A 57050-nucleotide genomic window follows, 5' to 3' on the forward strand; every position below is an offset into this window, starting at 1 on the left:
GCCTGCGCGGCAGCTGGCCCAAGAGTGCGGTTGCAGCGCGGGGGCGGATCGGCTATCGGCGCCGCACATGAATGCCATTTCGGGTTCTCAGACTTTGATCTCCGTCGAAGCCGACCAGGGCTTCGCCATCGATCTGCGCCATGGTCTCGGTTTCCGGGCCCGTAACGCGATGGCCGTGCAGGACGTGCTGCGCGGTCTCAGCCTCTGGCGCCTCGCCCTGATGCTGAGCTGGCTTGACATCCGGCTGCGCTATCGGGGCTCGGTGCTCGGTCCGCTCTGGCTCACGCTGTCGACTGCGGTGATGGTGGGGACGCTGGGTTTCGTCTACGCCTATCTCTTCAAGACGCCAATCCGCGACTACCTGCCCTTCCTCGCGCTGTCGCTGACACTGTGGAGCTTCCTCGCCGGCATCGTGAACGACGGGTCGACCGTCTTCACCCAGTCGGAGAGCATGATCCGCTCCATGCGGGTGCCCTTCTCGCTCTATATCTATCAGCTGCTGGCCCGCAACCTGCTGATCTTCGCCCATAATATCATCGTCATCGTGGTGGTCTTCGTGGCCTTCCAGACGCCGGTGACCTGGGCCGGTTTCGCCGCGATCCCGGCGCTCGCGCTGTGGATGGTGGATGGGGCAGCGGTCTGCCTCATGCTCGGCGCGCTCTGCGCCCGGTTCCGCGACATCCCGCCCATCGTCGGCAGCGTCATGCAGATCGCCTTCTACGTCTCGGGCGTGATGTTCAAGCCCGGCATGCTCGGCCAGCACAGCCGTTTCCTGCTCTACGATCCCTTCTACAGCATCCTCGAAGTGCTGCGCGCGCCGCTGCTCGGCCAACTGCCCTCGCGGGAGACCTATATCAGCGCGCTCGGCTTCTCCGCCGTGCTCTGCCTCCTCGGCTGGCTGCTCTTCATGCGCGTGCGCCACCGCATCGCCTTCTGGGTGTAAATGACCATGGCAGCGCGCATCGAGGTGCAGAACCTCCATATTCATTTTCCCGTCTATCACGGCCAGGCCCGCAGCCTGAAAAAGAGCCTGCTCGCCCGCGCCACCGGCCGCCGGCGCCTGCAGGAGAACGCTCAGCACCGGCTGGTGGTGCAGGCGTTGCAGGATGTCTGCTTCGACCTGCAGCCCGGCGAGCGGCTCGGCCTCGTCGGCCATAACGGGGCCGGCAAGACGACGCTGCTGCGGGCGCTCGCCGGCGTCTATGAGCCGGTCGCGGGCAGCGTGCGCATCCAGGGCACGCTCAATGCGCTGCTCGACCCCAACCAGGGCATGAATCCCGAACTCACCGGGCGGGAGAATGTCGCGCTGCGCGGCCGCTATCACCGCATGGGCCATGAGGCCGTGGAGGCCTTGCAGGAAGATGTGCGGAGCTTTGCCGAACTCGGCGATTTCTTCGACCTGCCGACGCGCATCTATAGCTCCGGCATGGTCATCCGCCTCGCCTTCGCCATGGCGACGGCGATCCGTCCCCAGGTGTTGCTGATGGACGAATGGTTCCTGGCGGGGGACGCCTCCTTTCGGGAGAAGGCGCGCGAGCGCCTGGAGACCATGGTGCGCGGTGCCGATATCCTCGTCCTCTCCACCCATATGAACGACATCGTCCGCTCCTGGTGCACCCGCGTCATCTGGCTCGAGGATGGGCGCGTGCGCGCCGACGGACCCACGGACGAGGTGATGGACGCCTTTTCCGGCGGGGCCGATGCCAGCGCCCTCTTCCCGGAAGCCGCTTTGGGCTGATCTGCCGTGGCGGCAGACGGCTCCGGCGTCTTTCCTCCGGCCTTTCCGGCCTCCGGCTCTTGCCCCCCGAGAAAATTCCGCTAAGCACAGCCCCATGCGCAACTTCCTGGATTTCGAGAAGCCTCTCGCCGAACTCGAGAACAAGATCGACGAGTTGAGGCGGATGCCCGGCCCCGAGGGCTTGAGCATCGCCGACGAGGTCGCGCGCCTGTCCGAGAAGGCCGACCGCCAGCTCCGCACCCTTTATGCCAAGCTCTCGCCTTGGCAGAAGACGCTGGTCGCCCGCCACCCGGATCGGCCCCGCGCGCTCTCCTATATCGCGGCGCTGATTGCCGAGTTCACGCCGCTCGGCGGCGACCGCGCCTTCGCCGAGGATGCGGCGATCGTCGGCGGCATCGGCCGTTTCCAAGGGCATCCGGTGATGGTGCTGGGGACCGAGAAGGGTACCGACACGGAAAGCCGCATCAAGCATAACTTCGGCAGCGCCCGGCCCGAGGGCTACCGCAAGGTGCACCGCCTCGTGGAACTGGCGGGGCATTTCAAACTGCCCATCTTGAGCTTCATTGACACGTCCGGCGCCTATCCTGGCGTGGATGCCGAGGCGCGCGGCCAGGCCGAGGCCATCGCGCGCGCCATTGAGGCGGGACTTGCCGCACCCGTGCCCTTCATCGCGACGGTGATCGGCGAGGGCGGCTCGGGCGGCGCCATCGCGCTTGGTGCCGCTGACCGTGTGCTGATGCTGGAGCATTCCATCTATTCCGTGATTTCGCCCGAGGGCTGCGCCTCGATTCTGTGGCGCGACGCCGCCGCCGCGCCGATGGCGGCCGAGGCGTTGAAACTCACGGCGGATGACCTGCGCCGCTTCGACCTCATCGACGCCGTGATCCCTGAGCCGCTGGGCGGCGCGCATCGCGCGCCGGAGGAGACGATGACGGCGGTGGGCGAGGCAATCGGCCATGCCCTGGCGCCGCTCCTCACCCAGACGCCGGAGGCGCTCAAGGCGCGCCGGCGGGAAAAGTTCCTCGCCATGGGGCGTGAGGGGCTCGCCTGAGGCCTGCGGCCCGAAGCTCTTGCCAGGAAATCCGGCCCGGGGGCGGCTTGGCGCCAGGGTTGCGGGTGGCGCCGCTTCATGGAAGGCTGCGGCGACGCGCGGTGGCGGATCGGGGGCGGGGAGCGTGACTGCATGACGATTGCCGCCGTTACCTGCGTCAGGGACGAGGCCGATATCATCGAGGAATGGCTCGCCCATCATCTCGCCCTCGGCATCGCGCGCATCCATATCTTCGACAATGGCAGCGAGGACGACACGCGCGCTCGTGTCGAGGCGATCGCGCGGCAGGAGCCTGGTGTCACCATTCAATCCTGGAACCCGCCTTCGGGGGAGCCGCAGAAGGCGGCTTTCGCGGCGGGTCTGGAACTCATGCGCACCGAAAATGTTGACTGGTGCGCCTTCATGGATGCGGATGAATTCATCGGCAATGGCCGTCGTGATGCGGCCGGAGCTACCGAGCGCTTCAGCGACTTTCTAATGCGGCACGAGAACCACTGCGCCATCGGCCTGAACTGGGCGATTTTCGGCAGTTCAGGCCATGAGACGCGTCCACTCGGCCTGATCCAGGAGAATTTCCTGCGCCGCGCCGAGAATAGTTTTGTCGTCAACCGGCATATCAAGTCCATCATCCGGCCGCACTTCACTAGAGGCGTACATCACGTTCACGGCTTTTTACTTGACGCGCCTTACGTCAATGCGGCGGGCGAGGAAATCCGCTGGCGGACGGAGGAATATGGCGGTGCCGTGCCACCTTTCGCCTATACCGAAAATGCTCCCTGCCTCGATGAATGGCGAATCAACCACTATTTCTGCCGCTGGCGGGGACGGTGGGAGGAGAAGATGCGCCTATCGCGACTGCGGGATGTCTTTTGGCGGTCGGAACAGGACTGGATCCATCACGACCGCAATGAGGTGTTCGATGACAGTGCGCGGCGATGGACCGGGACTGATCGCATGATCATGCAAGCATGGCGTGCAGAGTCACTTTCGGTCATATAATGCCATAGCCTGACGTTGATTCCGCCCAGATCAGAGCGTTGAGCACCCTATGGTTAAGCCAAAATCCTGCCTGCCGAACCCATTTGGCACCACACCGTTTCTGTTCGGCTGGGAAGGGGCCTTTCTGGGCAACTGTCTCAGCAGCTTGGCTAATATGGTTGTTTTCTCTCTGCGCAACGATATTCCTACCATCTACCCGAACATTGACGCCCATTGCGAAATCTTCGCGGATCCGGGCCGGTCCCGCTCTGTCCATGATCCCGAAAATCGTCTTGAGGCTGACAAGATTGCCACTCTCAAGACGCAGATCAACGGCTATTTCGAAGACTATTACCCAGGCTTTGACCGCCAAGTCGTAACGACTGACTTTGTCGAGTTGAGTGGATTCTCCCAGGCGACAGGTCTGTCGCTTTTTCTTCCCTACCATTACCTCATGCATATCCGGGACTGGTCTGACGATGAAATGGAGCGCCGCGCCGCAGCCTTCTGTCGGCTGGGCAATGGCCTGATTTTGCCTGGCGCTTTCTGGAATCAATATACCGACATGCGACAGGCTGCTCCCTATGGCGAGGCATTGCGCATTCATCTTGGCCAGTTACGTGAAGATCAATGTATTGAGCGTGCCCAACATATGCAGACACATGCGGGACACGTGAAGATCGGCATTCACATTCGTCAGAGCGATTCACGCAACTGGCACGGTGGTGCGTATTTTTACGAGATCGAGGATTACCGATCGATCATGCGGCACCTGCACCAGAGCCTGGCAGGTCGCGACCATGTTTTCTACATCTTCTCCGAAATGCAGTGGAGCGACGGAGATTTTGCGGGTTTACCGGCCTTCTACCGCCGGGCAGCCTTTCTCGACGATTTCGTGACCATGGGGCGTTGCGACTACGTGGTCGGCCCTCCCAGCACTTTCGCTACTTGGTCTTCCTTTCTCGGGGGGGCGAAGCGCATCATCATGACCAAGCCGCGCATCGCAGCATTGGCAGAGACAGTGAGCTTGATTGATTTCGGGGTCGATATTCCCTTCCCAACTGGCGGGTACCTGCCGGGTGACCCGGCCGGGCGACCGGTTTGATGGGACGTTTTCTAAAGCTGATGTCCGCGCATGGTCTTCCTGTGATGGCTGAAGAGGCAACCGGCCATATCACGAACGGGCGCATGGGCTTGCCCGGCAATGTGTCGGTTTTTGCCTATCACCCGGACGAGAATGCGCGGCAGCTTTATTTGACGGCATGTCTGCCGGAAGGTCGGGTGCCGGCATTGCGGCCGCAAGAGACGGTCGGCCAATTCGTGCCGGTCAACCTATCCAGAACCAGTTCGGACAGTTTCTGCCTATATTCGCCGCGCTCTAACCTTTTTGCCGTTGCGGCACGGCCTGGTCATGATGATGCGGCAGGTCATGTGCTTTTTTCGGTGAAAGAACCGAAAGGCTGGGAACGGTTCACGGCGGCTTTCTGCGATCAAGCGGTGGTTCCGAGATCGCTTGCCGAGGCCGCGCCTTTTCTGGAACGTTTCCATGCGCAGCCGAAGAGTCTGGCTGGGATTGCTGCATTGCTGGCGGAATTACCGGAAAACGCCCTTGGACGAGATATCCTCAACGCAGTTGGATTCGTTCTTCCAAATCAGCTGCTAACGGCGCTCGCCGAGGAATGCCAGCGTCAAGGGTGGATGAGGCAACGTTTTGCCGAACTCTATCCAGACGATCTCTCGGCGAGCCACGGGCTGCCCGGTCTGTGTGACTGGATTGAGCAACGGATGGAACAAGGCTCCCCAACCAAGGCTAGTCCATTTCGTGGCATTGCACTTCGCCACCTGATACCAACGTTCGGTCGGCGGGAGCAGTCGTCTGAGCACCGGCCTGACAAACCGGGAAATACTCCTCGGATCAAGAAGCTTGGCCCTGAATTCGACAAACTAGATGATGCCAATGGCAGCTTTGGTTCATTGCCTCATGCCTGTACTATGGCATTGCGGCAGATCACCCGTCCTCGGCAACGCGCTTGCGTGATCGCGACGGCTCGCAACGAGGGGCGAGCCATTGTCGAATGGGTTGCACACTACAAGGCCGTCGGATTCGATGAAATCTTTATCTATAGCAATGACAATGAGGACGGCTCAGATGCGTTGCTGCGGCGCCTTGCTCAGGCGGGTGAGATCGTCTGGACGGACAATGTCCTGAACCAGGGCCGACGACCGCAACCCAAAGCCTACGCCCATGCACTTCAGCTCGATCCGCACGTGCTCGACTACGAATGGTCCCTCGTCGTCGATCTCGACGAGTTTCTAGAGTTCGACTGGTCGATATTCGGCTCACTGGCAGATTATCTCGACTGGTGCGAGTGCCTGACTTTGGATGCCATATGCTTCAGTTGGCTGGTCATGGGATCCAATGGCGAAACGGTATGGCGAGATGCATCGATGCGGCAGCGCTTTCCCTTTCGCCGCAATCTCGCTAGCGCCGGGTGCCATGTCAGTCCCCTTGTGAAATCGTTCTTTCGCACCAATCGCTATGTTATGTCGACGCCCCATTCGCCAATTTCGTTTCTGGCTAAGCCTCGTGTTGTGGTGACGCCATCAGGTGAGCTATTTAGCTTCGATCCTGCGAGGGGCAGAGGACAGTCGCTGAACCCTACTATTCACATGGGTTGGATCGCGCATTATTTTTTCAAATCGAACGAAGAGTTCCTACGCAAATTCTCCCGCTCGCGTGGAGATGCGGCTCTGACGACCGACCTCACCTTTCCGTCTTTGACGAAGCACTTTTTGAACGCCTTTTTGGAAAGCACGGAGCGCGTGGCCGATATTCGCCCTCCAGGCCAGTTCGACCTCCGCCTTGAAGCAGAAGTGCAAAGGTTACGGGCATTGCCCGGTGTCGCTCAAGCAGAACGAGCGATTAGAGCGTGGTACGAACAGAGCCACGAGAGGATGGTCGAGGCCGCAATGTCCTCATCCGCGATTGCCGATGCAGGCGATGTTGGAAAGACCTTCATGCGGCCATTCTCAGGCTGAGAGTCTTCTTTCAGACGGCCGCTGTCGACTGTATTTTTGCAACATCCAGAAACCGCTTTGCCTCCTCGGGCCAAGCGGCGACGATCTCAGAGTTTCCATAGAGGGTCTTCAGCATAGCCAACTTCTCGGCGTAACGCTGCCTCAGTCGCTCATCGATCTCGGCGATGCGGGGCAGGCGCTTCAGGGCCTTAATCTCATCCACTTGGCCAGGGGCGCAGAGTGCCGCACGCCGGGTGATTTGCAAATCGGTCGCTTCATACTGCGTCATGAAGCTCTTCGCCCTGGCAGGGTCCATCGGTTTGATCTCGGTATTACTGGTGATGGCGTGGCCGCCCGGATTGCGGGCGTTCTTCCACAGCCATTCATCAGCTGATTTGTAGATGTAGTGATAGACCATCGCCGGACGCTCTATAACTGCATCGGCGAACTTGGGCGAATGGCCAAAGCCTCGCGCCCCTGTGTGCCAGGAGTGTTCCCGGCCCGCGCCATTAAATCGGGCGAGTGCGCTGCGTTCATCGGTAAAAGCAACATGCGCTTCGGAGTGGCAGACCCGGTTGGTTCGAGACATGGACTTGACCAGCCTGACCCCTTCTCCCATCTGGCGCTCGGTTAGAAGTCGCTGATTGCGATGAGAAAGCGGCAGGCCGCTGCGCAGCGGAATTTCCTCAGATTTGAGGAAGGCCCAGCTGATCGACACGCTCTCAGCTCCTCGATCGCTCTGCCAGTCACAGTAGTCTCCGATCGTCGGGAATGTCCCACGATCCAAAACGAAAAGCTCGTCCAGGTCGATGACCAGGGTCCACTCAAAGTCGAGAATATCAGGCATAAAGCCGAGCGCATGCCCATAGGCCTTGAATTGCGCATGGCCAGTTGTGCGATCCAAACGATTGTCGATCCAGGTAATGACACCCGCTTCAGCAAGTGCCCGGAGAAGATCGTCGGAACCGTCGTCGTTATCATTACTGTAAATGTAGAAGCCTTCAACGCCGAGGCAACGATGATAGGCAATCCACTCGAGAAGATAGATACCTTCGTTGCGAGCAGTTGCAAGCATCGCAATTTTCCGGCGTGGCTTGATCAGTCGCCGGGCCCGCAAATTACATCCATGCGCGAAGGAGCTATATCCCCCCGTCAGCCCGACGCGGCCGAGGTCGTCCAGCTCGGGGCCGATGTTTCTCACCGTCGAACCGGTCGGCTCGGCGACAGGCGCGGAATCCGCTCGCGCCAACGATGTGCCCCCGCTCTTTCGTTGCCATGCGGCAAGAGCAGGGAGAGCATCGCGTGCCCAAACATCCGTCGGGAAGGCATGCGCGATCATGGCCGAGAGTGCATCGTCCGTCAGTGCAGCCTCGGCTATGGCGTCGATTAGGGCCGTCGAAAGAATGGGCAGCAGAGCGTTTAACAGGTCACCGGCATCTGGCTCTCCGGCAAGGAGCGCCTTAAGCCGTGCGGCGGTCAGCGGCGCACTCAGGACCTGCTCCCATCGTTCAGCTGCTTGCGTGGCGCGTGAGAAGTCGACACGCCTGTCCGCCATTATGGGCTCAAAGAATTCCCAGGAGCGAGCGTGTTCGGCGCTGTTGACCAGGGGCGCGTCAGCGACCGGCGTCGCCGTCAGAAATCGCCCAGAGAAGGGATGCATCATTGCCAGTCGATGCTCTCCGACACCCCGGAACAGCATCGTCGTTGTCTTGACCCGGTTTTGTGGTAGCACCGAAAAGGGTAGAGACTTTTCGTCCGCGGCGATCAGAACGATAAGATCAGGTCGGGCAGTCGACCGCCAAGCAAGAAGTAAAGCGTGCTCTTCTGGATTCGGCTGTTGAGATGCGCAGAGGATACCGTCGCGTCGACCGACACATAAAATACTGCGATGAGCCGACAGCAGGTGGGTAAATCGTATCATACAGACGATACTGGGCGGGAAGGCTACGCCCGATCAAGCTCTTGCGGGATGATATTGTCGCCTCACTCCTTCCCATACCGGATAAGCACCGTGCCGTCCTCTACCGCCGGCACGCGGTGCGCGGCGAAGGTCGCGTCCGCTCCCGGTTGCTGGGCGAGCCAGCCCTCGTAGAGACCTTCGACGACGCCCCCGAGCCAAGTGCCCGGCGGATCGCCGCGGCCGCCGATGCGCGGCAGATCCTCATGCGTCAGATACAGGCAGGCGTCCGCGGCCGAGAAGGCGATGCGTACCCGGCCCCAGCCGAAATTGCTTAAGACCTCGTTCATCTCGAGGGTGAGGCCGGCAGTCGAACTCTGCGCCGTCAGCGGATGCTGAATGGCGAGCTGACGGCCGACGCCATGTAGCAGCGCATCCCGCCCGGAGGCGCCGGCGATGGCGTCCAACTCCTCCGCGAGCGCCCGCAGCAATGGGCGCCAGTCCGGCGCAATGCGCGGGGCCCTGAGCTCAGGCTGGCCCCTGCGCGTCGCTTCCGTCGCGCGCGCGGCCGGCATCTCGTCCAAGGCGCTCATCCCTGCCTCCGCAAGGCCTGAGCCCGGCCGCGCGGGGCGCGCGGCGGGGAGAGGGCGGCAAGGGCGAGGGCGATCACGGCGGGTTTCCTCATTCCGAATCAGCAAAAGTATAGCGGGCGAAGGCCATCAGGTCGGCCTGGTTCCAGTTGGCGGTCTTCTGGTAGCCGGCAGAGCCGCCGACCACGAGCATCGGCGAGAGGTGATATTCGAAACTGCCGTTCAACCCGCCCACGATGCCGGATTGGTTCTGGCTCGCATAGCTCGTCTGAACATTCTCGTTCTGCGAGGCATAGTAGGTGGAGATGACGCCGAGCTGGCTTTGCAGCGCGGCGTCGGTGGGGAAGACCTGGCCGCCATCGGCGTTGAAGGTCTGCACGCCGACGGCGCCGCCCAGCGTGTAGGTGAGACTGCCGCGCGTCGCACTCCATGTCACCGGAATGGTGGCGGCGACATAGGTCTGCGGGCTGAAATAGCCGCCATAGCCAAGGGTGAAATGATCCTCGTTTTTCGCGTAGCCGAAATAAACGAGGTTGAGGCCGACGCGCACTTCGTCGGCCGGGGTCTTGTAGACCGGATAGCTGCCGCCGGCGCCGAGTTCGAGCTCGGTATTGCTCATCACGTTCTCGCCCTGCAGCCAGTCATAGCCGCCGCCGGCGTAGAAATTGGCGAGGCCGGGATTGAATTCCAGCTGGCCATGGACGCGCGTGCGGGTAACGCCGCCCCAGGTGGTGCCGGTGCCGGGATCGGTGGTGCCGGCATAGGCGAGGAGGCTGTCGGTCACAGCGCGGCGCTCGCCCGTCAGGCGGAAGGTCAGCTGATCGGTGAGTTGCGGCGCGATCTCGATCCCGCCCACGAAATTGGTGATCTTGAAGCCGAGCGGCGTGCTGCCGGCATCGAGGCTCAGCCACTTCTCCTTGTAGGCGAGGTCGAGGCCCACGCCGGTTGCGGTCTGTGTGCCCGGGTCGGCCACAGTGACGCCACCGAAGGTTTTCAGCGTTTGGTTGAAGACGGCGCTGCCGAACTGCTCCTGATCGTAGATCCCGGTGCCGAGCGTGCCGGCGTCGAGATAGGTCGGTGTCGCCGTCAGCGTGATGCGGCCGACACCGGCGGGGGAGAAGCTTGCCTCGATCGGCACGCCGAAATTCGCGAGCTGGCTGGTTCCGGCGTCACCGGAGCGGAATTCAAGCGCGGTCGAACCGGCGACATAGGGTGCGATCGCGGTCTTGATCGTCTCGATGCGCGTGTTGAGGTCGGCGATCATCGGGTCGGTCGCTGCAGCGTCCGGAGCCGTGCCGGCGGCGGCGAGGCTGCTGCCGGCGAGCGAATTGTCGGTGACGAGACCGGAACCGGCGAGCACGCCGCTCGCCGTGCTCGTCGTGGCGGCACTGTCCGGCGCATTGCGGAAGGGGTTGACCGGACCGGGGCTGACGGTGGCGGCCGCTCCATTGGCGGCCACCTGGAAGCTGGGATTGGCGCCCCCCGGCACGGCGGCATAGCCCAGCTGCTGCTGGCGCAGCGCGCGCGCCTGCCGCAGGTCGTGCAGTGCATCGGCCTGCAGGCCGCGTGCCTGGGCGATATTGGCCGCCAGGATCCAGTTCTGCGGATCGTTCGGGTTCTGCGTCATGTTCTCGGTGACCAGGCGCGAGGCGAGGCCGTAATTGCCAAGCTGGATCGCGGCCGCGACCGCACCCTGACGGGCCCCGACATTGGTCGGGTCGTTGGCAAGGATGCGCTGGTTGATCTCCAGCGCCTTCTGCGGCTGGTCGGCGGTCTGATAGAGCCGGGCGAGGGCGGTATTGAGCGCGGGATCGGTCGGGCTGCGCGCCAGCGCCGGTGCCAACTGGTCATAGGCATCGGCCGTGCGGCCGGCGGTGTTGAGCGCGTCCGAGCTGCGCACCGCGATGCCGTTCTGCAACCCGTTCAGGGCGGTCTGCTGATCGGCCGTCAGCGAACCCGGCGGGATGGCGGCGAGCATGGCACTGGCCCCCGGCGTATCGCCGGCGGCAAGCAGGCCCTGGGCCCAGTTGAGCCGGGCCGCCCCGCCCGCATTCGGCGTCATGGCGGCAGCCGCGCTGATCGCGGCCTGGGCATCCGCCGGATCCGACAGTGCGGCGAAGGCTTTGGCGACGGCGAGGCCGCGCGCCCCTGTCGGGTCGCGCTGGCTGGCGAGCGCCATCAGTTGCTGCCGCGCACTCATCGGGTTGCTGGACGCGAGGGCGACGGCGGCGGTGATCTGACCCTGGATCGCAGCTTGGTCGAGTAGCGCCTGCATCTCAGGCGTGCGGCTTCGGCGCGGCACGTGCTGGATGAGGGCCATCGCCTCGGCGCTGTTGTTGGTCTCCTGCGCGAAAATGATGCCGGCCTGCACTGCCGCGGCGCTGGGGCGGGGAACGTCCGTGACAGCGGACATGACCCCCTGCGCATCTGCGGGCTGGCCGTTGGCGACGAGGGCGCGGGCGAGGTCGAGCCGGAGCCAGGGATCGTTGGGTGCGGCGTCCACCGCCGAACGGTAAAGCGCGATGCGTCCGGCGGCATCCGGCATGCCCTTCGCCTGCTGGGCGAGGAGCTGGGCGCGGGCCTGATCGGAGAGGCTGCCGCCGCTCGCCTGCACTTCGGCGAGAAGCTGGTTCGCCTCCGGCTGATTGCCTTCCCGCGAAAGCACGCCGGCCAGCGCGAGCTTGATGCCGGCATTGTTCGGCTGGGAGCGGAGCAGCTTGCGGTAGAGGGCTTCCGCCTGGGGCAGGTCGCCGCGTCGGCTCGCGGACTGGGCCGCGGCGAAGGAGCCGCCGAGCTGGGCACCGGCCAGCGCCTGGCGCAGGCCCGGGGCCTGCTTCGGGTCGAGGGCGATGGCACGGTTGATGAGCGTCGTCGCTTCCGCCGTGCGACCTTCCTTGAGGAGCACGAGGCCAAGGCCGCCGGTCGCCCCGGCATCCTTGGGATTGGCGGCGAGTGCCTTCTGGAACAGCGCCTGCGCCTGGGTGAGGTCGCCCCGGTGGAAGGCGTCATAGGCTTCGCTGGATTCCTGCGCTCCCGGGGCCTGGTTGGGCGGGTTGAGCGCATTCGCCATCAGCGTCTTGACCGTCGGATCGTCAGGATAGCGCGCCTGATAGGCTTTGATGGCGCTGATCGCACTCTGGTCGGCGGGCAGCCAGCCCAGCGCCTGGTGCCAGCTTTCCTGCGCGCGGGCGCTGATCGAGGGAATGCGGGTGAGGGCGGCCAGCCGGTCGATGCCCTGCATCCGGGTATCGCTGCGATAGGTCAGCGCCTGGGCATAGGCAAGCTGAGCTTGCAGATTGTTCGGGTTCTGCCGTGCGGTATCAGCGAGACCCTGGAGAGAGGTGGCGTAGCCGCCGGGCGTGGCCCCCAGTGTCTGGTAGTATTCGACGGCAAGGCTGTCGGGCGGCGTGCTGCCGCCGAAGAGAGCGCGATAGGCATCCGCCGCCTGCTGCGCCTGGCCCTGCTGCGCAAGCTGCCGTGCATTGGCCAGCGCATCCGGGCTGATGGCGCCGATCTTGATGGCCTGCTGGACGTCGCGGATTTCGGGCGCGTTCGGACTGGTTTTCTGCAGCACCGCCAGGGTCTGCTGCGCCTCGGTGGATTTCCCCGAGCCTGCCTGCACTTCAGCAATGATGGCGAGCGCCGCGGCGTTGTTGGGTGAGAGTTTGAGCGCGCGGGTCGCCGCCGTCATGGCGCGGGTCGGGTCATTTTGCTCGCGCCAGTAGCGGGCCTGGCGCAGCAGCACGTCGAGGGCGCTTCCGCTGCCATTGGCCGAGGGTGGCGGTGCCGGGGTCGCGGCGGCGGTCGCCGCGGCCTGAACGGCGGCGGCGGCCGGGGCCGGGGTGGCAGAGGCAGGTGCTGCCGGCGCCTGCAGCGGCGTCGGCGTGCCTGCCGCCTGTTGTGCGAGGGCCGCGCCCGGTGCCATGGCGGCAAGCGCGATCAGCGACGCACCGGCGCGGGCATGACGCCTCATCATTGCTTCTCTCCGAGAGCCTTGAGCCGTACCTGCGCCCGGCGCCGTAGGATGGCATGAACCGCGAAGGTCAGCAGCACGCAGCCGATGATCATGACGACGACGATGGTGAAGGGCTGATCGCGCAGCCAGTAGCTCGGCCACATCCAGAAGGGGATCCAGCCAACCGTATAGGTCGGGCCGACCCGGAAGGAGGTGACCTGGCCGCCTGAGACGATGCTGAGATCGCCCTGCAGCAGGGGGTTCATGGTGGGGTCGGTTACCGCCGTCATGATGTTGTCGAGGCCCTGCGGCGTTCCGGCGAGCAGCGCCACGACCGTATGCTGGCCACCCCAGGGGGAGGCGCCGCTCGCGACGATGGCGGTATTCTCGTTGACAGCGGCGGAGAGGGTGGCCGCGGCGCGCCGCTGGTCGGTGCGGTGGCCGTTGCCGAAGATCTGGAAGACGTTGCCCAGTGCGTCGTCACCCACTTTCACGGTCATCTGACCGTTGCCGAGGGAAATCGGCATGTCCTGCATGATGTCCGTCAGGCTGCCGAGATGGGCGACGGTGCCCATGACGAGAATATTGCGCGTCTTGATCGACGGCTCCTCCTCCGGCCGGGCGACCGAGAGGTTGAGCACGGGATAGCCGGTCCAGTAGCCGAAGCGTCCCATGAGGCGAAGATAGGCGCTGATTTCCCCGCTTGCCGGCGTATCGGGCAGCACGACCGCGGTATCAGAAAGATCGGCCATGCGGGTGAAGGGGAAACCCGAACTGACGAAATAGGCGAGGTTCGGCATTTCGGCGAAATGATAGGCACGGCCGAAGCTGATCGTGGAATTGGGGTCGATGCCGAGGGTCGGATCGGACGGGGTGGCGACGCAGGCGCCGCGGTTCAGTGGGCGAGTGTCAAAGAAGAACTGCAGCGCGTTGGCACCGAAGACGTTGTAGGGCGGGATATAGGCCGTGTGGAACGGACCGGTCGCGCCGAAGACGGGCAGCCAGTTGCGCCACCAGGCGTTCTTCTCCGCGTTCGCGAGCGGGATCGACTGCAGGTAGATGCCGTTGATGCCGATGTCGAGACGGGAGACGGCGAGGTTCTCGATCGGTCCCGGCGGCGCGCGGAAAGCGACATGCAGGGGGAAGCCGCGGTCGCGCCAGGTGAAGAGATCAGGCGGCGCGCGGAAGGAGACCTGAACCAGCGTATCGTAGCCCGAGCCGTCCAGATTGCGGACGTCGGTCAGCGCGCCAAGGCGGACGGGGCGGGTGGTGGAGATCCAGGCCGGCGCATCATAGGGCTTGCGCGGGGGCACCTCGGGCGGTGTCACCTGCAGGTTGCTGCCGCCCATAGTGCGGTAACCGAGGGCGAGCGCGGTCGCGGCCTGGACCGCCTCCTGCCCGTCGCGCCCGTAGATGACGAGCAGCGTGCCCAGGGCGTCGGAGGGGTTCGGGACCAGGGCCACGCCCGGTCCGTTGATCGCCGGCAGACCCGGGATGCTGCTGCTGTTGCCGGTAACGATCATGACCGCATTGCCCGTCGGCGGCGTGGATGAGACGGGGAAGCTGGCACCCCGGAAATCGGCGAGTTGGCCGAACCACGAGGCGACGATGCCGGCAGCGTGCAGGGTGTCGTCATCGGCCTGGGCTGGAACGACGAAGGGCAGCAGCAGCGGCCGGTTGTCATGCTGGTCCAGGAAGGGCAGCGGCAGCTGCGCGAGGTCGCGCTGCGGCGGCAGGTGCTGCACCGTCATGGTGATCGTTGAGCTGTTATAGACGGTACCCCAGATGAGGCCGCTCAGCAGATCGTTGCACTGGGTCGTATAGGCGCCTGTCAGGCGGAAGTTCAGGGCATTCGCGCTCTGGAAGAAGACCGGGTTGATCGGCATCGAGACGGTGAAATTCGACTGATGTGCGGTCACCGGAATGGTGCCGACATACTGGTCGTTCAGCGTCACCGTGATGTTGCTGAGATCGGGCAGCAGCGCGGGCGAGATGGCGCCCGTAAGGTGCAGCGTCGCGTTGGTCACGACTTCGTCCGAGCGCACGCCGAAATGGACGCCTTGGAGCGAGCTCGTGCCGCGCAGCGCGAGCTGGCTGGTAGCCCCGAGTTCCTTGAGCGAAAGGGTCACGTTCTCGACCGAAGTGGCAGACGCGGCATCGCCGGCGGAGGCTTGGACCGGGGTTTGAACCGGGGTCTGGGCCGCCGGGGCGGTCGCGGCCGCAGCGGCATTCGCCGCATTGCCAGCAGCGTTCGGGGTGGCGGGGCTGGGCACCTCGATATTGGGCAGCGGCACCGAGCCCGCCGCATTCGACTGGGGAATCGGCCGCACCGTTGTCTGCGCATGGGCGAGGAAGGGTGTCGCCAGCACGAGGAAGAAGACGAGGGCCGCGGTCCGGCCTGTACTGCCCTGGCCCTGATCCATGCCTACGTTGGTGCGGGCGAGGGAGGAGCGGATGGTCTCCTCGATCTGCGCCTGCTCCGCCAAATTCGGTCGCACGTCGTTGCTCGGTCGGCGGAAGAGGCCGCCGATCGACTGCAGCACGCGCCAGAGGCTGACGAGCGGCTGGTCCTTGGGGAAGTCGGTCCAGTCCACCCAGGCATCCGCGCGGCCGAACACGCTCTGGATGATGGCTGCCTCGTCATCCAGCGTCTTCGGCTCGAAGTTCAACAGCATTTCTTTTTCGTTCCAGCGGAGATAGCGGGAGGGGATCAGCGCGGAGCCGCTGGGCAGCGGAATTTCGAGCAGGACCTCGGAGTCGTCCGGCATGTCCTCCGGTCGGTCGATCAGCGTGCGCGCGCCGCTCTGCGAGAGGTTCTGCACCCGGCCGGTGAGCACGCGGCCGTCGGCGAGATGAACGATGGCAGGCAGATCGACGCGCACGCGGGCGCGGCCGCGCAGCTGTTGCCTTTCGCGGCCGACGGCCAGCGCGGCGAGCAGAATGAGCAGGCTGATGGTGGCCCAGATGGTGTTGAGCAGCAGCGCCTGGAATTCCAGTGTCGTCGTCTTCCAGAAGATCATGCTGAAGACGCCGCGCAGGATGCCGAGTATGATGAAGGCCGAGCAGATGAGGTTCGGGTAGACCGCGCGCAGGTCGAAGAATCCGCGCGAGAGCGTGCCACCTTTCTCCGTCACGTTGAACTTGCCCCGGCGGGGGCTCATCATGGTCACGATCGTCACGCGCACGAGGAAGAGGGCGAGCACGGTCTCGTAGATCTCGCTCCAGAAGGAGTGGCGCCAGTTCCGCTGGATGCGGGATGCGGTCGCGACCGAGTGGAAGATGTGCGGTATCGCATAGGCCGCGATCGCGAAGGGCGACGCCGCGATCATGTTCTGGAACAGGAGCAGATAGGCGAGCGGCGAGATAAGGAAGATGAGGCGCGGGATGCCAAAGAAGAAATGCACCATCGCGTTGAGGTAGCAAAGCCGCTGGCCGATCTGCAGGCCGGGCCCCATCAGCGGATTGTCGAGCCGGAAGATCTGCATCATGCCGCGCGCCCAGCGGATGCGCTGGCCGATATGCAGGATGAGCCGCTCGGTCGCGAGGCCGGCGGCGAGCGGGATCTTCAGATAGCCCGAGTTCCAGCCGCGGCGGTGCAGCTTCAGCATGGTATGCGCGTCTTCGGTCACGGTCTCGGTCGCGAAGCCGCCGATGCTCTCGAGGGCGGCACGGCGGATCACGGCGCAGGAGCCGCAGAAGAAGGTCGCGTCCCAGTAGTCGTTGCCATCCTGCAGCAGGCCGTAAAACAGGTTGCCTTCGGGCGGGACGCGCATGCCGGCGGCGAGATTCCGCTGGAAGGGATCGGGCGAATAGAAATGGTGCGGCGTCTGCACCATGGCGAGGTTCTTTTCCCGCACCAGCCAGCCGACCGTCAGCTGGAGGAAGGCGCGTACGGGAATATGGTCGCAATCGAAGATGGTGATGAACTCACCCTTCGTGACGGTCATCGCGTGGTTGAGGTTGCCGGCCTTGGCGTGATGGTTGTTGGGCCGGATGAGATAGCCGACGCCGGCTTCGGCGGCGAAGCGGCGGAACTCGTCGCGCTTGCCGTCGTCGAGGATGTAGACGCGGAACTTGTCCACCGGATAGTCGAGGGCGCGGCAGGCGAGCACAGTCGCGCGAACAACGTCCATGGATTCGTTGTAGGTCGGAATATAGACGTCGACCGTCGGCCATTCTTCGGGCGCTTCCGGCAGGGGCACCGGCTTGCGGCTGAGCGGCCAGGCTGTCTGGATATAGCCGAGCACAAGCACGACGACCGCGTAGAGTTCCGCCATCACGAGCAGCGAGCCGAGAACGAGCTGCACCGTCGTCTGGAATGTCAGCGTCTCGGTTGCGCGCCAGTAGATGTAGCGGGAGGACATCGCAAGCGAGAGAATGGAGAGGAAGAGGGTGACGCGCCGGTCGTCAAAACGATTTGCAATCAGGAACAGAACAGCTGTGGAGATGCCGACGGCAGCCTGCTGGCCGACCGTGAGGGGAACCGTCGCGATGGACGCGAGCATCGCGACGCCCACGAAGAGGCAGATGAGCGCGCCCACCCTGTTGCTGAGAACCTCCCTCATTCTTCTGCTGCCGACCTCTTCTAATCGTTAACTGTTGGCGGCTGTGGCACTGGGTGCCGGTGCTTCTTGGGCTCCGGCGGCCGAGGTCTCGACGCCACTGCCAGGCGCCGCGGCGGCGCGTGGCGCCTCCGATCCCGTCGAGGCCGCGATGATTTTGTCCGCGATCGCATCCATGTCCTGCGCCGCCTTGCTGCCCGGGGCATAGCCCATCACGGAGGTCTGGCGGGCGAGCGCTTCGGGCACATGCTCGTCGCGATAGACGCGGCCGAGCAGCCGCCCTTCGAGATGGCGCTCCGCCGCATCCGCCGCCGCACGCGAGAGGCGGCTGCGCATGTCGATCTGATTGACGACGAAGCCGATTTGGGCTGCCGGAAACGGCGTTCCCGAGACGGTGCGATAGAGGCCCTGGCTGTCGATCTTGGGTAGCTGGACGACGGAGGCGGCATCCGACAGCAGGACGACGACCATGAAGTCGATCAGACTGGTAAGGATCGAGGCAGCGATTCCGGGGCCGGGCGGGGTGTCGACGATCATGACGATCTCGGGGTCCTGCAGAATGTCCCGCAGAGGCTCTAGGAGAAGGGCCGGCTTCTCTGCGAGATCGGAATTGATCGCAAAACTCTGGGCGAAACTTGCGTGGCCATGCGGGAGCAGGGCGATGCCCGAGGGCGATCGCTGCAGGGTCGACTGCCAGGCGCGCCGCGGATCGGGTGCGGTCTTGAGGGTGGTGATGAACCCGGCGCGCTCGTAGGGATCGGCACCGAAATGCATGCCGAGGGCATTCTGTGGATCGAGGTCGAGCGCCACCACGCGATGGCCGCGTCGGGCGAACTCATGGGCGGTATTGGCCGCGAGGGTGGTCTTGCCCACGCCGCCCTTGGGAGAGACGAAGGCGATCAGGGGCATCGGCAGCCCCCTTGCCCGTGGATCGGGCGGTGCGACGCAGCCGCAGTCACGAGTCGCCATCCTTGTCGCGGCGGTGCTGGCTGCTCTGCATCGCCGCAAAGATGTCGGACAGGCTTGCGGGGGGCTGGGGTGCGGAGGGCGGCGGAGGCGCGGCCGGCTGAGGCGCGGCCGGCTGAGGCGCGGTTGGCGGCGGGGCAGCAGACTCGGGTGCGGCCGGCTGAGGTGCGGCCGGCTGAGGTGCGGCCGGCTGAGGTGCCTGATATTGCGGATAGGCACCGGGCGGCATCGGTGGCGGATAGCCGCCATAGGCGGGCGGCGGATAGCCGTAGGGATAGGGTTGTTGAGGGGGCATGCCATAGCTGGGCGGATAGGCTGGCGGATAGCCGTAGCCGGGTGGCGGGTAGCCCGGCGGCATCGGCCAGCCCATGGCGGGCGGATAGCCCATGGCAGGCGGATAGCCGTAGCCTGGAGGCGGCGCCACGGCGGCAGGCTGCGGATAGGCTTGGGGAGCCGGATAGGCGTCCGGCGCTACGGGCAAGGGCGCAGGCTGGGCAGCTGGCACAACGGGTGGCTGGGCCGCGGCAGCCGGCATCTGCGGCGGTGGCGGAGGGACTGCCTGCATGGCCGGGACGGCAGCGGCCGGTTGCGCGGCGGGCGCGGGTGCCGCTTTGGCGGCCCGCTCGGTCCCGATCGCGCGGATGAGATCGGCATGGCTGCGCAAAGGCTGCGGCGGCATGGCAGGGACGAAGAGTTCTTCCGCGACGGGTGCCGCCGCTGCCATCACCGGGGGAGCGGCGGGCGTCATCGGCTCGGGCATCGGCGGGGGCACCGGATGGGCGGCAGCGGCGGCCGCTGCCGCCTCACTCGCAGCCTGGGCTGTGGCCGCTTCGCCGCGCAGGCGAGCGGCGAAAGCCTGTTCAGCAGCCGCTTCCGCTTCTGCCGTCTCCTGCGCCTTCAATGCCTCCGGCAGCTGGTCGCCTGGGCGCTTCACCGCGTTGACCGAGAGATCGGCCGCCTGCGGCACGGCCCGCGCGATCAGCGGAAAGATCTCGCGCATCGGCCCGCCGGCACTCGGATTGATCCGTTCCTTGGGCGTGCCCGCCCGTTCGCCCTGCGCCAGCCGGGCGGAAATGTCCGCGACGAGCCCGCCTGGCGCGGCCGTGCGTTCCTGGCTTGCCCGGTACTTGATCGGCGAAGCACCGAAAGCGGCCATCACCTTGTCAACGTCGGACTGCGACTTCGTCACGGCCATGATCCTTTAGGTTTAGCCACCATGACTTTCGACCCAGGCAATGCGCGCCAATATGGTTAATGCAGATGAATAGTAGTCCACACATTCGGCTACCGAGGGCAAGACGGGTAGCCCTAATTGAGGTGACGCTGCGGTCGTTATTGCCCTTACGGCAACCATCCCGCCAGCAGCGGCATACTCCGAAACGGTATTGGTCCGCAGATTGGCCCAGGCCGGCTGGTAGGAGGCCGCGGTTGTCCAGTAATTCGTGAAGGAGGCGGCGATATCCGGCGACAGCGCCTGCGCCCAGACCAGATTCAGGGGAACGCGAATAGCATCGTAGGAGCAGAGCGGCGGCCAACCGGCCGCGATGCCGAGCGCGCCTGCGTTCTTCGGCACGGAAAGCCAGTCGGGCGGCAGCAGCCAGCGGCCGAAGCGGGCTGCTTGGACCAGGGCCAGACCGTCGAGCGACAGCACCTCCCATAATGGGGAGGCATCAATTGCACCCAGCTCCCGGAAGGCGACGAAATTGTAATAGGACAGGTTGACGGTGAGCGCGGCTTTGCCAACGAAACCGTTTAGTCCCGGCAAGAGAGCAAGGCGGCTGCCGGCATTGGCAATGAGCTTGTTGCGGATATCCGCGGCAATGGCGACGGCGCTGGCCCTGTATTCCGGCGCGCCCCACCGATCCGTCGCACGGGCGAGCGCCATGGCGATGACAAGGTCACCATCCGTCGCATTGTTCTGGTCCGGTGTGTGATCCTTCCGGTTCGGCAGCCAGCGCCAGATATGCAGGGCGTCCGTCGGCCGCTTCAGGTTCGCAGCCGTCCATTGATTCACGCGGTCGAAGGTAGCGCGGTCGTCGAAGGTCAGTGCGAAGAGCATGCCGTAGCTCTGCCCTTCGGAATGGGAGATGTTATTGTTGCCGGTATCGATGACTCGTCCCTCGGGCGAGATGAACCGCTGCTTGAAGGAGAGCCAGTCGGGGTCGGTTGCCGCGAAAGAGGCTTGAGCCGCCTCGGCGCACCGCACCGTGGAGAGGCCAAGCCCGGCCGCCGCCGGCAGCCCGGCCAGCACGGCCCTTCGGGAAAAAATCATCCGCGCGCGGTCCAATCGACGGCAGGCACAGGCAGCCGGAGCCGACCGGCGGCCAGCCCTGTCATTCTCGCGTGGTCCCGTTCGAACCAGGGGTAAAGACGCAGCCCCAACTCCCTCATCTCCCTAATCTCTTCGGCGGCCCTGGATATCCTAGCTAACACGAAATGGGGCAAATGATTCAAAGCTAATCCAAACGTCGCCGACCAATAGGCTTACCCGTTGATCGATCGGGCATCACGCATCCGGCGTATCATTCGATACGCGGCAAGGGGCCGTTTGGTTGTGGAGGCCGCGATCTTTTGGCGGCGGAGGGCTCGCGCGCGGGCGGGCCCTCCGCCGGCCGGTCAGGCCGCCGCGCCGAGCGAGGCCATGTCGATCACGAAGCGGTATTTCACGTCGCTCTTCAGCATCCGCGCATAGGCGGTCTCGATATCGGCCATCTTGATCATCTCGATATCGGAGGTGAGCCCGTGCTCGGCGCAGAAATCCAGCATCTCCTGGGTTTCCGGGATGCCGCCGATCAGCGAACCCGCGAAGCTGCGCCGGCGCCAGATCACGCTGAAGGCGGCGACGGAGAGGGGATTTTCCGGTGCCCCCACCTGGGTCAGCGTCGCGTCCCGCTTGAGCAGCCCAAGATAGGCGTCGATCGGATGGTCAGCCGCGACGGTATCGAGGATGAAGTCGAAGCTGTCCGTATGCTTCGCCATCTCCGCGGCATTCTTGGAGATGACGACCTCATCGGCGCCGAGGCGCTTGGCATCCTCGGTCTTTCCGGGGGTCGTCGTGAACAGCACCGTATGCGCGCCCATGGCATGGGCGATCTTGAGGCCCATATGGCCGAGCCCGCCGAGACCGACGATGCCGACCTTCTTGCCCGGTCCCGCCTTCCAATGACGGAGAGGGGAATAGGTCGTGATGCCGGCGCAGAGCAACGGGGCGGTCGCGGCCAGGTCCATGCCCTTCGGAATGCTCAGGACAAAATGCTGGTCGACGACGATCCGGTCGGAATACCCGCCGAAGGTCGGGCCGCCGATGACCGGATCGACACCGTTATAGGTGCCGTTGAAGCCAACTTCGCAATACTGTTCGAGGCCTTCGCGGCAGGCCGAGCAGGTCCGGCAGGAGCCGACCATGCAGCCGACGCCGGCCTGGTCGCCTTCCTTGAAACGGGTGACATTGGCGCCCACCGCCGTCACGTGACCCACGATTTCGTGCCCGGGCACGCAGGGATAGGTCGTGTTGCGCCATTCGTTGCGGGCCTGATGCAGGTCCGAATGGCAAACGCCGCAATAGGCGATCTTGATCACGACGTCATCGGGGCCGGGATCACGGCGGGTGAAGGAAAAGGGTGCGACCGGCGTCGAGGCCGAGGTCGCGCCGAAACCGACACATTCCAGCATGGGGACGTCCTTGTGTTTTGGAGAAAGGTACAGACGTAAAAGGAGCGGGACCCTTCGGTCTCGCTCCTTTTACGTCTTCAGTTAACCATGGAGATCGCCCACTTGGGAAGCACGCGGGCGCATCACGCTTTTGGGAGCAGGGTCAGCAGTTGATGCGGCCGGACGCCACGCAATCCTGCTGCTGCATGAAATGCGTGACCGCCGGGAAGGCGAACCAGCCGCCAAGAATGACGATGGCGACGATGACGAGCACGATGATCGCGAAGAGATTGCCGTTCTCGCCCATGAATGCTCCCGTCTTGCCGCCCTTCAGAAAGTGAGCGCCGTTGCCTGCATGACAAGCGGCAGGCCGCGCACGCTCTCCAGCACTTCTTCCGGCACTGACTCGTCGAGGGAGACGAGGCAGATGGCGTCTCCGCCCGCGGTCGCCCGGCCGAGGTGGAAGGTCGCTATGTTGAGGCCGGCGGCCGCAAGGGTATCCCCGAAGCGCCCGATGAAGCCCGGCTTGTCCTGGTTCGTGACATAGAGCATGTGGCGCCCGAAATCAGCCTCGACCGGAATGCCCTTGATCTCGACCAGGCGCGGCTTGGAGCCAGCGAAGAGGGTGCCGGAGACAGAGCGGGTATTGGTCTTGGTCGCGATGGTGAGGCGGATCAGCGTCTGATATTCGCTCACCCGGTCATGCACCGTTTCCGTCACTTCGATCCCGCGCTCACGCGCGAGGACCGGGGCATTGACCATATTGGCGCCGGTGATCATCGGCGCCATCAGCCCGGCCAGTGCCGCGGCGGTCAGCGGCTTGTGGTTGAGCTGCGAGACGGTGCCCTCGTATTCGATGGTGACGTGGGTGATCACCCCGTCCTTGGCCTGGGTCAACTGCCCCGCGAATTCGCCCAGGCGCCGGGCGAGTTCCATGTAGGGGCGTACGCGCGGCGCATCCTCCGCCGAAATCGCCGGCATGTTGATGGCATTGGCGACCGCGCCCGTCAGCAGATAGTCGCTCATTTGCTCGGCCACCTGCAGCGCCACATTCTCCTGCGCCTCTGCGGTGGAGGCGCCGAGATGCGGCGTACAGACGACATTCTCGAGGGCGAAGAGCGGGTTCTCCTTCGCTGGTTCGACCTCGAAGACGTCAAGCGCGGCACCCGCAACCTTGCCGGACTGCAACCCTTCCAGCAGCGCCGTTTCGTCCACCAGCCCACCGCGGGCGCAGTTGATGATGCGCACGCCCGGCTTCATCGCCGAAATCGCATCCCGGTTGATGATGTAGCGCGTGCCCTCGACCAGCGGTGTGTGCAGCGTGATGAAATCGGCGCGGGCGAAGATCTCGGGAAGCTCGACCTTCTCGACGCCGAGTTCGACGGCACGCTTGTCCGATAGGAACGGGTCGTAGGCGATGACCTTCATCTTCAGCCCGACGGCGCGGTCGGCGACGATCGAGCCGATATTGCCGCAGCCGATGATGCCGAGCGTTTTGGCCGTCAACTCCACGCCCATGAAGCGGTTCTTCTCCCAGCGGCCGGCGCGGGTGGAGGTGGAGGCTTCCGGCAGCTGGCGGGCGAGGGCGAACATCATCGCGATCGCATGCTCGGCGGTGGTGATGGCATTGCCGAACGGCGTGTTCATCACAACGACACCGCGCGTGGTGGCGGCCTTGATGTCGACATTGTCGACGCCGATACCGGCACGGCCGACCACCTTGAGGTTGGTCGTCTCGTCCAGCAATTCCTTCGTCACCTTGGTGGCGGAACGGATGGCGAGGCCTTCATAGTCGCCGATAATGGCGCGGAGCTCAGCCGGGGAGAGGCCGGTCTTCACATCGGTCTCGATACCGCGGCTGCGAAAAATCTCGATGGCGGCGGGGGAAAGCTTGTCGGAAATCAGAACCTTGGGCGCCATGCGCGTCACTCCGCTGCCGTGAGGGTCGAAAATTCGGTCTCAACCTGGGCATGGGCCCAGTCGAGCCAGGGGAGAAGTGCCGCGATGTCGGCGGTCTCGACCGTCGCGCCGCCCCAGATGCGCAGGCCCGCAGGCGCGTCGCGGTAGGAGGCGATGTCGTAGGCGACACCTTCGGCATCCAGCAGGCCGGCCAGCTTCTTCGCGGCCTTGGCCTGGGTCGCCGTATCCAGGGCTGCGAACCAGGGTGCCGAGATCACGAGACAGATGGAGGTCGAGGAGCGGTTTTTCCCGTCCTGGGCGAGGAAGCTGGCCCAGTCGCTCTCTTCCACCCATCCGGCGATGGCGGCGAGATTGGCCTGGCTCCGGGCGATGAGGCCGGTGAGCCCGCCCACCGAGGAGGCCCAGCGCAGGCCGTCCAGCGCGTCTTCCACGCAGAGCATCGAGGGCGTGTTGATGGTCTCGCCCAGGAAGATGCCGTCTATCAGCTTGCCGCCCTTGGTCATGCGGAAGATTTTCGGCAGCGGGCGGTCGGGCTTGAAGCTTTCCAGCCGGGCCACGGCGCGGGGCGAGAGGGCGAGCATGCCATGGGCCGCTTCTCCGCCCAGCACCTTCTGCCAGGACCAGGTGACGACATCGAGCTTGTCCCAGGGCAGGGCCATCGCGAAGGCGGCCGAGGTCGCGTCGCAAATGACGAGGCCTTCGCGGCCTGCCGGGATGAAATCGCCATTGGCAAAGCAAACGCCGGAGGTCGTGCCATTCCAGGCGAGGACCAGGTCGTGCCTGCGGTCGACGGCGGCAAGGTCGGGTAGTTTGCCGTATTCGGCGCTGAGCACGCGGGCATCCGCGAGTTTGAGCTGCTTCACGACATCGGTCGCCCAGCCTTCGGAGAAGCTCTCATGGGCGAGCACGTCCACCGGACGGGCGCCAAGCATGGACCACAGCGCCATTTCCACGGCGCCGGTATCCGATGCCGGCACGATGCCGAGTTTCCAGCCTTCCGGCATGCCGAGAATATCGCGGGAGCGGGTGAGGACCTCGGCGATGCGTGCCTTCGGCTCCTTCGCGCGATGGCTGCGGCCGAGCATGGCGCCGGACAGCGCATCCAGCGTGAAGCCGGGGCGTTTGGCACAGGGGCCGGATGAGAAATTGGGATTCTGCGGACGGATGTCCGGCTTGGTGACGAGCGCCATTTTGGCTCTCCCTTTCAGAAGAGAAGCACCCCGGTGGGGGGGTGTGACCCGCCGTCGCATGTAGAGGATCACCGAAAACTCCGCAATCTCCGTAACCGGGGGCTGGCTTGCATCGAAGAAGATGTCACGGGTCTGGCGGACTATCGGGCTGGAAAGCCGCGGGTTAGGGTATGCGCATGATCCTGCCCAGCCACCGCCCGAGGTGACGCCCCGATGACTGCGGAGGGCGAAGAGCGGCTCGCCGGCCTGATGGCCGCGGCGCAGCGTGGCGATGCGGCCAGCTACCAGCGCTTGTTGAAGGAATGCGTGCCGGTGATCGCCGCCGTCGCGCGTCGGCAGGGCGTGTTTCCCGATCAGGTGGACGATGTGGTGCAGGAGGTACTGATCACCATTCATAGGGCACGCGCCACCTACGATCCTGCGCGGCCTTTCCTGCCCTGGCTACGCGCCATCGCGCAGCGCCGGGCGATCGACGGCTTGCGTCGCCACGGCAGGCAATCGAGCCGGGAGGTACATGATCCGCTCGCCTATGAGAACCACCCGGGTGGGGATGAGGACGCTACGGCCGGGCTCGATCGGGAGGAACAGGCGCAAGCGTTGCGTGCCCAAATCGAAACCTTGCCGCCGGGCCAGCGCCAGGCGGCGGAACGGCTCGGCCTATCGGGCCAGACATTGGAGGAGGCGGCCGCCGAAACCGGTCGATCGAAGACAGCGTTGAAGGTCAATCTGCATCGCGCGCTGAAGGCGCTGCGCGCACGCATGGGTGGCGCCCCGCGGGACGGGGAGGGTGAAGATGTCTGAGCGCCTGCCGCACGAGCGGCTGATCGCTGACCTCTCGCGCGACCTGAAGCCCGTGCGGCGGGTGCGGCCCACGCGGCTTGTGCTCATATGGCTTGTGACCGTGGCCCTGTTCGCTGACTTCTTTGCGGTCCGAGCCGATCTGCACGCCATGATGGCGGACCTGATGCTCGCGCCGTATATGTGGCTCGCGGCCCTCAGCTCGGCGCTGACGGCAATTTTGGCGGTGATTGCGGCTGTCATGACCGGCATGCCGGGGCGAAGCCCGCGTTGGGCGCTGCTGCCGCTGCCCGCGGTTGCATGGTGGATCGTGGAAGGCGGCATGGGCTTTGCCCATACCTGGCGCCTGCCGGGCTTTCAGGATGCCAGCATGGTCGCGGCCGAATATGCCTTCGCTTTCATCGTTCTGGTCTCGCTGCCGCTGTCGGCGCTGCTGGCCGTCTTGCTGCGCCGGACGTTTCCGCTGCGTCCCACTCTGACGGCGGCGTTGGCTGGCTTGGCTGCCGCCGGGGCTGCGGCCACCCTTCTCAATTTTTTCCACGCTTATGACGGATCGTTGTCCGATCTGGTCGCCCATGTCGCGTCGGTGGTGATCGTCATCGGCGCCAATCGCCTCTGCGCCAACTGGTTGTTTCGGTAACATGCAGGCCGGGCTGAGCCACGTCTTCCAGGGTGAATGGCGTCTGATCCGCCGCATGCGGGACAGGAAGCGCGGCGAGATGGGACGACTCGAGGGCGAGGCGCGCTTCACCCTCGAGGCGCCGGGCATGCTCGCCTTCGAGGAGCGGGGAATGCTGACTCTGGGTAGCATGCGGACCGAGGCGCGGCGCGCCTATCGGTACGACATGACCGAGACGGGTTTTCGCGTTCTGTTTCCCGACGGACGCTTTTTCCACGAAGCGCGTTTGGAGGGGACACGGGCTGATGTCTCGCATGATTGCGCGCCCGATCTCTATCGCGGCCGCTACCGCTTCGTGTCGCCGCATCGCTGGTGGCTGTCCTGGCGCATCACCGGGCCGCGCAAGGATCTCGTGATTTCCTCGCTGTTTCTAAGACGCGGCTGAGGGCAGCACGGCGGCGGCAAGGATCGTTCCATCGGTGCTCTGGAGCAGGATCGCGGCGCGCTCTCCCGCCGGGGGCGCGACCGCGAGGCCGAGCGGCCCGCCGGACCAGTTTGCCACCGGCCGGATGGAGCGGACGATGTCCGCCTCGGTCTCGGTCAGCCCAGCATTCTCGCCCCGTCCGATCGGCGTGCGGTGCGCCGTGTCATAGCCTACGAGCCAGAGCTGTGCCGTGCCCGCTCCGCTGCCCACGGTGATCCGGATCTGGCCATTCTGCCGGCTGAGGGCGAGCGCCACATGGGGCCGCGCCTGCCGGCCGGCCTCGGCCTGGGTAATGGCCGATTGCACCTCCGCCCGCGCCGATCCGATGGCCTGTGCAGTGCCGCCCACGACAAGCTGCGGCGTGTAGAGCTCGGTCTGCAGCAGGCCAGCATAGCGCTGTTGCCGTGCGGTGGCGGCAGCAAGTGAGAAGGGATCGTGCCAGCCAAGCGCGTTCCAGTAATCGACATGAAAATCGAGCACGAGAAGATCAGGGCGGGTGCGGGCAAGCTCCGCCGCGTAGGCATCCGCCGGCGGGCAGGACGAGCAGCCCTCCGATGTGAAGAGTTCCAGCACCAGCGGCTGATCGATCGAGGCGGCCGTCGCCATCGCGAAGGGCAAGGAGAGGCCACCGAGCACCGTGGCTCCCCCCAGTAGGCGCGTGATCCATCCCATGGCCGGATTCCGTTTGGATTGTTCTGCCGGGCTATTCGTGCCCGGCGAGCGCCTGGTTACGTGCGCGGCGAGCGAGGCGGCCGCCCAGGCGGCGGGCGGGCTCCTCGACCAAGGCCCAGGTGACGGTCGCGAGGCCGAGCAGGACGGCAAGCAGAATGGCTGACCAGACGACCGGGGTCGCGTGCGGGCCGAGATGCAGGGCGGCGGGCGGCAGCAAGGCGAAGGCGAGGCTCGCGAGCGTCGGATGGAGCAGATAGAGCGAGAAGGAGATCTGCCCGAGCCAGTAGAGCGGAGGGGCACCCAGAGCTCGGGAGAGCCGCCCGCGCTCGGCCGCGAGGGCGAAGATCAGCAGTGCGGCCCAGAGCGGCACATCCTGAGCGGCATGCGTTGAGAGGGCAAACACGATGCCGGCAAGAGCGAGGATGCCAAACAGATCAGCCGCGCGGCCCGACGGGCGGGGCAAAAGACTGCTCGCCTGCTGCAACACCATGCCGAGGGCGAAACCCGCGAGGCCGCGTTGAATGGCTGGCCAGCCCCAGACCATTTCGGAATGGGCATGACGCTCGAAGAGGCAGGCGACCGCGAGCAGGAGGAGCGTGCCCGGCAGCGGCCGCGGGCAAAGCAGACGCAGGGCCAGGGGGAAGAGCAGGTAGCAGAGCATCTCCACCCCGATCGACCAGCTTACCGTGTTCCAGGTCAGACCTTGGATGAGATAGGGCTGCAGCAGCAGCGCCACGATCGGCAGATCGCGCAGCTGTTCCGTCGGATCATGGCTGCCGTACTGCGTTACCTCCCAGAGCCATAGGGCGAGGAGCAGCGTCAGCACGAAGAGATGCAGCGGATAGATGCGAAAGACGCGGCGGATGAAGAAATCCATGCCGTCTGTGGCAGTCGCGAGATCGCGGTGCACCGCCGTGATGACGAAACCCGAAAGGATGAAGAAGATGTCGACGGCGAGGTAGCCGGGTTTGAAGATCGCGCCACCCTCGCGATAGCCGAGCAGGCTGAGGCCGAACTGCAGATGCAGGCCCACGACCCAGAGTGCCGCGACCCCGCGGATCGAGGTCAGCGCCCGGTTCTGATGCCGAAGCGGGGCCGCCGTCGTATCGCTCAACGGGCCTCGAGTGCCGCGATCCGCGCCGGGTCCACTGTCACACCATGGCCGAGCGGCCCGTGGCCGTGGCCGAGGCCCGGTGCGGCCGCGATGGCCGCCGTGACATAGGCGCGCGCGCGGCGGATGGCCGGTTCGAGCGCCATGCCCTGGGCGAGGCCGGCGGCGATGGCGGAAGCCAGCGTGCAGCCGGTGCCATGGGTGCTGGTCGAATCGATGCGCGGCCCGCCGATGGCGACGATACCCGCGGGCGTCGCCAGAAGATCGGTGACGGTCACACCCGGCAGGTGGCCGCCCTTGACCAGCACGGCCTGTGCGCCGGTCTCGAGCAGCGCCCGCGCGGCCTCGCGCTGGCCGGCCTCGTCGACGATCCGGCGTCCGAGCAGGAGTTCGGCTTCCGGGATATTTGGGGTGATGACGGTCGCGCGCGGCAGCAGCCGGCGGCGGAGTGCAGCGAGTGCCTCTTCGGACTGCAGCCGGTCCCCACTGGTTGCCACCATGACCGGATCCATGACGAAGGACAGGCGCGGGGATTGCCGGTCCAGAAAATCGGCCACGATCTCGATGCTGGCGGTATCGGGCAGCATGCCGGTTTTCACCGCGTCAGCGCCGATATCCTCCATCACCGCGTCGATCTGGGCGCGCAGGAAATCCGGCGGCACGACGTGAACGCCCGTGACACCGCGCGTGTTTTGCGCGGTGAGCGCCGCGAGCGCCGTGGTCGCGAAGCCGCCCATGGCCATGACGGATTTGATGTCGGCCTGGATACCGGCGCCGCCGCCGCTATCCGAACCCGCGATCACCAGCACGCGGCCCATGGCCATCAGGCCGCGGTCTCCGGCATGCGAGCGACATCGGCGATGACTTCGCAGAGTTCGGCCACGATGCGGGCGATGAGCTGATCGTCATCTGCTTCCGCCATGACGCGGATCAGCGGCTCGGTGCCGGAGGGGCGGATGAGCAGCCTTCCTTCTGGGCCGAGGGCTGCTTCCGCTTCGGCGATCGCGGCCTTGACCCGGGCATTGTCGAGCGGAGAGGGACCGCTGAAGCGGACATTGCGCAGCAACTGGGGCGACGGGCGGAAGACGCGACAGACTTCCGAGGCGGGCTGGCCCTGGCGCACCAGCACGGCCAGCACCTGGAGGGCGGCGACCAACCCGTCTCCGGTCGTCGAGAAGTCGGACAGGATCACATGGCCCGATTGCTCGCCACCCAAGTTGATACCGAGTGCGCGCATGCGCTCGGCGACATAGCGGTCCCCCACCTTGGTGCGATGCAGGTCGAGCCCCAACTCGCGCAGGAATTTCTGCAGGCCGAGATTGGACATGACGGTCGCGACGATGCCGCTGCCGGCAAGCCGGTCTGTCTTGGCCCAGGAGCGCGCGATGAGGGCGAGGATCTGGTCCCCGTCGATGATTTCGCCATGCTCGTCTGACATGATCAACCGATCGGCATCGCCGTCGAGCGCGATGCCGATATCGGCGCCATGCTCCACCACCGCTGCGCAGAGCTGGTCCGGCACGGTCGAGCCGCAGCCGCGATTGATGTTGAAACCGTCAGGCTGAACCCCGAGCGGGATGACCTGCGCGCCGAGTTCCCAAAGGGCTGTGGGCGCCACGCGATAGGCGGCGCCATTCGCGCAATCGAGCACGATCTTGAGCCCGTCGAGCCGCAGGCCGCGGGGGAAGGTCGCCTTGACGCCTTCGATATAGCGGCCGGCGGCGTCAGTCAGGCGGCGGGCGCGGCCGAGCGCCTCGGGGCCGGCGAGTTGCGGCTCAAGGTTGCCCGCCATTTCGGTCTCGATCTGCGCCTCATGCTCGTCCGAGAGCTTCACGCCGTCCGGGCCGAAGAGCTTGATGCCGTTATCCTCGAAGGGATTGTGCGAGGCCGAGATCATGACGCCGAGGTCGGCGCGCAGGCTGCGCGTCAGCATGGCAATGGCGGGCGTCGGCAACGGGCCGGCGAGCACGACATCCATGCCGGCGGACAGGAAGCCGGCGGTCAGCGCCTGCTCGATCATATAGCCAGAGAGGCGGGTATCCTTGCCGATGAGCACCTGATGGCGGTGACTGCCGCGCGTGAACATGAGGCCCGCCGCCTGACCGAGGCGCAGCGCGGTTTCGACCGTCATGGGATGGGTATTGGCGCGGCCACGAATGCCGTCCGTGCCGAAGAGCGAGCGAGCGGGGGCGGCCTTCTGGCCTTCGGTGCCGTTGCTCATGATGGTTTCCGCCTCGTGAAATCAGTCCCAGAGGCGATTGGTGTAGCGAGGCGCGATGGGTCAGGCAATTCAGGGCTGGTATCAGAGGGTTTCGAGAAGGGGGAGATTTTGGTCTTTCGCCGCTGCAATCAAAGCCTTGTCTCGCGTGGCGAGCGGGATGCGATGCTTCAGCGCTAAGGCTAGATACGACGCATCGTAAGCCGTAAGCCCGTATCGGTCACAGAGCTGGGGTTCGGGTCCCCAAGTGCTGAGTTCTCCCCAAATATCGCGACCCACTTCGATCTTGATCGGGAGATCACGGAGGAAACCAAGGAATTCAATCCGTTGTGTCCGCGTGATGCGTCTCCGCCTCTCGGCAACGAAGAGCACATTTGTTGCTTCAAGGGGCCAAATAGGCGGCGCCATGACCCGTTCCGTCATTACACGATCAAGAAGCGCCATCGTCGAGGCAGTGCGTTCGTCAGCGAAACACCAAGACATTGCCACCGAATTGTCGACAACAAAGGCCATGGAGCGCTTTACCGGCGCCCTTCTTCGATCAACTGCCTGATGCTTAGTCCGTCAAGGCGTACTTGAGCGCCGAGGTTACGAATCCCCTCCACAGCAGCCTTCTGTCTCGCTCGTCGCTCCACGTCGAGCAGCGGATCGTCATTCTCAACCCGAATAATTTTGGCCACCGGCTTGCCGTCACGCGTGATGGTGACTTCCTCCCCATGCTCCACACGCTTGATCAGGGCCTGCATATTCTCGGCGGCATCGCGTTCCGTAATGACATCCATGACGGCCTCTCCTCGTGGGGAAGGTTTATCATGGATTGCGGGGTGGTTCCTCTTCTTTTGCCAGCCCCTGCCACACCCGCACCGCCTGCACCGTCTCGGCCACGTCGTGCACGCGCAGGATCGCGGCCCCCTGGGTGAGCGCGAAAAGCGCCGCGGCCAGTGACCCGCCGAGGCGCCTGGCCGCTACGGGCTCGCCTGACAGCTGGCCGATGAAGCCTTTGCGTGACAGGCCGATGAGCATCGGATAGCCGAGTGCCCGGAGGGGGGCGAGATTGCGCATGAGATCGACGTTCTGCGCGCCGACCTTGGCGAAGCCGAAGCCGGGATCGGTTATGATCGCCTCCCGCGCGACGCCGCCTGCAAGTGCTGCTTCGACCTGGGCGCCAAGTTCGGCCGCGACGTCCCGGCCGATATCTTCGTAGGCGTTGAGGCCGTTCATCGTTTCCGGTGTGCCGCGCATATGCATCAGCACGACCGGCGCGCCTCGCTTCGCGACCAGCGGCAGCGCCGCCGGATCGTGGGCCAGCGCCGTTACATCGTTGATGATGCGGGCGCCGGCATCGAGCGCCGCTGCCATGGTCGCGGCGTTCCGGGTATCGGCGGAGATGACGGCGCCACGCTGGGCGAGCGCCTGGATCGCGGGCAGAATCCGCGCCTGCTCCTCCGCCGGATCCACGGGCAGCGAGCCCGGCCGCGTGCTCTCGCCGCCGATATCGATGATATCTGCCCCGGCCGCCAGCATGGCCTCGCCGGCGGCAATGGCGGCGTGGTGGCCCGCGTGCCGGCCGCCATCGCTGAAACTGTCCGGCGTCAGGTTCAGGATGCCCATGACCATCGGCCGGTCGAGGCTGAGGCCGGCCCAGACGGTTCGGGTGGCGGGGCTGGAGGGGACGGACATCGGAACTTCCTTGGGAATATCCAATAATTGCGCAGTGGGGACGTGGCGCGCCTTCGCCAGCCGGATATCATGCGAAGCACGCGCGGCCATCAAGCGCCCGTTCGGTGTTCATGGCCCGCGGCGATCTCCAGGAGACCAAGGATGTCTGAGGCAAAACCGGTTCTGCTGCTTACGGGGGCGAGCCGTGGCATCGGCCATGCTACCGTAAAGCTGTTTCAGGAGCGGCAGTGGCGGCTGCTCACCGTGTCACGTTATCCCTCGGACCTTTGCGGCTGGCCCGGCGCGAAGGACAGCCACATCCAGGCCGATCTTGAAAATCTTCAAGGCATCGAAGACCTGGCGGCCGAGGTGCGCTCGCGCCTTCAGGATGGCAGGCTGCATGCGCTGGTGAACAATGCCGGCATCTCGCCGAAAGGGCCGGACGGCGATCGGCTCGGCGTGCTCAAGACCGATGCCGCTCTCTGGACGAAGGTACTCAACGTCAACCTGATTTCGACGGCGCTGCTCGCCCGCGCCCTGATGCCGGAGCTGGAGCGGGCCGAGGGCTCAATCGTCAACGTCACCTCCATCGCCGGATCGCGGGTGCATCCTTTCGCGGGCGTCGCCTATGCCGCGGCCAAGGCGGGGCTCGCCGCGCTGACGCGGGAGATGGCGCATGAGTTTGGCGGAAGGGGCGTGCGGGCGAATGCCATCGCGCCAGGGGAGATCAGCACGTCCATCCTCTCCGAAGGCACCGACCAACTGGTGGCGGCGGAGGTGCCCATGCGCCGTCTCGGCACGCCCAGGGAAGTGGCCGAAACCATCTATTTCCTCTGCAGTGGCGCCTCCTCCTACGTGAATGGCTCGGAAGTCCACATCAATGGCGGCCAGCACGTGTAAGCCTCACATAAAAAACCCCCGGTCCTGAGACCGGGGGTTTTTTTGATGAGTCGGACCTTTACGCGGGGTTGGGCGAGGGGCCGATACCGCCGGGCAGCGGCGGCACGGGCCGGCCCGAAGCTGGGACCGAGGCGCGCCGATTTTCCGGCGGCACCACATCCTCGACCGGCTTGCGCACAATGGGCTCGCCGCGCAGCACGCCGCGAACCTCATCTCCGGAGAGCGTCTCGAATTCGAGCAGCGCCCGGGCAATCGCATGCAGCGCGCCGATATTCTCGGTCAGCAGCGTCCGCGCCTTGTTATAGGCCGCATCGATGATCGACTTGATTTCGGTGTCGATCTCACGGGCGGTCGCTTCCGAGACGTTCTTGTGCTGGGTCACGGAGTGGCCGAGGAAAAGCTCCTGCCCATTATCGCCATAGGCGATCATGCCGAGCTTGTCGCTCATGCCCCATTCCGTGATCATCCGGCGGGACTGGTCGGTCGCCATCTTGATGTCGCCAGCGGCACCGTTGGAGACCTTGTCGGCTCCGAAGATGATCTCTTCCGCCGCACGGCCGCCCATGGCCATGGTGAGTTCGCCCAGCAGCTTGGACTTGCTCTTGGAATAGCGGTCACCTTCCGGCAGGCTCATGACGAGGCCAAGCGCCCGGCCGCGCGGAATGATCGTCGCCTTGTGAACCGGGTCGCATTCCGGCTCCAGCATGGCGCAGAGGGCATGCCCCGCCTCGTGATAGGCGGTCATCTTCTTCTCGTCCTCGCTCATGACCAGGGAGCGGCGCTCCGCACCCATCATGACCTTGTCCTTGGCATCCTCAAACTCGGCCATGGAGACGACACGCTTGCCGCGGCGGGCGGCGAGCAGCGCACCCTCGTTGACGAGGTTGGCGAGATCGGCGCCGGAGAAGCCGGGCGTGCCGCGCGCGATGGTCTTGGGGTCGACGTCGGCGGCCAGCGGAACCTTGCGCATATGCACGCGCAGGATGCGCTCGCGGCCGTTCACATCCGGGTTGGGCACCACGACCTGACGGTCGAAGCGCCCGGGGCGCAGCAGCGCCGCGTCCAGCACGTCCGGCCGGTTGGTGGCGGCGATGAGGATGACGCCCTCATTGCTCTCGAACCCATCCATCTCCACGAGTAGCTGGTTGAGGGTCTGCTCACGCTCGTCATTGCCGCCGCCGAGGCCCGCACCGCGATGCCGGCCGACGGCGTCGATTTCGTCGATGAAGATGATGCAGGGGGCATTCTTTTTGCCCTGCTCGAACATGTCACGCACGCGGCTGGCGCCGACGCCCACGAACATCTCGACGAAGTCGGAACCCGAAATCGTGAAGAAGGGCACGTTGGCCTCGCCGGCGATGGCACGGGCGAGCAGCGTCTTGCCGGTGCCCGGGGGACCGACGAGCAGCACGCCCTTGGGGATTTTACCGCCGAGCCGCTGGAACTTCTGCGGGTCCTTGAGGAATTCCACGACCTCGTTGAGTTCGGTCTTGGCTTCCTCGATGCCGGCCACGTCCTCGAAGGTGACGCGGCCCTGCTTTTCGGTCAGCAGCCTGGCGCGCGACTTTCCGAAGCCCATGGCGCGGCCGCCGCCCGACTGCATCTGGCGCAGGAAGAAGATCCAGACGCCGACGAAAAGCAGCATCGGGAACCAGGAGAGCAGGTAGTGGAGCAGCGGGTTGCTATCGCTGTCGGCTGGTTTCGCGACGATTTCGACGTTCTTGGCCGTCAGCGTCTGCACGAGCGAGGGATCGTTCGGCGTGTAGGTTTCGAAGGCGCGGCCGTCCTTCAGGTCACCGCTGATATTGCGGTCCTGGATGACGACGTCTTTGACATTGCCCTGCTTCACCTGGCCCAGGAATTCGGAATAGGCCATCTGCGTGACGTTCGAGGTGTTGCTGGTGCCTCGTAGTCCGCCAGGCTGGAAAAGGCTGAAGAGCACCACCAGCAGCAGTGCGATAATCACCCAGAGGGCGAGGTTGCGACCGAAATTGCTCATTACTTCATCCAGTTCCTAACCGGCATACAGGCACTAGGCACCCGCACCCTTCTCCCTCATCAAGCGGAGCGAAGCGGGAGGAGCATCCAGAAGCCTCCCCCCGAAGGCAAGACCTCAGCGCATAATATTCCGCGTTGTCACCTTAAAGATAGGAAGTCTTTTCGGCCAGCACATCCCGGGCCCCATCTCGGATTGACGCGACTGTCATGCCCGGCGCCACAAAAGAAGGCGCCGCCGGGCCGGCAGGCGAGAAAAGCAGACGGCGCGCGGCGACCCTGTCCGGATCAGGCCAGTTGAGAGCTGGAACAGCGAGGATCCGCCCGTCATCATTGCGAAAGGCGGGCAGTGTTCCCATCACCAGGGCCGGCAGATCGGTCCGGGCGCGGAGCGCCTTCGGCACCGGGCCGAGAGCGCCGACCCATTCCCCCGGCAGGTCAGGCATGTCGGCAGGGCGGCGGAAACGCCCGTCCCAGACCGCGCCGGCGCGGGCCGGCACGGGAAGCGCCAGGGCCGCGCTCTCCCGGCTGAGCAGGAATCCAGGACCCAGTCGCCCGGCCGGGCGCAGCAGCACACCGTGAAGCGACAGGCCCCGCCCGATCGCAGCAGAAGGTTCGGCCGCGACGGCCGCCACCGTGGCAGGCTCGGGCGGATACGGACTGCCTGCGATCAGCCGAAGCAGGGCGCTGAGGGCAGTGGGCGGCCAGACCCCGTCCGGCAGAAGGGCGAAGCCTTCCGGCCGGATCACCGCATGACGGGCGAGCCAAGCGGCGGTTTCGGCCTCTCGCGCCGCACGGTCCCTGGCATGAAGCGCCGCGGCCGCGACGAGTGCCCGGGTCGCCGGGCCACTCCCCGCCGCGTCGGCCCGCAGCTTCCGTAGCCGCGCCCGGGTATAATGCGGGTCCTGGTTAGTCGGGTCCTCTGCCCAGGTGAGGCCCGCGGCCGCGAGCGTCGCGCGCAGCCGTCCTGGGGGGAAGCCGAGGAGAGGCCGAAGCAGCCGGAGCCCCGCCGTCTCCATGAGCGGCGCCATGCCGGCGCGCCCGTCCGGGCCGCTGCCGCGCAAATGCCGCATGAGGAGGGTCTCTGCCTGGTCGGCCGCATGATGGCCGAGCAGCAGGTCCAGGATGCCGGCCCGGTGGCATGCTGCCTGCAGCGCCCCGTAACGGGCGGCCCGGGCGCGTTCGGACATGCCAGAGCCTGGGTCGAGACCCGCCAGGGTCAGGATACGGGAAGGAAGGCCCATGGAGGCGAGGCGCCCGGCAGTCGCCAGCGCCTCGACCCTAGACTCGGGACGGAGCCCGTGATCGACGATGAAGGCTTCGGCTGCGCCGCCTTGAGTCTGCACCCAGGCCAGGGCCAGCAGCGCGAGACAGAGACTGTCAGCCCCGCCGGAAACCGCGAGGCCCAGATGCGGTGACCGGCCGAACGGGCCGAGCGGCGCCATGGCGACCGCGAATTCCGCGGCCGTTACCGGCCGCGGCGGATGGGGGCCGGGCGCTGCCGCGATCAGCAGCCGAGCTTCTTATGGGCCGAAGCGATGGGCTGCACGAGGTAGCTCGGCGGCTTCGGGAACTGCGTGTGCAGTGTCTTCAGCGTGTCGCAGGCGGCAGCCTTTTGGTTGATGGCCGAAAGTGTCGTGGCGAGGCCGAGGAGGGCGCTCGGCGCTTTGCTGCCCTTGTGGTTCATATTGTAGGTGTCGTCGAAGGCGAGCGCCGCCTCCTGGTAGCGCTGCTGGCCCTGAAGTGACTGGGCGAGCAGGAATTGCGCGTCATAGGCGCGCGGCGAGGTGCGATGCTTGGCCAGAATCTCGCGCGCAACCCCTTCAGAGGTTTTGAAGTTGCCTTGATGGAGCGCGAGCACGCCCTGCTGCATCAAAGCTTCCGGTGTTGCTGCTGCCACGGCGCCGGCCGCGGGCTTGGCCGGGCCCGGAGGTGGGGCCTCGCTGGCAGGCGCGGCGGGAGCCGCGCCCGGGGCTGCGCCGCCGTTCTGCATCTGGAAGGTGATGTCGCCGAGCTGCTTGTTGAGCTGGGCGTTCTGGGTATTCACCTGGTTCTGTAACTGCTGCAACTGGCCGGTGAGGTCGCGCACCTGCTGCTCGAGCGTGCCCACCCGTTGCAGGAGCTGGGCAGTGAGATCGCCGTTGGAACCGTTCTCGGCTGGCGCCCGGCCGCCGCCGCCCCCGCCGCCATTGGCCTGCACCTGCTGGACCGACGCCTGCAGCTGCTGCATCTGATTCTGAAGCGAGAGGATCTGGTTCTGCAGCGCGATGCCTTCGCGGCTCGTCACCGACGCGTCCTGCGCGCGGGCGGGGCCGGACAGGAGGAGGAGGCAAAGGGCGCTCGCTGAGAGCCCGGCCAGCAAGGTCTTCTTCATGAGGGGACACATCTCCAGGGCGGATCAACGGGCGCTTCTAGCACTGCGACCGGCGCGCGTCATGATGACAGGCTTACCAAAAGATTGTCATCGCGGAAGAGCCGGGGGACCAGCTGGATAGAGCGGTCCCATAAAAAATGGCGGGCAAGAGGCTTGCCCGCCACTCCTGTTCCGGCCGCAGATCGCGGCCGGAGGTCTTGGCGAAGAGACTAGGACGAAGCGCCCATGCCTTCCTGCGGGTTGTGGCCCTGCACGGAGGTGATGGCGTTGCGGTCCTGGGACCAGGCCGACTCGTCATTGCCCTGTGCAATCGGGCGATCCTTGCCGTAGCTGATCGTCTGGATGCGCGAGCCGTCCACGCCCTGGGCGACCAGGAAGTCACGCGCGGCATCGGCGCGGCGCTGGCCAAGGGCGAGGTTGTATTCCTCGGTGCCGCGCGGATCGCAGTTGCCGGCGACGAGGACGGAAACCTGCGGGAACTTCTGCAGCCAGCCGGCCTGCTTGGACAGCGTGGCGGTGGCGTCCGGCGAGAGGTTGGTCTTGTTGAAACCGTAGAAGACGCGGTCACCAACATTCGCGACCAGGTCTTCCTCGCTGCCAGCTGCCGGGCCCGAGGTGACGGTCGCGCCCGCGCCGCTCGCCATGCCGGTTGCGGCAGGCTTGGCGCAAGCAGCAAGCAAAGCAACGGCGGCGAAGGCGCCGAGCATCTTGATGTTCATTTCGATCGTGTCCCTAAAGGGGTTCGTGTTGATAAAAACCGATGCATCGAAAAAAGGTAGTCAACCAGAAATTCAACCTGTGGACTAGGAATCAGCAGGCAAACGGCGCTTACAGCTAGCCACGGTTACTGGTCAAGTAACGTAAGGGCAATCCAGGGAATTGCAGCCCCCCGTGCATAAAATGACACAGTTCTAGGAAAGTAGGGGCGACCAGGCGGGGTCCGAGGCGCTCGTCGGCGTCTGGATCGCCTGCTCGTTGAAGCCGGTGATATCGATGGTCACGAGACGGGCGCCCGTGCCGCTGCCGCGCTGGAACATGATGACACGTCCATTGGGGCAGAAGGTCGGGCTTTCGACATCGAAACTTTCGGAAAGGATGCGTTCGCCCGAGCCGTCCGGCGCCATGACGCCGACCGCGAAGTCGCTGCCGAGGCGGGTAAAGGCGATCAGATCGCCGCGCGGCGACCAGATCGGATCGGCATAGCGACCGGACCCGAAACTGATGCGGCGGACGTTGGAGCCGTCGGCGTTCATCACATAGAGCTGCTGGTCGCCACCTCGATCCGACTCAAAAACGATCTGGCTGCCATCCGGGCTGTAGCAGGGATTGGCGTCGATCGACCCCGAATTGGTCAGCGTGCGCACGTTGCCGCCGGTGAGCGAGCAGGTGATGATGTTCGAGCCGCCGTTCTGATAGAGCGACATGATGATGCTGTTGCCGTCCGGCGCGAAGCGCGGCGAGAAGGTCATGGTACGGAAATTGCCGACCAGCGAGCGCTGTCCGCTGCCGAGGTCGAAGAGATAGACCCGGACGATCTTGTTCACATAGCTGATGAAGGCGAGCTGGTCGCGCGTCGGGCTGAAGCGGGGGCCGAGCGCGGTCCAGCTGCCATCCGTCAGGTAGCGGTTATTGGCGCCATCCTGATCCATGATGGCAAGCCGCTTGGTCGGATTGCTGTTGGGGCCAGTTGTCGAGATATAGGCGACGCGGGTATCGAAATAGCCCTTCTCGCCGAGCAGGCGCTGGTAGACCACGTCCGCGATGATATGCGCGATGCGGCGCCAGTTGGAGGCCGAGGTGGTGTAGGCCGTGCCCTGCAGCTGGGTGCCGGGCAGAATGTCCCAGAGGCGGAATTCGACGCGCAACTGGTCACCGCTCTGCGTCACGCTGCCGGTGACGAGCGCCTGGGCGCCGGTGCCCTTCCAGGCACCGAAATCGGGTGCGCCGCCGGCCGGGGTGGCACCCACCCCGGAGGCGTCGACGATTCGGAAAAGACCGCAGTTGCTGAGGTCGTTCGTGATCACGCTCACGAGATTGCCGACGCTGGTGCCGCCGGCGAAGGGCGGAATCGCGATCGGGATCGGCGCCGTTCGGGCGCGGTTGACATCGATCACCGCGGAGCCCGCGGCCCCGTCGCCGCCGCTAGGGGCCGGAGCCGGGGCGCTCTGCGCGAAGGCCGGGGTGGCGAGCGCGGTCGCGAGCGTCGTGCCGATCATGCCGCGGCGGCTGATCCTGCGGATCAGCCCCGGCACGCTCGGTGCCGCGTCGTCGTTGTCAGCGAGAAGACGAAAGTTATCAGTCATTCTTGTTTCTGCTTCCGTGTCACGGTCTGAACCGAAAGGTGAAGGTCTGGGCCGCACCTAAGAGCGAAGGCGGCAAAGGCAAGGCTGAGCAGCGATAATCCAGCACCGCTCGCACCGCCCGTTCAGCAAAAGCGCGCAGCACCGGATCGGCATTGACGCGCGCCTGATCAGCAGGCGCCACTTGGGCCAGACGGGCCGTGCCGGTCGCGTCCGTGGTGACTTTCAGGATCACCGACATCTGCTGCACGCCTTGGGCGCCGCTGTCGATCGTCCAGCAGGCGCGGACCTTGTCGCCGATCGCGCCGCGCTGGGCGGCCGTCAGGCGAGAGGTCGCGTCGCCATTGCGCTGGCCGCCCGCATCAGGGGCACCCCCTTGCTGCGGATTATAGCGCGAGGTCGGCTTCTGCTGGTCGAGTTTCATCGAGCGCAGCTTGTCGAGCGTGTTGAGCACGGTCTGGCTCATCGCAGTCGCATTCGGCGTCGGATGCGGCTGCGTCGTCGGGCTCACCGGCGCGGGGGGCGCGGGCGGCGCGGGCGGTGGCGGCATCGGCAGAGCCGGGGTCGCTTCGGCCGTGGTCTGCGGCGAGGGCGGCGTCGGCTTCTCCGTTTTGGACGGCGGCGCCGGCTTCTGCTCGGTCTGCGGCGTCGGCTGCGCCTTCGGCGGCGCCGGTTTCGCGGGCGTCGGCTTCTGCTCCGGCTTGGGCGGAGACGGCTCCTTGGGTGGAGTCGGCTGCGGCGGCGGGGGCGGCGGCAGAGGCTCGGCATTCGGCGTCGGCACGGTCTGCGGCATCGGCGGCGGCGGCGCGGGGGTCGCGGGTGTCGGCGCCGGCGCCGGGGGCGTCGGGGTTTCGGGTGTCTGCGGCGCCGGCGGCGCCGGGGCCGGGGGCGGCGGGGTCGGCACCGGCGGCTGGGTCGCCGGCGTTTCGGATGGCGGCGGCGGTGGTGGTGGCGGCGGCGGCGGCGCGTCGCTCAAGGGCTGCGGAGTCGGCGTCTCGGTCGCCTTGGGCGCTTCGACGGTGGTCGCGGTTTTCGCGGGCGCCGCCGTCTTGCCGGTCTGGTCGGATTGACGGACCTGATCGGTCGGGCCGACGAAGTCGACCGAAACCGCCGCGAGGTCGGGCAGTTCCTTCGGCTGCCGCGACGGCAGCGAGATGATCAGCGCCGCGAGCAGCAGCAGATGAAAAACGGCGGAGGCGGTGGCCGCCCGGCGCATCGGCGGGTTCATGCCCGGGGCCCCCGGTCATCGCGGTAAAGCAGGCTAAATCGAGACAAGACGTGATCCATGATGTGCCGGTTGGCCGCGCCCCGGCGGCCTATTGGCCGCTGGTGGCGGAAGTTCCCGTGGCTGTGCCGCCGGCGCCGGATGCGCCCGTGGAGCCCGTGGTCGTGCCCGCGCCGCTGCTGCCCGGCGCGGGTGCATTCGGCTGCTGAGCGAGAAGCGCCACTTTGGAGAAGCCGCCGGTGACGATCGTGCCCATGACCTGCATGATCTGACCGTAGGAGACGCTCTGGTCGCCGCGCACGAAGATGCGACGGTCGGTCTGGCCATTGGTCACGGTCTGCAGCTTGGACACGAGGTCGCCGATCTGCACCGCATCATTGCCGACAAAGACTTTGCCCTCGGCATTGATCGAGATGGTGATGGGTGTCGCGTCGGTATTGACCGGGTTGGCGCTGGTCTTGGGCAGATCGACGGTAACGCCCGAGGTCATGAGAGGCGCTGTCACCATGAAGATGATGAGCAGCACCAGCATGACGTCGACCAGAGGGGTGACGTTGATCTCCGCCATGGGGCGATAGCGCCCACGGCCGTTGCGGCCTCCGCCGACAGTGCCCATGGCCATGGATCAGGCCCTCTCTTCGGACTGGCGCGACAGGATGGCGCTGAACTCGGTGCCGAAGCCCTCAAGCCGCGCCGCGAAGCGCGAAAGATCGGTGTTCAGCGCATTATAGGCGAGCACCGAGGGGATGGCGGCGACGAGGCCGATCGCGGTGGCGAAGAGCGCTTCGGCGATGCCGGGCGCGACCACGGCGAGGTTGGTGTTGTGCATGGCGGCGATGGCCGAGAAGCTGTGCATGATGCCCCAGACCGTGCCGAAAAGGCCGATGAAGGGGGCGGTGGCGCCGACCGAGGCAAGGAAGATCATCCACCGCTCCAGCCGCTCCATCTCGCGCTGGATGGTCACGTTCATGGCGCGGTCGACGCGCTCGCGCACCGCGGTATGGCCGAGGTCCGCACCAGAGACTCGCGCCGTGCGGCGCCATTCGCCCATGGCCGAGCCGAAGACCGCGGCCATCGGATTGCCGGGCTTCTGGCCTTCATGCTCGTAGAGATCGTCCAGGCTGCCGCCGGACCAGAAACGGTCCTCGAAGGCATTCGCTTCGCGGTTTGCGCGGCGCAGGCTGGTCGTCTTTTCGAAGATGATCGCCCAGACCCAGATGCTCGCGGCCAGCAGGCACAGGATCACCAGCTTGACGACGATATCCGCTTGCAAAAACAGACCCCAGAGCGACAGGCTGCTCCCGGGCGTCGCCAGCTGCGTGGCATTGACCGCCTGATCCAATTCTAGAAACCCCTCTAATTATCGTCCTGGACCCGGGAGTCCCCCCGGGCCTGAGCCATAGCCGTCAGCGCGTCGCGCCAGGGGCCCGGCATGCGCTCGGCGCGCCCGGTGTCCTGCCTGACGCTGACGAGCGTCACATCCACTATCACGAGCGTCTCATCCCCCCGCGCGACACGCTGCCGCAGCCGGGTGGAGGCACCCCCCACCGAAACGGTGCTCGTCTCGATCACTAACTCCTCGTCGAGGCGGGCAGGGCGCTGATAGTCCAACTCCACGTGTCGCACCACGAAGATCATTCCATGTCGCAGCATCATCTCGGAATGGGGCAGGCCCATGGCACGCAGGGCTTCCGTCCGCGCGCGCTCGGCAAAACGGAGGTAGTTCGCGTGATAGACGATGGCGCCCGCATCGGTGTCCTCGAAATAAACGCGGACGGGGTAGCGGTGAACCCCGCCAGCCACCGAATCTTCCCCAGCCATCATGCGTCGTTCCGCTGCCCGCCGTTGAAGAGATCAGGCGTGAGCAGCGCCGTCTGCTCGGGGGACATGGGCGGCGGTGCCATGTCCAGATGCCGCCAGCCGGGCTCGCCCAGCATGCGTCCGCGGCTGGTGCGCAGGATCAACCCCTCCTGGATAAGGTAAGGCTCGATCACGTCTTCCAGCGTGTCCCGCGCCTCGGCGAGCGCTGCGGCCAGGGTTTCGACGCCAACCGGCCCGCCCGCGTGATGCTCGGCGATGCGGCGAAGATAGCGGCGGTCCATCGCGTCGAGCCCGCGCTGATCGACTTCCAGTCGCGTCAGCGCAGCATCCGCCATAGTGCGGTCGACCTGGGGCCGGCCCTCGACGGCCGCGAAATCCCGCACCCGGCGCAGCAGCCGGCCGGCGATGCGTGGCGTGCCGCGGCTGCGCTTGGCGATTTCTTCGGCGCCCTCGCTCGTCAGGTCGAAGCCCAGAAGACGCGCCCCGCGCGCGACGATCACGGCCAGTTCGGCTGGCGTGTAGAGCACGAGGCGGAGCGGAATGCCGAAACGGTCCCGCAAGGGTGTGGCGAGCAGGCCGGAGCGTGTCGTCGCGCCGACCAGCGTGAAGGGCGGCAGGTCGATCCTGAGGGAGCGCGCGGCCGGTCCTTCGCCGATCACCAGATCGAGCTGGAAATCCTCCATCGCCGGGTAGAGCACTTCCTCGATCGCCGGCTGCAGGCGGTGGATCTCGTCGATGAACAGCACGTCCCGCGGCTGCAGATTGGTCAGGATGGCCGCGAGATCGCCGGCCTTCTGGATGACGGGGCCTGAGGTCGCACGGAAGCCGACGCCGAGTTCCCGCGCCACGATCTGTGCCATCGTCGTCTTGCCGAGGCCGGGCGGGCCGTGCAGCAGGACATGGTCCAGCGCCTCGCCACGGGCCCGCGCCGCCTCGATGAAGATCGCGAGGTTCTGCCGGCTGCCTTCCTGGCCGATGAAGTCGGAGAGCGTTTGCGGGCGCAGGCTTGCTTCGCCCGCATCCTCGGGCGCACGAATGGGGGAGAGAGAGCGTTCCTCCATCTCCGCCGGCATCGATTCCGTCCGAGGACTGCGGGGGCGGGTGGTCATCGCGCGAGTTCCCTCAGCGCCGCCGGGATCAGGGCGGCGACGTCGGTCTCGTCACCCAACCTGGCCGTGGCGCGGCTCAGCGCGGCTTGGGCTTCCGGCCGCCGGTAGCCGAGGTTCATCAGGGCGGAGAGTGCGTCTTCCAAGGGACCTGCCGGACCGGCGGCGTTCGGCGCGGCGATACCGTCGGCCAGCGTCACCGGCAGCGCTAGTGTGCCGGCCTTTTCCCTGAGTTCGAGGGCGAGACGGGCCGCGAGCTTTGGTCCCACGCCCGAGGCGCGGCCGAGAGCCGTGCGGTCGCCGGAGGCGATGGCGAAGGACAGTTCGTCCGCCGAGAGGGCGGAGAGGATGGCGAGCGCCACCTTCGGCCCCACGCCCTGCACGGTCGTCAGCAGCCGGAACCAGGCGCGTTCGGCCGCGGTCGCGAAGCCATAGAGGGTGATCGCGTCCTCACGCACGAAGGTCTCGACCAGGATGCGCACCACGGCGGGCGCCGGCGGCAGGCTCGCCAGCGTCCGCGAAGAGGCCTGGACGAGATAGCCGACGCCGCCGGCGGTCTCGATCACGCAATGACCGTCCTCCTGGGACTCGACGGTGCCGCGCAGGCTTCCGATCATGCTGGCCTCGCCAGTGCGGCCGAACGGCTCCAGGCGTTGCGGCTGGCGCGGTGATGGGCGTGGCAGATGGCGACCGCCAGCGCGTCCGCCGCATCCGCCCGGCGGATGGTCGCGCCCGGCAGCAGCCTGCGCACCATCAGGCCGACCTGATTCTTATCCGCCCCGCCCGTGCCCACGACCGAGAGTTTGACGGTTTTGGCGCCGTATTCGGCGACGGACAGGCCGGCGAGCGCGGGGGCGAGGAGGGCGACGCCCCGCGCATAACCAAGCTTGAGCGTCGCCGTCGCATTGGCGTTCACATAGGTTTCCTCGACGGCCGCCTCCTGCGGGGCATGCGCCTCGATCAGCGCCGCGAGCGCATCATGCAAGACGCGCAGCCGCTCCGGCACGCTCTCCGCGCTGTCCGTCTGGACCACGCCGTCCGCGACATGGCGCAGACGGTTGCCCTCGGCCTCCACCACGCCCCAGCCGGTGAAGCGAAGGCCCGGGTCGATGCCAATGATGCGGATCAAAGCCAGAGCGTCGTCCTCTCGGAGTGGAGATCAGGCAGAAAGCTTCTGCAGTAGCGATTCGGGCAGATCGAAGTTTGCATAGACATTCTGCACATCGTCGAGTTCGTCCAGAACGTCGAGCAGCTTCAGCACCGAGGTTGCCGCTTCTTCATCCAGCGGTACGCTGGTACGCGGCCGCCAGTCGAATTTCGCGCTGTCAGAGGCGCCGAACCGGCTCTCCAACGCATCCTGCATGGCGGAGAGGCTGTCGGGCGCGCCGGTGATTTCATGCCACTCGTCCGAGCTTTCGACATTGTCGGCACCGGCCTCGATCGCGGCATCCAGCATGCCATCGGCGGAAGCGGCGGCGGCTGGATAACGGATGACGGCCAGACGCTCGAACATGAAACTGACGGAATTGGTTTCGCCCAGCGCGCCGCCGTATTTGTTGAAGGCCGCGCGCACTTCAGAGGCCGTGCGGTTGCGGTTATCGGTCAGCGCTTCGACGATAAGGGCGACACCGTTCGGGCCATAGCCTTCATAGCGAACCTCCACATAGTCATCGCCGCCGCCGCCGCCGGTGGATGCCTTCTTGACGGCGCGATCGACCGTATCTTTGGGCATGTTTTCTTTCCGTGCGGCCTGGATCGCGGCACGCAAGCGCGGATTGGCGGCGGGGTCGGGCAGACCCTGTTTGGCGGAGACGGTGATTTCGCGGATGAGCTTGGCGAACTGGCGTCCGCGGCGGGCGTCCTGCGCGCCCTTGCGGTGCATGATGTTCTTGAACTGACTATGGCCGGCCATGATGAAGGCTCCGGAAGGCGGGTGACTTGGAAAAGATGGCGCAGGTCTCTGCCAAGCCGGGCCTTGGCGTCAAGTCCGGCGGGGCGATCCGGCCAGGAACGACCCTTGCTGAGGCCGCGCCGGTCCGCCTAGCCTGACCTCTTGGGCCGCCGCGGCTGGCGGAGCGGAGCGAAAAGGCACTCCCTTGGCATTTCATACCTGGCTGACCTTTCTGATCGCGGCAGCGCTTCTCCTCATCATTCCCGGCCCCACGATTCTGCTCGTCATAGGGCAGTCTCTCGGCGGCGGCCGGCGGCGCGCCTTGCCGCTCGTGGCTGGCGTGGCGCTCGGCGACCTTACCGCCATGACCTTGTCTCTGGCAGGTCTGGGCGCGCTGCTCGGTGCGTCCGCCGCCGCCTTCACCTTGCTGAAATGGATAGGCGCCGCCTATCTCGTCTATCTCGGTCTCAAGCTATGGCGTGCACCGGTCGAAGCCGCGGCGGTGCCCCCTCTCAAGGCGCGCGCCGCCTTTCGCCAAGCCTATGTCGTGACGGCGCTCAATCCGAAAAGCATTGCCTTCTTTGTCGCCTTCGTGCCGCAGTTCATAACGCCCGAAAGCCTCTTCCTGCGACAGGCGACCCTCCTGGTCGCAACCTTCGTCGGCCTCGCCGCCATCAATGCCCTGCTTTACGCCATGCTAGCGGGCCACCTCTCGTCCCTCGTGCGCAAACCCTCCGTCAGGCGTGGGTTCAATCGCGCAGGTGGCACTGCCCTCATCGGGGCCGGGGCGGCACTCGCCTTGCGGCGGTAGGCCTCCCCCCCGGCTGCGACGCGGTCAGTACCGCCGCATCAGCGCCACAAGCCGGCCCTGCACGCGCACGCGCTCGGCCGGAAAGATGCGGCTTTCATGGCGCGGATTGGCGGGTTCGAGGGCGACCGAATTGCCGCGGCGGCGCAGCCGCTTCAGCGTCACTTCCGCCTCGTCCACCAGGGCGACCACGATCTGCCCGTTCTCGGCCGTCTCGGCGCGGCGGATGATGACCGTGTCGCCGTCCCAGATGCCGGCGTCGATCATCGAATCGCCCGCAACTTCCAGCGCGTAATGCTCACCCGCGCCGAGCATGGCGACAGGCACTTCGAAGAAGGTCGAGGTATCGCGCATGGCCTCGATCGGCAGGCCCGCCGCGATGCGACCATAGAGGGGAAGCTGCACGGCGCTCGCTTCCGAGGCGGTGCGCAGTCCCGGCAGGCGTTGCGAGAAATCGCCCTGGATCACGGTGGGCGCGAAACCCGCTGCCGCTTCCGGCCGGCGCCCACCCTCCTGCGGGACGAGATCCGTCTCGGCCGCAAGGGCGAGCGCGGGATGAGCCTCGCCCGGCAGGCGCAGCACTTCGAGGGCGCGGGCCTGATGGTGCCGGCGGCTGAGAAAGCCGCGCTCCTCAAGCGCCGAGATGAGGCGGTGGATGCCGGATTTCGACCGGAGGTTCAGCGCCTCCTTCATCTCGTCGAAGCTCGGCGAATAGCCCGAGGTCTTGAGATGACGATCGATGAACATCAGCAATTCGTGCTGCTTGCGCGTCAACATATGGAACCCCCTGCCTTTCAAGGCATCGTCCGCCTTCCTGGGCAGGCCGGAACGGAAGGAGACCTGACCGTGGCAAGGCCTATCGCTTCCGTAACGGCTTGTCCGACAACGCGAACAAAGCAGAAACTTGGCTCTTCTAGGGGCTGGTTCCGCGCCGCGTCAAGCACGCTCTCGCGGCGCGGAAGAGTAAAAAGGCCAATGACTTAAGAAAGTCATTCCTTCTTGTCGAAGGGGTTCACCGTGCCGCGGAAATCGAGGCGGATCGGCGTTCCCGGCAGGTCGAAGACTTGCCGCAACTCATTGATGAGGTAGCGGCGGTAATCCTCGGGCGTGGCTTCAGCCCGCGTGCCGAAGACAACGAAGGTAGGCGGGCGCGCCGTCGCCTGGGTAACGTAGCGCAGCTTGAGCCGGCGGCCCTGCACGGCCGGCGTCGGATGGCGGCTCAGCGCATCCTCGAACCAGCGGTTGAGCGCCGAGGTCGAGATGCGTTTGTTCCAGGTTGCATAGACCTGCCGCACGGCAGGGAAGAGCTTGTGCACTTGGGCGCCGGTCATGGCGCTCATGGTCACGACCGGAATGCCCTTGAGCTGGGCGAGGCTGCGTTCCAGCCGGTCAGAGACCGCCTTGCGCGTCGCGTCCCGGTCCTCGACGGCGTCCCACTTGTTGAGAACCACGACCATGGCCCGGCCCTCGCGTTCGACCAGGCGGGCAAGCTGCAAATCCTGGTCGTGCAGGCCGTCCACCGCGTCCACCACCAGCACCACGACCTCGGCGAAGCGCATGGCATTGATGCTGGCGCCCGTGGACATCTTCTCGATCTCGTCCTGCACGCGGGCGCGACGGCGCAGCCCGGCGGTGTCGACGAGCTGATAGCTGTTTCCATCCCGGTCGGTGATCGGCAGGGTGATCGCATCGCGCGTGATGCCGGGCTCCGGCCCCGTCAGCATGCGCTCCTCGCCCAGAAGCCGGTTTACCAGGGTCGATTTGCCGGCATTCGGCCGCCCCAGGATGACGAGGCGCAGCGGCTTCTCGGGCGCGTCCTCGTCCGGCGTTTCGTCTTCCTCGGCGGCGTCCTCCGTGCCTTCGGCCTCGGGTGGCAGGGCCTCAGCGATGCTCGACATGAGTGCGCTGATGCCTTCGCCATGCTCGGCCGAGACCAGAAGCGGTTCGCCGAGACCGAGGGCATAGGCGTCCAGCGCGTTGTTGTAGCCGGTGCGCCCCTCGGTCTTGTTCGCGATCAGCAGCACCGGCCGGCCCAGCCGCCGCAGCCAGGTGCCGAAATGTTGATCGGGGGGCAGGATGCCGCTGCGAGCATCGACCACGAAGAGGATGAGATCGGCCTGTTCTAAAATGGAGGCGGCGCCGGCGCGCATGCGCCCGGCCAGACTCTCGGGGGGCGCTTCCTCGAGCCCGGCCGTATCGGCCAGCCTGATCCTGCGGCCGCCGACGCGGGTGGTCGCTTCCAGACGATCGCGCGTGAGGCCGGGCTGGTCTGCGACCAGGGCCTGCCGCCGCCCAACGAGGCGGTTGAAGAGACTGCTTTTGCCGACATTGGGGCGTCCGGCGATGACGACGAGCGGGGTTTCCATGCGTCGGGGGCAATACTGCCTAAGGTTAGTTACGGGTAAGGGGGTATCCGGAATGCGTGCTCAGCGTCAGGCGGGCGCGACGGCACCGGGACGTCGGAGAGGAAGAAGAAAGATGAGCTGCAGCGCCAGAGCCGGAAATGCCTCGCCCCCCGCCTTCGGCCAGGAGAGCGTGGTCTTTGCGGTCTTGCTCGCGATCAGCTTCTCGCACTTCCTCAACGATACCATGCAGTCGTTGCTGCCGGCGATCTATCCCAATCTAAAGGCGGCTTTCCACCTTAGTTTCGTGCAGATCGGCCTGCTCACCTTCGTCTTCCAGGTCACGGCTTCGCTGCTGCAGCCGCTCGTCGGCATGGTGACGGACAAGAGGCCGCAGCCCTATTCGCTGTCCATCGGCATGGCCTTCACCATGGCGGGCCTCGTTCTGCTCTCCCGTGCCGGGCGGTTCGAGATGCTGCTGGCCGCCGCCGCCATGATCGGCGTCGGCTCCTCCATCTTCCATCCGGAATCCTCGCGCGTCGCGCGCCTTTCCTCGGGCGGCCGCCACGGCCTCGCGCAATCCGTCTTCCAGGTCGGCGGCAATGCCGGCACGGCACTCGGGCCCGTGCTCGCCGCCTTCATCGTGGTGCCGCACGGACAGCGCAGCATCATCTGGTTCTCCGGCATCGCGCTGCTCGGCATGATCGTGCTCGGCGGCGTCGGCCGCTGGTACCAGCAGCGGATGGCGCTCAATCGCCGCCGCCCGCGTGCCGCGATGCATGCGCATGAGCCGCTGCCGGCGATGAAGGTCTATGTCACCATGGCGATCCTGGTCGCCCTGGTCTTCTCGAAGTTCTTCTATCTGGCGAGCATCTCCAGCTACTACACCTTCTATGTGATCCATCAGTTCGGGGTGACGGTGCAGACCGCGCAGCTCCTTCTGTTCGTCTTTCTGGGCGCCGCTGCCCTCGGTACCGTCTTCGGCGGCCCGATCGGCGATCGCATCGGCCGCAAGCTGGTGATCTGGGTTTCGATCCTTGGTGTTCTGCCCTTCACGCTGGCTTTGCCTTATGTCGGTCTCGGCTGGACGATCGCCCTTTCCTTTATCATCGGTTTCGTCCTCTCATCGGCAATGCCTGCGATGATCGTCTATGCGCAGGAACTGGTGCCGGGCCGCATCGGTCTCATCTCGGGCCTTTTCTTCGGCCTGGCCTTCGGCATGGGCGGCCTCGGTGCTGCCGCCATCGGGGTGATCGCAGATCATTTTGGAATCGTTTCAACATACGAGATATGCTCGTTTCTGCCGGTGATCGGCCTTCTCGCAATGTTTCTCCCGCATCTCAAAACGCCGCGTCCTGGGTGAAGGGTCGGCGATGTTCGCGATCTTGTGGCCTCTGCTGAAATAAAATCTAAGTCAGCTCCTCTCGAACGACCCGGCTCGCATCCACATATGGCGTTTTATGCGTATGGGTGACCTGACCAGATAGGTTGATGAAGGAGAAGATATGGCTCGCGCAACGATTCCGAAGACGAGGTCCGCTAATGGCCGTCAGCCGGCGAAACGGGCTGGCGCCAAGTCCAAGGCGATGACGGCCGGCCAGGCGTTGAAGCCCGTCAAGACGGGAACGCCCGGCCGTCGGCCGGGCGTGCAGCAAGCTGCGGCGGCAAGCGCCAGCAGCAAGGACGAGTTGCGCGCCCGGATCGAAAAGCTCGAACGCGCCAACTCGACGTTGCGGGCGAAGAACAAGGAACTGCGCTTCGCCTATGTCGAGGCCGCGGAGAAGGTGGACCAACTCACCGTTCGGCTGGAAACGGCCGAACGTAAGGCGGGGCGCCAAGCGCAGCAGGAAACGGCGGCGGACGTGGGAACCGGACGCGCCCGGAACACCGCCACACGACGTCGTGGTCCTGCGCGCACGGCGGCGGCTCAGCCAGAAGAGGGCCCGGCCGACGAAGAGCACCCGTCGGAGTTCATGGCCCGGATCTCCGAACGCGAGGTGGTCTGAGGCCCGGCTCAGTCCTCAGCGGAGGGCGCGTCTCCCATGCCGAGAGGTACGAGGCGGATGCGCTTGCCACGGCTTGCCAGCGCGATCCGGCCTTCTTTCAGGGCCATGGCGTCCTCACCGAAAATCCGCCGCCGCCAGCCATGGGCCGCGGGAATTTGCGGCTCCGATTCGGCCGCGAGGCGGTCCAGATCCTCGGATGAGGCGAGAAGCTTGGGCGCTACACCGTGCTCTTCGCTTTTGGCGGCAAGGAGCACGCGCAGCAGTGCGACGAGGGCTGGAGAGGGGCGCGGGCCGTCCCGCTCGGGCCGCGCCGTGATCTGGGGCAAATCCTCCTCCGGCAGGGCGCGCGCCTCCGCAATGGCCGCCAGGAGGGAGGCGCCGCTCTTGCCTTCGGCAAAGCCGCGCGAGATGCCGCGCGCCCGCGTCAGCAATTCCGGCGTGTCCGGAGCCAGCGCCGCGATCTCGGGGATCGCTTCATCTTTGAGAAGCCGGCCGCGCGGAATATTGACGCGCTGCGCCTCGCGCTCGCGCCAGGCGGCGATGCCGCGCAGGATTCCCGCTTGGCGCCGATTGCTGGGACGAAGCTTCAGCTTCTGCCACATCGCGTCCGGATCGGCCCGGTAGAGCGCCGGGTCCGTCAGTGCCGCCATCTCTTCAAGGACCCAGTCGGCGCGCCCGTCCCGCTCCAGCCGAGTCAGAAGCTTCTGGTAGACGACGCGCAGATGCGTCACGTCGGCCGCCGCATAAGCGAGTTGCGAGGCGGAGAGGGGCCGGGCGGACCAGTCGCTGAAACGGTGTGACTTATCGATCTGCGTGCCGGTGAGCGCGGAGACCAGCGCGTCATAGCCGACCTGGTCGCCGAAGCCTGCGACCATGGCCGCGATCTGCGTGTCGAACAGGGGCCGCGGTGTCGCGCCGAACATAAGCAGGAAGATTTCCACATCCTGCCGCGCGGCGTGGAAAACCTTGGTCACCGCCTCGTTGGCGAGGAGTGCGCCGAGCGGCGCCATGTCGATCCCCTCGGCCTGGGCATCGATTACCGCGACGTCCTCGGCGCCGCCAAGTTGGACGACACAGAGTTCGGGCCAGTAGGTGCGCTCACGGATGAATTCCGTGTCGATCGTGATGAAGGGCTCGTGGGCGAGCCGGGTGCAGAGCGCCGCGAGGGCGCTGCTGTCGGTGATGAAGACAGGACTCGGAAATTCGGTGCGGGGCTGACGCGGCATGCTGCCTTTCTATCCGCAGCGCGTGCGGTGTCAAAGCCGTGTCAGGCAGCGGCGTCGGACTCCGTGCTTGCCGCCGCGCCGGCATCGTAGCGGGCACGGGCTGCGGCGATCGCCGGGAAATGCGCCTCCGACCAGGTGGCGAGGGCACCGAGCGGCTCGAGGCAGGAGCGGCCGAGTGGCGAAAGCCGATATTCGACCATGGGGGGCGTGGTCGGAAAAACGTGGCGTGTGGCGAAGCCGTCCCGCTCCAGACCGCGCAACGTCTGGGTCAGCATGCGTTTCGAAATGTCCGGCATCAACCGGTAGAGAGCGCCGAAGCGGCGGGGCTCCTCGGCCAGCGCAAAAAGGATGAGCGTCGTCCATTTGTCGCCAATCCGGTCCAGCACGTTCCGCACGGGACAGTGGCCGGCGTCAAATCCGGCGGCGCGCCAGGCGGCGAAGCGATCGGTCTCCATGCAGGTTCCCTCCAGATTACCAGGGCACGCGAAACTGCCTTCTTACGGAGGTCAGACGGCTCGGCTAAGCAATAGTCTCAATTCGAGACCATAGAGGAAAACAGCCATGTCTGACAATTTGGCCCGACTTCTGGTGACCGGGGCGAGCGGCCAGCTTGGTCGTCTCGTCCTGCGGAACCTGCTGGCAACCGTGCCACCCTCGCGCGTGGTCGCCCTGGTTCGCACGGCCGCGGCCGGAGCGGACTTCGCATCCCAGGGCGTGGAACTGCGGATCGGCGATTACGACCGGCCCGAAAGCCTGGAGGCCGCCATGGCGGGAATCGGCCGGGTGCTGCTGATTTCGTCCAACGATCTTGCGAGGCGCCGGGCCCAGCATCGGGCGGTGATCGCGGCGGCCCAGCGGGCAGGTGTCAGATTCCTCGCCTATACCAGCGTGCTGCATGCCGATCGCTCCCCCCTCGGTCTCGCCGCCGATCATCGGGATACGGAAGCGGCGTTGACGGGCTCCGGTCTCGACTACGCCCTGTTGCGGAACGGCTGGTACACGGAGAATTATTTCGGCGCCTTGGCCCCCGCATTGGCGCATGGGGCTGTTCTGGGCAGTTCCGGCCAGGGCCGCATTTCGGCGGCGCCGCGGGCCGATTACGCGGCTGCCGCCGCCGCCGTCCTGGCGGGGGGAGCTTCTGTTGCCGGTCACGTTTTCGAGCTTGCGGGTGACAGTGCCTTCACCATGGCGGAGTTTGCGGCCGAGCTTTCCCGCCAGACGGGCAAGCCCGTCACCTATGCCGACCTCCCGAAAGCCGATTACAAATCCGTCCTGCTGGGCGCGGGTCTGCCGGAACCGGTGGCGGAACTGGTGGCCGACAGCAGCGAGGCAGCCCGGGGCGACACGCTGTTCGACGACAGCCGCACCTTGAGCGGCCTGATCGGGCGGCCGACCGTGCCTTTGGCAGAGAGCCTCGCCGTGGCGCTCACGGTTGTCTGAGCAGGACGCCTCTCTCTGGGCACTGGCACTTGCAAACATGCCTTCCGGCGCCAATTCCGATCGGTGCGCGGACGATCGTGCCGCATCGAAACAGAGAGGAAATTGCATGTTCACAATGAAAATGGGTCTACGGGCCCTGCTGCCCGCAGCCACCCTGATTGGCGGCCTCGCCATGTCCGGCGCGGCCATGGCACAATCCGCTTCGCAGGACAGCCTGGTGAATGGCGCCACGACCGGCCTTGGTGCGCATCATCGCTTTTCGAGCGTCGCCGCGGCGAAGGATCATTGCCCGGACGATACAATCGTATGGTCGAACGGCGTCAACAAGACCTACAAGATGGTGCCGTCGGGCATGACCAAGTCAACCCACCACGGCTTTTATGCCTGCAAGATGGAAGCTGACACCGCCGGCTTCACGCCCGCCAGCTGAGGCCTGACAGGCCTCGGATTCGACAGAGCGGTTGCCATTCCAGGGGCTGCTTCAAGGTCCAGATCGGATCGCTCGGTGATCCGATCTGACCCGATCAGGCGTTAGCTGGCGGCTGGCTCCTTCTCCCGCACCGGCTCTGGCGCGGTTTCGCCCTTTGCGGCTTCTTCCTCGGCCGCCTCGGCAGGTGCTGCGGCCGCCACGGGGGGCGGGGTCGGGCGGACATGCACCGCGCGCCGCTTGGTCCGCGCGCTGCCATAGCTCGGGTCCAGCAGCAATTCGAAGAGGAGGAGAGACCTGCCCGTCACGCCGTAGGGATGTTCAAAGGCGAAGGTCGGCTCCTCTTCTGCGGCTTCGTCCCGCATGTTGGTGTCGATCAGCAGGCGCCATTCGCGCCCGCCCACAACCTCGGGCAGCTGGAACTCCACGAGATCGTGATAGGCGTTGACAATGAGCAGCAGCGTCGCATCCCGGCCGCGCTGCACGATGCCGGTCTCCTGTGCGCGGCCGTCGAGCAGCAGGCCCATGCACCGGGCATGGGCTTCTCCCCATTGGTCGTCCGCCATCTCGGTCGCGTCCGGAGCGAGCCAGGTGATGTCCTTGAGGCCGAGGGTCTCGTCCCATTGTCCGCTGAGGAAACGGCCGCGGGTGAGGAGGGGGAAACGCCGGCGCAGCCCGGCAAGCCGCGCCGTAAAGCGCGCCAGCGCCTCGCCGCGCGCCCCCAACTCCCAATTCACCCAGCTGATCTCATTGTCCTGACAATAGGGGTTGTTGTTGCCCTGCTGGCTGCGGCCCATCTCGTCGCCCGCCAGCAGCATGGGCGTGCCCTTGGACAGGAAGAGCGTTGCCAGCATGTTGCGCATCTGGCGGTCGCGCAGGCCCAGAACCTCTGGGTCGTCGGTCGGGCCTTCGGCGCCGCAGTTCCAGCTCAGATTATGGGAATGGCCGTCGCGGTTGTCCTCGCCATTCGCCTCGTTGTGCTTGTCGTTGTAGCTGACGAGATCGTTGAGGGTGAAGCCGTCGTGGGCGGTGATGAAGTTGACGCTCGACCACGGACCGCGTCCGCGGTGGTTGAACTCGTCCCCCGAGGCGGACAGGCGTGGCGCCAGGTGCGCGACCGGCACCATGCCGCGCCAGTAATCGCGCACGATGTCGCGGAACTTGTCGTTCCACTCGGCCCAGCCCGGCGGGAAGCCGCCCACCTGGTAGCCCCCGGGGCCGCAATCCCATGGCTCGGCGATCAGCTTCACGGTGCCGAGCACCGGGTCCTGGGCGCATGCCTTGAGGAATCCGGACTGATTGTCGAAGCCGTTCGGCTCCCGGGCGAGAATTGTGCCGAGATCGAAGCGGAAGCCGTCGACGTGCATCTCCTGCACCCAGTAGCGCATGGAGTCGGTGACCATCTGCAGCACGCGCATGTGCGTGGTGTTGAGCGTATTGCCGGTGCCGGTATCGTTGATGTAGTAGCGTTTCTGCTCGGGCATCAGGCGGTAATACGACGCGTTGTCGATGCCCTTGAAGCAGAGCGTCGGCCCGAGCTCGTTGCCTTCGGCGGTGTGGTTGTAGACGACGTCGAGGATGACCTCGAGCCCGGCGTCGTGGAACCGCGCCACCATCTCCTTGAACTCCTGCAGCACGCGTGCAGGGTAGGCGGAGTAGCGCGGGTCGGGCGCGAAGAAGCCGATGGTGTTGTAGCCCCAGTAGTTGGTGAGGCCCTTGTCGAGCAGGTAGCTGTCGTTGATGAAGGTGTGGATCGGCATCAGCTCGACCGAGGTGATGCCGAGCGACTTGATGTAATCGATGACGTCCTGGGTCGCGAGGCCGGCGAAGGTGCCGCGTTCGTTCTCGGGGACCTTCGGGTGGCGCTTGGTGAAGCCGCGGACGTGGGTCTCGTAGACGATGGTGCGGTCCCACGGCACGCGATGCCACTGCGCCTCGCGCGCCCAGTCGAAGTTCGGATCGACGACGACGCACTTCGGCACGTACGGCGCACTGTCGCGCTCGTCGAACGTGAGGTCGTCCTCGCCCATGACGTAGCCGAAGCAGGCAGGATGCCACTTCAGCTCGCCGATGTGGGCGCGCGCGTACGGATCGAGCAGGAGCTTGTTGGGA

General features: G+C 65.8%; 50 protein-coding genes and 1 pseudogene (1 of these 51 running past the window's edge). 15 read left to right on the forward strand and 36 right to left on the reverse strand.

All coding sequences use genetic code 11. From position 1 onward, the window contains the following. The 6 genes from VL752_RS13525 to VL752_RS13550 all read left to right on the forward strand — a co-directional run. Positions 1-943: ABC transporter permease (locus VL752_RS13525; RefSeq protein WP_325356092.1), on the forward strand; the 943-nt coding region annotated here is incomplete at its 5' end. Positions 944-949: 6 nt separating this feature from the next. Further along, positions 950-1738 (forward strand): ABC transporter ATP-binding protein, encoded by a 789-nt coding sequence (locus VL752_RS13530; protein WP_325356094.1) that lies wholly within the window; start codon positions 950-952, stop codon positions 1736-1738. A gap of 94 nt (positions 1739-1832) precedes the next feature. Further along, positions 1833-2789: an acetyl-CoA carboxylase carboxyltransferase subunit alpha gene (locus VL752_RS13535; RefSeq protein ID WP_325356096.1), complete on the forward strand. Its 957-nt coding sequence runs from the start codon at positions 1833-1835 to the stop codon at positions 2787-2789. A 132-nt stretch (positions 2790-2921) separates the two neighbouring features. Beyond that, positions 2922-3788, forward strand: coding sequence for a glycosyltransferase family 2 protein (locus VL752_RS13540; protein WP_325356098.1), 867 nt, complete (start codon positions 2922-2924; stop codon positions 3786-3788). Between the two features lie 49 nt (positions 3789-3837). Next, positions 3838-4872: a hypothetical protein gene (locus tag VL752_RS13545; RefSeq protein WP_325356100.1), complete on the forward strand. Its 1035-nt coding sequence runs from the start codon at positions 3838-3840 to the stop codon at positions 4870-4872. Further along, positions 4872-6806 (forward strand): glycosyltransferase family 2 protein, encoded by a 1935-nt coding sequence (locus VL752_RS13550; RefSeq protein WP_325356102.1) that lies wholly within the window; start codon positions 4872-4874, stop codon positions 6804-6806. The genes VL752_RS13545 and VL752_RS13550 overlap by 1 nt, the downstream gene beginning before the upstream one ends. Positions 6807-6816: 10 nt before the next feature. Here the strand turns inward: VL752_RS13550 and VL752_RS13555 are convergent, their stop codons facing one another. The 11 genes from VL752_RS13555 to VL752_RS13605 form a co-directional block, all read right to left on the reverse strand. Then, a complete protein-coding gene (locus tag VL752_RS13555) occupies positions 6817-8706 on the reverse strand; it encodes a glycosyltransferase family 2 protein (protein WP_325356104.1) in 1890 nt (629 codons plus the stop codon). A gap of 62 nt (positions 8707-8768) precedes the next feature. Further along, the gene (bcsD, locus tag VL752_RS13560) at positions 8769-9275 is read right to left on the reverse strand and encodes a cellulose biosynthesis protein BcsD (RefSeq protein WP_325356106.1); all 507 of its coding nucleotides are present in this window, start codon (positions 9273-9275) and stop codon (positions 8769-8771) included. Between the two features lie 88 nt (positions 9276-9363). Further along, complete coding sequence (locus VL752_RS13565; protein ID WP_325356108.1) at positions 9364-13248, reverse strand: cellulose synthase subunit BcsC-related outer membrane protein; 3885 nt, start codon at positions 13246-13248, stop codon at positions 9364-9366. Beyond that, positions 13245-17792 (reverse strand): UDP-forming cellulose synthase catalytic subunit, encoded by a 4548-nt coding sequence (gene bcsA, locus VL752_RS13570; protein ID WP_325356110.1) that lies wholly within the window; start codon positions 17790-17792, stop codon positions 13245-13247. Before bcsA ends, VL752_RS13565 begins: the two co-directional genes overlap by 4 nt. 27 nt (positions 17793-17819) lie before the next feature. Next, positions 17820-18698 carry a cellulose biosynthesis protein BcsQ gene (gene bcsQ, locus VL752_RS13575; protein WP_325356112.1) on the reverse strand — a complete coding sequence of 293 codons (879 nt, stop codon included), beginning with the start codon at positions 18696-18698 and terminating at the stop codon, positions 17820-17822. 46 nt (positions 18699-18744) lie between these two features. Further along, positions 18745-19944: a hypothetical protein gene (locus tag VL752_RS13580; RefSeq protein WP_325356114.1), complete on the reverse strand. Its 1200-nt coding sequence runs from the start codon at positions 19942-19944 to the stop codon at positions 18745-18747. An 18-nt stretch (positions 19945-19962) separates the two neighbouring features. Continuing rightward, a complete protein-coding gene (locus VL752_RS13585; RefSeq protein WP_325356116.1) occupies positions 19963-21027 on the reverse strand; it encodes a glycosyl hydrolase family 8 in 1065 nt (354 codons plus the stop codon). 344 nt (positions 21028-21371) lie between these two features. Next, positions 21372-22427, reverse strand: coding sequence for an NAD(P)-dependent alcohol dehydrogenase (locus VL752_RS13590; RefSeq protein WP_325356118.1), 1056 nt, complete (start codon positions 22425-22427; stop codon positions 21372-21374). A gap of 142 nt (positions 22428-22569) precedes the next feature. After that, complete coding sequence (locus VL752_RS13595) at positions 22570-22713, reverse strand: hypothetical protein (RefSeq protein WP_325356120.1); 144 nt, start codon at positions 22711-22713, stop codon at positions 22570-22572. A gap of 23 nt (positions 22714-22736) precedes the next feature. After that, positions 22737-24326, reverse strand: a complete 1590-nt coding sequence (serA, locus tag VL752_RS13600) for a phosphoglycerate dehydrogenase (protein ID WP_325356122.1) — start codon at positions 24324-24326, stop codon at positions 22737-22739. Between the two features lie 5 nt (positions 24327-24331). After that, complete coding sequence (locus VL752_RS13605; RefSeq protein WP_325356124.1) at positions 24332-25516, reverse strand: phosphoserine transaminase; 1185 nt, start codon at positions 25514-25516, stop codon at positions 24332-24334. 213 nt (positions 25517-25729) lie between these two features. On the opposite strand from VL752_RS13605, the gene VL752_RS13610 reads away from it, so the two are divergent. The 3 genes from VL752_RS13610 (at position 25730) to VL752_RS13620 (ending at position 27378) form a co-directional block, all read left to right on the forward strand. Further along, entirely contained in the window at positions 25730-26317 is a 588-nt protein-coding gene (locus VL752_RS13610; protein WP_325356126.1) for a sigma-70 family RNA polymerase sigma factor, read from the forward strand. Next, positions 26310-26954 carry an NrsF family protein gene (locus VL752_RS13615; protein ID WP_325356128.1) on the forward strand — a complete coding sequence of 215 codons (645 nt, stop codon included), beginning with the start codon at positions 26310-26312 and terminating at the stop codon, positions 26952-26954. The genes VL752_RS13610 and VL752_RS13615 overlap by 8 nt, the downstream gene beginning before the upstream one ends. A gap of 79 nt (positions 26955-27033) precedes the next feature. Further along, on the forward strand, positions 27034-27378 hold the full coding sequence (locus VL752_RS13620) for a DUF6314 family protein (protein ID WP_408863126.1): 345 nt from the start codon (positions 27034-27036) through the stop codon (positions 27376-27378). On the opposite strand, the gene VL752_RS13625 is transcribed toward VL752_RS13620, so the two are convergent. The 7 genes from VL752_RS13625 to folP form a co-directional block, all read right to left on the reverse strand. After that, the gene (locus VL752_RS13625) at positions 27364-28089 is read right to left on the reverse strand and encodes a DUF1223 domain-containing protein (RefSeq protein ID WP_325356132.1); all 726 of its coding nucleotides are present in this window, start codon (positions 28087-28089) and stop codon (positions 27364-27366) included. The genes VL752_RS13620 and VL752_RS13625 overlap by 15 nt on opposite strands. 31 nt (positions 28090-28120) lie before the next feature. Beyond that, on the reverse strand, positions 28121-29203 hold the full coding sequence (locus VL752_RS13630) for an acyltransferase family protein (RefSeq protein WP_325356134.1): 1083 nt from the start codon (positions 29201-29203) through the stop codon (positions 28121-28123). Next, positions 29200-30024: a bifunctional hydroxymethylpyrimidine kinase/phosphomethylpyrimidine kinase gene (thiD, locus tag VL752_RS13635; RefSeq protein WP_325356136.1), complete on the reverse strand. Its 825-nt coding sequence runs from the start codon at positions 30022-30024 to the stop codon at positions 29200-29202. Before thiD ends, VL752_RS13630 begins: the two co-directional genes overlap by 4 nt. After that, positions 30024-31421: a phosphoglucosamine mutase gene (glmM, locus tag VL752_RS13640; RefSeq protein WP_325356138.1), complete on the reverse strand. Its 1398-nt coding sequence runs from the start codon at positions 31419-31421 to the stop codon at positions 30024-30026. Before glmM ends, thiD begins: the two co-directional genes overlap by 1 nt. Positions 31422-31502: 81 nt before the next feature. Next, positions 31503-31931, reverse strand: coding sequence for a type II toxin-antitoxin system VapC family toxin (locus tag VL752_RS13645; RefSeq protein ID WP_325356140.1), 429 nt, complete (start codon positions 31929-31931; stop codon positions 31503-31505). Positions 31932-31939: 8 nt separating this feature from the next. After that, entirely contained in the window at positions 31940-32200 is a 261-nt protein-coding gene (locus tag VL752_RS13650; protein ID WP_325356142.1) for a type II toxin-antitoxin system Phd/YefM family antitoxin, read from the reverse strand. Positions 32201-32228: 28 nt separating this feature from the next. Further along, entirely contained in the window at positions 32229-33098 is an 870-nt protein-coding gene (folP, locus tag VL752_RS13655) for a dihydropteroate synthase (RefSeq protein ID WP_325356144.1), read from the reverse strand. A 141-nt stretch (positions 33099-33239) separates the two neighbouring features. Between folP and VL752_RS13660 the strand changes: the two genes are divergently transcribed. After that, entirely contained in the window at positions 33240-33977 is a 738-nt protein-coding gene (locus VL752_RS13660) for an SDR family NAD(P)-dependent oxidoreductase (protein WP_325356146.1), read from the forward strand. A 58-nt stretch (positions 33978-34035) separates the two neighbouring features. On the opposite strand, the gene ftsH is transcribed toward VL752_RS13660, so the two are convergent. The 13 genes and pseudogenes from ftsH to VL752_RS13725 all read right to left on the reverse strand — a co-directional run bounded on the left by ftsH (position 34036) and on the right by VL752_RS13725 (position 46710). Further along, positions 34036-35976 (reverse strand): ATP-dependent zinc metalloprotease FtsH, encoded by a 1941-nt coding sequence (gene ftsH, locus VL752_RS13665; RefSeq protein ID WP_325356147.1) that lies wholly within the window; start codon positions 35974-35976, stop codon positions 34036-34038. Between the two features lie 142 nt (positions 35977-36118). Next, on the reverse strand, positions 36119-37417 hold the full coding sequence (gene tilS / locus VL752_RS13670) for a tRNA lysidine(34) synthetase TilS (RefSeq protein ID WP_325356149.1): 1299 nt from the start codon (positions 37415-37417) through the stop codon (positions 36119-36121). Between the two features lie 62 nt (positions 37418-37479). Then, on the reverse strand, positions 37480-38346 hold the full coding sequence (locus VL752_RS13675) for a tetratricopeptide repeat protein (protein ID WP_325356151.1): 867 nt from the start codon (positions 38344-38346) through the stop codon (positions 37480-37482). A gap of 209 nt (positions 38347-38555) precedes the next feature. Further along, positions 38556-39065: a peptidoglycan-associated lipoprotein Pal gene (gene pal / locus VL752_RS13680; protein WP_325356153.1), complete on the reverse strand. Its 510-nt coding sequence runs from the start codon at positions 39063-39065 to the stop codon at positions 38556-38558. 192 nt (positions 39066-39257) lie between these two features. Beyond that, entirely contained in the window at positions 39258-40649 is a 1392-nt protein-coding gene (tolB, locus tag VL752_RS13685; RefSeq protein ID WP_325356155.1) for a Tol-Pal system beta propeller repeat protein TolB, read from the reverse strand. Positions 40650-40668: 19 nt separating this feature from the next. Beyond that, entirely contained in the window at positions 40669-41874 is a 1206-nt protein-coding gene (locus tag VL752_RS13690) for an energy transducer TonB (protein WP_325356157.1), read from the reverse strand. A gap of 181 nt (positions 41875-42055) precedes the next feature. Further along, a pseudogene (gene tolR, locus VL752_RS13695) lies at positions 42056-42487 on the reverse strand (protein TolR); the annotation flags it as partial. Positions 42488-42496: 9 nt separating this feature from the next. Beyond that, positions 42497-43213 (reverse strand): protein TolQ, encoded by a 717-nt coding sequence (gene tolQ, locus VL752_RS13700; RefSeq protein ID WP_325356161.1) that lies wholly within the window; start codon positions 43211-43213, stop codon positions 42497-42499. Between the two features lie 14 nt (positions 43214-43227). Further along, positions 43228-43695 carry a tol-pal system-associated acyl-CoA thioesterase gene (gene ybgC, locus VL752_RS13705; protein WP_325356163.1) on the reverse strand — a complete coding sequence of 156 codons (468 nt, stop codon included), beginning with the start codon at positions 43693-43695 and terminating at the stop codon, positions 43228-43230. After that, on the reverse strand, positions 43692-44753 hold the full coding sequence (gene ruvB / locus VL752_RS13710; RefSeq protein ID WP_325356199.1) for a Holliday junction branch migration DNA helicase RuvB: 1062 nt from the start codon (positions 44751-44753) through the stop codon (positions 43692-43694). The genes ybgC and ruvB overlap by 4 nt, the downstream gene beginning before the upstream one ends. A gap of 44 nt (positions 44754-44797) precedes the next feature. Next, a complete protein-coding gene (gene ruvA / locus VL752_RS13715; protein ID WP_325356165.1) occupies positions 44798-45415 on the reverse strand; it encodes a Holliday junction branch migration protein RuvA in 618 nt (205 codons plus the stop codon). After that, the gene (gene ruvC, locus VL752_RS13720) at positions 45412-45927 is read right to left on the reverse strand and encodes a crossover junction endodeoxyribonuclease RuvC (protein WP_325356167.1); all 516 of its coding nucleotides are present in this window, start codon (positions 45925-45927) and stop codon (positions 45412-45414) included. Before ruvC ends, ruvA begins: the two co-directional genes overlap by 4 nt. Positions 45928-45957: 30 nt before the next feature. Beyond that, positions 45958-46710, reverse strand: a complete 753-nt coding sequence (locus tag VL752_RS13725) for a YebC/PmpR family DNA-binding transcriptional regulator (protein WP_325356169.1) — start codon at positions 46708-46710, stop codon at positions 45958-45960. 184 nt (positions 46711-46894) lie between these two features. Here VL752_RS13725 and VL752_RS13730 point away from each other — a divergent pair, with 184 nt between their 5' ends. After that, positions 46895-47500 (forward strand): LysE family translocator, encoded by a 606-nt coding sequence (locus VL752_RS13730; protein WP_325356171.1) that lies wholly within the window; start codon positions 46895-46897, stop codon positions 47498-47500. Positions 47501-47524: 24 nt separating this feature from the next. Here the strand turns inward: VL752_RS13730 and lexA are convergent, their stop codons facing one another. Both lexA and der read right to left on the reverse strand, forming a co-directional pair. After that, positions 47525-48274, reverse strand: a complete 750-nt coding sequence (gene lexA / locus VL752_RS13735) for a transcriptional repressor LexA (RefSeq protein ID WP_325356174.1) — start codon at positions 48272-48274, stop codon at positions 47525-47527. Between the two features lie 212 nt (positions 48275-48486). Then, positions 48487-49863 carry a ribosome biogenesis GTPase Der gene (gene der / locus VL752_RS13740; protein ID WP_325356176.1) on the reverse strand — a complete coding sequence of 459 codons (1377 nt, stop codon included), beginning with the start codon at positions 49861-49863 and terminating at the stop codon, positions 48487-48489. Positions 49864-49975: 112 nt separating this feature from the next. On the opposite strand from der, the gene VL752_RS13745 reads away from it, so the two are divergent. Both VL752_RS13745 and VL752_RS13750 read left to right on the forward strand, forming a co-directional pair. Continuing rightward, positions 49976-51202 (forward strand): MFS transporter, encoded by a 1227-nt coding sequence (locus VL752_RS13745; RefSeq protein WP_325356178.1) that lies wholly within the window; start codon positions 49976-49978, stop codon positions 51200-51202. 142 nt (positions 51203-51344) lie between these two features. Next, positions 51345-51845 carry a hypothetical protein gene (locus VL752_RS13750; RefSeq protein WP_325356181.1) on the forward strand — a complete coding sequence of 167 codons (501 nt, stop codon included), beginning with the start codon at positions 51345-51347 and terminating at the stop codon, positions 51843-51845. 8 nt (positions 51846-51853) lie between these two features. Here the strand turns inward: VL752_RS13750 and rnd are convergent, their stop codons facing one another. Beyond that, positions 51854-53071, reverse strand: a complete 1218-nt coding sequence (rnd, locus tag VL752_RS13755; RefSeq protein ID WP_325356183.1) for a ribonuclease D — start codon at positions 53069-53071, stop codon at positions 51854-51856. A 41-nt stretch (positions 53072-53112) separates the two neighbouring features. Further along, entirely contained in the window at positions 53113-53526 is a 414-nt protein-coding gene (locus VL752_RS13760; RefSeq protein ID WP_325356185.1) for a winged helix-turn-helix transcriptional regulator, read from the reverse strand. A 106-nt stretch (positions 53527-53632) separates the two neighbouring features. On the opposite strand from VL752_RS13760, the gene VL752_RS13765 reads away from it, so the two are divergent. Further along, the gene (locus VL752_RS13765) at positions 53633-54511 is read left to right on the forward strand and encodes an SDR family oxidoreductase (protein WP_325356187.1); all 879 of its coding nucleotides are present in this window, start codon (positions 53633-53635) and stop codon (positions 54509-54511) included. A 106-nt stretch (positions 54512-54617) separates the two neighbouring features. Further along, positions 54618-54941 (forward strand): hypothetical protein, encoded by a 324-nt coding sequence (locus VL752_RS13770; RefSeq protein ID WP_325356189.1) that lies wholly within the window; start codon positions 54618-54620, stop codon positions 54939-54941. 101 nt (positions 54942-55042) lie between these two features. Here VL752_RS13770 and glgX read toward each other — a convergent pair whose 3' ends face one another. Then, positions 55043-57050: the 3' portion of a glycogen debranching protein GlgX gene (glgX, locus tag VL752_RS13775; protein WP_325356191.1), read on the reverse strand. Its footprint extends 281 nt past the window's final position; 2008 of the gene's 2289 nt are visible here — the last part of the coding sequence; its start codon lies beyond the right edge, outside the window — the gene reads right to left on this strand; the stop codon is at positions 55043-55045.

Source organism: Acidisoma sp., assembly GCF_035492295.1.
Classification (GTDB): Bacteria; Pseudomonadota; Alphaproteobacteria; order Acetobacterales; family Acetobacteraceae; genus Acidisoma.

Excerpts from the sequence above, each read along its gene's own strand:
- VL752_RS13530 (WP_325356094.1), top strand. The coding sequence starts at position 950 with ATGGCAGCGCGCATCGAGGTGCAGAACCTCCATATTCATTTTCCCGTC.
- VL752_RS13535 (WP_325356096.1), top strand. The coding sequence starts at position 1,833 with ATGCGCAACTTCCTGGATTTCGAGAAGCCTCTCGCCGAACTCGAGAAC.
- VL752_RS13540 (WP_325356098.1), top strand. The coding sequence starts at position 2,922 with ATGACGATTGCCGCCGTTACCTGCGTCAGGGACGAGGCCGATATCATC.
- VL752_RS13545 (WP_325356100.1), top strand. The coding sequence starts at position 3,838 with ATGGTTAAGCCAAAATCCTGCCTGCCGAACCCATTTGGCACCACACCG.
- VL752_RS13550 (WP_325356102.1), top strand. The coding sequence starts at position 4,872 with ATGGGACGTTTTCTAAAGCTGATGTCCGCGCATGGTCTTCCTGTGATG.
- VL752_RS13555 (WP_325356104.1), bottom strand. The coding sequence starts at position 8,706 with ATGATACGATTTACCCACCTGCTGTCGGCTCATCGCAGTATTTTATGT.
- bcsD (WP_325356106.1), bottom strand. The coding sequence starts at position 9,275 with ATGAGCGCCTTGGACGAGATGCCGGCCGCGCGCGCGACGGAAGCGACG.
- VL752_RS13565 (WP_325356108.1), bottom strand. The coding sequence starts at position 13,248 with ATGATGAGGCGTCATGCCCGCGCCGGTGCGTCGCTGATCGCGCTTGCC.
- bcsA (WP_325356110.1), bottom strand. The coding sequence starts at position 17,792 with ATGAGGGAGGTTCTCAGCAACAGGGTGGGCGCGCTCATCTGCCTCTTC.
- bcsQ (WP_325356112.1), bottom strand. The coding sequence starts at position 18,698 with ATGCCCCTGATCGCCTTCGTCTCTCCCAAGGGCGGCGTGGGCAAGACC.
- VL752_RS13585 (WP_325356116.1), bottom strand. The coding sequence starts at position 21,027 with ATGATTTTTTCCCGAAGGGCCGTGCTGGCCGGGCTGCCGGCGGCGGCC.
- VL752_RS13590 (WP_325356118.1), bottom strand. The coding sequence starts at position 22,427 with ATGCTGGAATGTGTCGGTTTCGGCGCGACCTCGGCCTCGACGCCGGTC.
- VL752_RS13595 (WP_325356120.1), bottom strand. The coding sequence starts at position 22,713 with ATGGGCGAGAACGGCAATCTCTTCGCGATCATCGTGCTCGTCATCGTC.
- serA (WP_325356122.1), bottom strand. The coding sequence starts at position 24,326 with ATGGCGCCCAAGGTTCTGATTTCCGACAAGCTTTCCCCCGCCGCCATC.
- VL752_RS13605 (WP_325356124.1), bottom strand. The coding sequence starts at position 25,516 with ATGGCGCTCGTCACCAAGCCGGACATCCGTCCGCAGAATCCCAATTTC.
- VL752_RS13610 (WP_325356126.1), top strand. The coding sequence starts at position 25,730 with ATGACTGCGGAGGGCGAAGAGCGGCTCGCCGGCCTGATGGCCGCGGCG.
- VL752_RS13615 (WP_325356128.1), top strand. The coding sequence starts at position 26,310 with ATGTCTGAGCGCCTGCCGCACGAGCGGCTGATCGCTGACCTCTCGCGC.
- VL752_RS13620 (WP_408863126.1), top strand. The coding sequence starts at position 27,034 with ATGGGACGACTCGAGGGCGAGGCGCGCTTCACCCTCGAGGCGCCGGGC.
- VL752_RS13625 (WP_325356132.1), bottom strand. The coding sequence starts at position 28,089 with ATGGGATGGATCACGCGCCTACTGGGGGGAGCCACGGTGCTCGGTGGC.
- thiD (WP_325356136.1), bottom strand. The coding sequence starts at position 30,024 with ATGGCCATGGGCCGCGTGCTGGTGATCGCGGGTTCGGATAGCGGCGGC.
- glmM (WP_325356138.1), bottom strand. The coding sequence starts at position 31,421 with ATGAGCAACGGCACCGAAGGCCAGAAGGCCGCCCCCGCTCGCTCGCTC.
- VL752_RS13645 (WP_325356140.1), bottom strand. The coding sequence starts at position 31,931 with ATGGCCTTTGTTGTCGACAATTCGGTGGCAATGTCTTGGTGTTTCGCT.
- VL752_RS13650 (WP_325356142.1), bottom strand. The coding sequence starts at position 32,200 with ATGGATGTCATTACGGAACGCGATGCCGCCGAGAATATGCAGGCCCTG.
- folP (WP_325356144.1), bottom strand. The coding sequence starts at position 33,098 with ATGTCCGTCCCCTCCAGCCCCGCCACCCGAACCGTCTGGGCCGGCCTC.
- VL752_RS13660 (WP_325356146.1), top strand. The coding sequence starts at position 33,240 with ATGTCTGAGGCAAAACCGGTTCTGCTGCTTACGGGGGCGAGCCGTGGC.
- ftsH (WP_325356147.1), bottom strand. The coding sequence starts at position 35,976 with ATGAGCAATTTCGGTCGCAACCTCGCCCTCTGGGTGATTATCGCACTG.
- tilS (WP_325356149.1), bottom strand. The coding sequence starts at position 37,417 with ATGGCGCCGCTCGGCCCGTTCGGCCGGTCACCGCATCTGGGCCTCGCG.
- VL752_RS13675 (WP_325356151.1), bottom strand. The coding sequence starts at position 38,346 with ATGAAGAAGACCTTGCTGGCCGGGCTCTCAGCGAGCGCCCTTTGCCTC.
- pal (WP_325356153.1), bottom strand. The coding sequence starts at position 39,065 with ATGAACATCAAGATGCTCGGCGCCTTCGCCGCCGTTGCTTTGCTTGCT.
- tolB (WP_325356155.1), bottom strand. The coding sequence starts at position 40,649 with ATGACTGATAACTTTCGTCTTCTCGCTGACAACGACGACGCGGCACCG.
- VL752_RS13690 (WP_325356157.1), bottom strand. The coding sequence starts at position 41,874 with ATGAACCCGCCGATGCGCCGGGCGGCCACCGCCTCCGCCGTTTTTCAT.
- ybgC (WP_325356163.1), bottom strand. The coding sequence starts at position 43,695 with ATGATGGCTGGGGAAGATTCGGTGGCTGGCGGGGTTCACCGCTACCCC.
- ruvB (WP_325356199.1), bottom strand. The coding sequence starts at position 44,753 with ATGGAGGAACGCTCTCTCTCCCCCATTCGTGCGCCCGAGGATGCGGGC.
- ruvA (WP_325356165.1), bottom strand. The coding sequence starts at position 45,415 with ATGATCGGAAGCCTGCGCGGCACCGTCGAGTCCCAGGAGGACGGTCAT.
- VL752_RS13725 (WP_325356169.1), bottom strand. The coding sequence starts at position 46,710 with ATGGCCGGCCATAGTCAGTTCAAGAACATCATGCACCGCAAGGGCGCG.
- lexA (WP_325356174.1), bottom strand. The coding sequence starts at position 48,274 with ATGTTGACGCGCAAGCAGCACGAATTGCTGATGTTCATCGATCGTCAT.
- der (WP_325356176.1), bottom strand. The coding sequence starts at position 49,863 with ATGGAAACCCCGCTCGTCGTCATCGCCGGACGCCCCAATGTCGGCAAA.
- VL752_RS13745 (WP_325356178.1), top strand. The coding sequence starts at position 49,976 with ATGAGCTGCAGCGCCAGAGCCGGAAATGCCTCGCCCCCCGCCTTCGGC.
- VL752_RS13750 (WP_325356181.1), top strand. The coding sequence starts at position 51,345 with ATGGCTCGCGCAACGATTCCGAAGACGAGGTCCGCTAATGGCCGTCAG.
- rnd (WP_325356183.1), bottom strand. The coding sequence starts at position 53,071 with ATGCCGCGTCAGCCCCGCACCGAATTTCCGAGTCCTGTCTTCATCACC.
- VL752_RS13760 (WP_325356185.1), bottom strand. The coding sequence starts at position 53,526 with ATGGAGACCGATCGCTTCGCCGCCTGGCGCGCCGCCGGATTTGACGCC.
- VL752_RS13765 (WP_325356187.1), top strand. The coding sequence starts at position 53,633 with ATGTCTGACAATTTGGCCCGACTTCTGGTGACCGGGGCGAGCGGCCAG.
- VL752_RS13770 (WP_325356189.1), top strand. The coding sequence starts at position 54,618 with ATGTTCACAATGAAAATGGGTCTACGGGCCCTGCTGCCCGCAGCCACC.